At 69.8% G+C, this 43,921-nt stretch carries 43 protein-coding genes; 24 read left to right on the forward strand and 19 right to left on the reverse strand.

The genetic code is table 11. The annotated features are described in order from the left end of the window. The first annotated feature begins 4 nt into the window (after positions 1-4). The gene (locus tag HWX00_RS21385; RefSeq protein WP_175027767.1) at positions 5-1,519 is read left to right on the forward strand and encodes an MDR family MFS transporter; all 1,515 of its coding nucleotides are present in this window, start codon (positions 5-7) and stop codon (positions 1,517-1,519) included. A gap of 59 nt (positions 1,520-1,578) precedes the next feature. Here the strand turns inward: HWX00_RS21385 and HWX00_RS21390 are convergent, their stop codons facing one another. After that, complete coding sequence (locus HWX00_RS21390) at positions 1,579-2,577, reverse strand: quinone oxidoreductase family protein (protein ID WP_034187986.1); 999 nt, start codon at positions 2,575-2,577, stop codon at positions 1,579-1,581. Between the two features lie 131 nt (positions 2,578-2,708). Between HWX00_RS21390 and HWX00_RS21395 the strand changes: the two genes are divergently transcribed. The 6 genes from HWX00_RS21395 to queF all read left to right on the forward strand — a co-directional run bounded on the left by HWX00_RS21395 (position 2,709) and on the right by queF (position 8,861). Then, on the forward strand, positions 2,709-3,581 hold the full coding sequence (locus HWX00_RS21395; protein ID WP_069704782.1) for a LysR family transcriptional regulator: 873 nt from the start codon (positions 2,709-2,711) through the stop codon (positions 3,579-3,581). A gap of 88 nt (positions 3,582-3,669) precedes the next feature. Further along, a complete protein-coding gene (locus HWX00_RS21400; protein WP_034187988.1) occupies positions 3,670-4,212 on the forward strand; it encodes a GNAT family N-acetyltransferase in 543 nt (180 codons plus the stop codon). 27 nt (positions 4,213-4,239) lie between these two features. Next, positions 4,240-5,088, forward strand: a complete 849-nt coding sequence (locus HWX00_RS21405; RefSeq protein ID WP_034187989.1) for a MerR family transcriptional regulator — start codon at positions 4,240-4,242, stop codon at positions 5,086-5,088. A 123-nt stretch (positions 5,089-5,211) separates the two neighbouring features. Further along, positions 5,212-6,192 carry a sulfonate ABC transporter substrate-binding protein gene (locus tag HWX00_RS21410; protein ID WP_034187990.1) on the forward strand — a complete coding sequence of 327 codons (981 nt, stop codon included), beginning with the start codon at positions 5,212-5,214 and terminating at the stop codon, positions 6,190-6,192. A 248-nt stretch (positions 6,193-6,440) separates the two neighbouring features. After that, positions 6,441-8,024: a threonine ammonia-lyase, biosynthetic gene (ilvA, locus tag HWX00_RS21415; protein WP_244131183.1), complete on the forward strand. Its 1,584-nt coding sequence runs from the start codon at positions 6,441-6,443 to the stop codon at positions 8,022-8,024. A 12-nt stretch (positions 8,025-8,036) separates the two neighbouring features. Continuing rightward, positions 8,037-8,861, forward strand: coding sequence for an NADPH-dependent 7-cyano-7-deazaguanine reductase QueF (gene queF, locus HWX00_RS21420; RefSeq protein ID WP_049030108.1), 825 nt, complete (start codon positions 8,037-8,039; stop codon positions 8,859-8,861). 87 nt (positions 8,862-8,948) lie between these two features. Here queF and HWX00_RS21425 read toward each other — a convergent pair whose 3' ends face one another. The 3 genes from HWX00_RS21425 to HWX00_RS21435 all read right to left on the reverse strand — a co-directional run bounded on the left by HWX00_RS21425 (position 8,949) and on the right by HWX00_RS21435 (position 11,836). Further along, positions 8,949-9,335 (reverse strand): RidA family protein, encoded by a 387-nt coding sequence (locus HWX00_RS21425; protein WP_006751946.1) that lies wholly within the window; start codon positions 9,333-9,335, stop codon positions 8,949-8,951. A 78-nt stretch (positions 9,336-9,413) separates the two neighbouring features. Then, complete coding sequence (locus tag HWX00_RS21430; RefSeq protein WP_175029096.1) at positions 9,414-10,895, reverse strand: N-acyl-D-amino-acid deacylase family protein; 1,482 nt, start codon at positions 10,893-10,895, stop codon at positions 9,414-9,416. Between the two features lie 2 nt (positions 10,896-10,897). Further along, positions 10,898-11,836, reverse strand: a complete 939-nt coding sequence (locus tag HWX00_RS21435; protein WP_124610139.1) for a MurR/RpiR family transcriptional regulator — start codon at positions 11,834-11,836, stop codon at positions 10,898-10,900. Positions 11,837-11,955: 119 nt separating this feature from the next. Here HWX00_RS21435 and HWX00_RS21440 point away from each other — a divergent pair, with 119 nt between their 5' ends. Next, positions 11,956-13,236, forward strand: coding sequence for an amino acid deaminase (locus tag HWX00_RS21440; protein WP_034189579.1), 1,281 nt, complete (start codon positions 11,956-11,958; stop codon positions 13,234-13,236). Positions 13,237-13,390: 154 nt separating this feature from the next. Continuing rightward, positions 13,391-13,972: a DJ-1/PfpI family protein gene (locus HWX00_RS21445; protein ID WP_034189580.1), complete on the forward strand. Its 582-nt coding sequence runs from the start codon at positions 13,391-13,393 to the stop codon at positions 13,970-13,972. Between the two features lie 68 nt (positions 13,973-14,040). Here the strand turns inward: HWX00_RS21445 and HWX00_RS21450 are convergent, their stop codons facing one another. Further along, complete coding sequence (locus HWX00_RS21450) at positions 14,041-14,487, reverse strand: MarR family winged helix-turn-helix transcriptional regulator (RefSeq protein ID WP_049030230.1); 447 nt, start codon at positions 14,485-14,487, stop codon at positions 14,041-14,043. Between the two features lie 50 nt (positions 14,488-14,537). Beyond that, entirely contained in the window at positions 14,538-16,133 is a 1,596-nt protein-coding gene (locus HWX00_RS21455; RefSeq protein WP_049030229.1) for an MDR family MFS transporter, read from the reverse strand. Positions 16,134-16,240: 107 nt separating this feature from the next. Here HWX00_RS21455 and HWX00_RS21460 point away from each other — a divergent pair, with 107 nt between their 5' ends. Then, positions 16,241-17,083 (forward strand): EcsC family protein, encoded by an 843-nt coding sequence (locus HWX00_RS21460; protein WP_175029095.1) that lies wholly within the window; start codon positions 16,241-16,243, stop codon positions 17,081-17,083. On the opposite strand, the gene HWX00_RS21465 is transcribed toward HWX00_RS21460, so the two are convergent. From HWX00_RS21465 to HWX00_RS21485, 5 genes are all read right to left on the reverse strand, one after another. Further along, positions 17,053-18,015, reverse strand: a complete 963-nt coding sequence (locus tag HWX00_RS21465; protein WP_175029094.1) for an alpha/beta hydrolase — start codon at positions 18,013-18,015, stop codon at positions 17,053-17,055. The genes HWX00_RS21460 and HWX00_RS21465 overlap by 31 nt on opposite strands. A gap of 89 nt (positions 18,016-18,104) precedes the next feature. Then, entirely contained in the window at positions 18,105-18,539 is a 435-nt protein-coding gene (locus HWX00_RS21470; protein ID WP_034189585.1) for a CHRD domain-containing protein, read from the reverse strand. A 317-nt stretch (positions 18,540-18,856) separates the two neighbouring features. Continuing rightward, complete coding sequence (locus tag HWX00_RS21475; RefSeq protein ID WP_059557112.1) at positions 18,857-19,630, reverse strand: class II aldolase/adducin family protein; 774 nt, start codon at positions 19,628-19,630, stop codon at positions 18,857-18,859. A gap of 162 nt (positions 19,631-19,792) precedes the next feature. After that, entirely contained in the window at positions 19,793-21,418 is a 1,626-nt protein-coding gene (locus HWX00_RS21480; RefSeq protein WP_175029093.1) for a phospholipase D family protein, read from the reverse strand. Between the two features lie 214 nt (positions 21,419-21,632). After that, complete coding sequence (locus tag HWX00_RS21485) at positions 21,633-22,349, reverse strand: FadR/GntR family transcriptional regulator (protein ID WP_124610134.1); 717 nt, start codon at positions 22,347-22,349, stop codon at positions 21,633-21,635. A 128-nt stretch (positions 22,350-22,477) separates the two neighbouring features. Here HWX00_RS21485 and HWX00_RS21490 point away from each other — a divergent pair, with 128 nt between their 5' ends. Genes HWX00_RS21490 through HWX00_RS21505 form a run of 4 tightly spaced genes read left to right on the forward strand, consistent with a single transcriptional unit; the run spans position 22,478 to position 27,199 of the window. Beyond that, positions 22,478-23,278 carry a (Fe-S)-binding protein gene (locus tag HWX00_RS21490; RefSeq protein ID WP_069706855.1) on the forward strand — a complete coding sequence of 267 codons (801 nt, stop codon included), beginning with the start codon at positions 22,478-22,480 and terminating at the stop codon, positions 23,276-23,278. Further along, a complete protein-coding gene (locus tag HWX00_RS21495) occupies positions 23,275-24,000 on the forward strand; it encodes a LutC/YkgG family protein (RefSeq protein WP_175029092.1) in 726 nt (241 codons plus the stop codon). Before HWX00_RS21490 ends, HWX00_RS21495 begins: the two co-directional genes overlap by 4 nt. Next, entirely contained in the window at positions 23,997-25,442 is a 1,446-nt protein-coding gene (locus tag HWX00_RS21500; RefSeq protein WP_059557107.1) for a LutB/LldF family L-lactate oxidation iron-sulfur protein, read from the forward strand. Before HWX00_RS21495 ends, HWX00_RS21500 begins: the two co-directional genes overlap by 4 nt. A gap of 50 nt (positions 25,443-25,492) precedes the next feature. Continuing rightward, a complete protein-coding gene (locus tag HWX00_RS21505; RefSeq protein ID WP_034189591.1) occupies positions 25,493-27,199 on the forward strand; it encodes a lactate permease LctP family transporter in 1,707 nt (568 codons plus the stop codon). Between the two features lie 116 nt (positions 27,200-27,315). Here the strand turns inward: HWX00_RS21505 and loiP are convergent, their stop codons facing one another. From loiP to HWX00_RS21530, 5 genes are all read right to left on the reverse strand, one after another. Then, positions 27,316-28,077 (reverse strand): metalloprotease LoiP, encoded by a 762-nt coding sequence (loiP, locus tag HWX00_RS21510; protein WP_034189592.1) that lies wholly within the window; start codon positions 28,075-28,077, stop codon positions 27,316-27,318. Between the two features lie 202 nt (positions 28,078-28,279). After that, positions 28,280-29,062 carry a glycosyltransferase family 2 protein gene (locus HWX00_RS21515; RefSeq protein WP_034189593.1) on the reverse strand — a complete coding sequence of 261 codons (783 nt, stop codon included), beginning with the start codon at positions 29,060-29,062 and terminating at the stop codon, positions 28,280-28,282. A 128-nt stretch (positions 29,063-29,190) separates the two neighbouring features. Beyond that, entirely contained in the window at positions 29,191-30,402 is a 1,212-nt protein-coding gene (locus HWX00_RS21520; RefSeq protein WP_175029091.1) for a chorismate transformation FkbO/Hyg5 family protein, read from the reverse strand. Positions 30,403-30,488: 86 nt separating this feature from the next. Further along, positions 30,489-31,205, reverse strand: coding sequence for a 3-oxoacyl-ACP reductase FabG (gene fabG, locus HWX00_RS21525; protein ID WP_034189595.1), 717 nt, complete (start codon positions 31,203-31,205; stop codon positions 30,489-30,491). Between the two features lie 95 nt (positions 31,206-31,300). After that, entirely contained in the window at positions 31,301-31,585 is a 285-nt protein-coding gene (locus tag HWX00_RS21530) for a phosphopantetheine-binding protein (RefSeq protein WP_080287884.1), read from the reverse strand. Positions 31,586-32,132: 547 nt separating this feature from the next. Here HWX00_RS21530 and HWX00_RS21535 point away from each other — a divergent pair. From HWX00_RS21535 to HWX00_RS21580, 10 genes are all read left to right on the forward strand, one after another. Continuing rightward, positions 32,133-32,786 carry a COG4648 family protein gene (locus HWX00_RS21535; protein WP_175868135.1) on the forward strand — a complete coding sequence of 218 codons (654 nt, stop codon included), beginning with the start codon at positions 32,133-32,135 and terminating at the stop codon, positions 32,784-32,786. A gap of 53 nt (positions 32,787-32,839) precedes the next feature. Beyond that, on the forward strand, positions 32,840-34,579 hold the full coding sequence (locus HWX00_RS21540; RefSeq protein ID WP_175029406.1) for an acyl-CoA synthetase family protein: 1,740 nt from the start codon (positions 32,840-32,842) through the stop codon (positions 34,577-34,579). Then, positions 34,576-35,553 carry an LpxL/LpxP family acyltransferase gene (locus tag HWX00_RS21545; protein WP_175029407.1) on the forward strand — a complete coding sequence of 326 codons (978 nt, stop codon included), beginning with the start codon at positions 34,576-34,578 and terminating at the stop codon, positions 35,551-35,553. The genes HWX00_RS21540 and HWX00_RS21545 overlap by 4 nt, the downstream gene beginning before the upstream one ends. Next, the gene (locus tag HWX00_RS21550; RefSeq protein WP_034189598.1) at positions 35,550-36,185 is read left to right on the forward strand and encodes a LolA-related protein; all 636 of its coding nucleotides are present in this window, start codon (positions 35,550-35,552) and stop codon (positions 36,183-36,185) included. The genes HWX00_RS21545 and HWX00_RS21550 overlap by 4 nt, the downstream gene beginning before the upstream one ends. Then, positions 36,185-38,650: an MMPL family transporter gene (locus HWX00_RS21555; RefSeq protein ID WP_175868136.1), complete on the forward strand. Its 2,466-nt coding sequence runs from the start codon at positions 36,185-36,187 to the stop codon at positions 38,648-38,650. Before HWX00_RS21550 ends, HWX00_RS21555 begins: the two co-directional genes overlap by 1 nt. After that, positions 38,647-39,531, forward strand: a complete 885-nt coding sequence (locus tag HWX00_RS21560; protein ID WP_175868137.1) for a polysaccharide deacetylase family protein — start codon at positions 38,647-38,649, stop codon at positions 39,529-39,531. Before HWX00_RS21555 ends, HWX00_RS21560 begins: the two co-directional genes overlap by 4 nt. A gap of 63 nt (positions 39,532-39,594) precedes the next feature. Beyond that, positions 39,595-40,806, forward strand: a complete 1,212-nt coding sequence (locus HWX00_RS21565; RefSeq protein ID WP_175868138.1) for a beta-ketoacyl-[acyl-carrier-protein] synthase family protein — start codon at positions 39,595-39,597, stop codon at positions 40,804-40,806. 8 nt (positions 40,807-40,814) lie between these two features. Continuing rightward, positions 40,815-41,630, forward strand: coding sequence for a beta-ketoacyl synthase chain length factor (locus HWX00_RS21570; protein WP_175868139.1), 816 nt, complete (start codon positions 40,815-40,817; stop codon positions 41,628-41,630). Then, positions 41,630-42,133, forward strand: coding sequence for a hotdog family protein (locus tag HWX00_RS21575; RefSeq protein ID WP_034189602.1), 504 nt, complete (start codon positions 41,630-41,632; stop codon positions 42,131-42,133). The genes HWX00_RS21570 and HWX00_RS21575 overlap by 1 nt, the downstream gene beginning before the upstream one ends. 27 nt (positions 42,134-42,160) lie before the next feature. After that, a complete protein-coding gene (locus tag HWX00_RS21580; protein ID WP_175029410.1) occupies positions 42,161-42,460 on the forward strand; it encodes a hypothetical protein in 300 nt (99 codons plus the stop codon). Between the two features lie 85 nt (positions 42,461-42,545). Here HWX00_RS21580 and HWX00_RS21585 read toward each other — a convergent pair whose 3' ends face one another. From HWX00_RS21585 to HWX00_RS37190, 3 genes are all read right to left on the reverse strand, one after another. Then, complete coding sequence (locus tag HWX00_RS21585; protein WP_034189604.1) at positions 42,546-42,752, reverse strand: hypothetical protein; 207 nt, start codon at positions 42,750-42,752, stop codon at positions 42,546-42,548. 109 nt (positions 42,753-42,861) lie between these two features. Beyond that, positions 42,862-43,605 (reverse strand): acetoacetyl-CoA reductase, encoded by a 744-nt coding sequence (gene phbB / locus HWX00_RS21590; protein WP_034189605.1) that lies wholly within the window; start codon positions 43,603-43,605, stop codon positions 42,862-42,864. 216 nt (positions 43,606-43,821) lie between these two features. Further along, the coding region (locus HWX00_RS37190) for a hypothetical protein (protein ID WP_175868140.1) at positions 43,822-43,921 on the reverse strand (100 nt) is incomplete at its 5' end.

Raw genomic sequence — 43,921 nt, forward strand, 5'->3', positions numbered from 1 at the left:
ATCGATGACAAGCGACACCCTCCTCACTCCTCCGGCCGTCGAAACGGCGCACCGGGACGCGCCGACCGGCCTGATCGTCGCCGCGCTGCTGCTGGTCATGCTGCTGTCCGCGCTCGACCAGACGATCGTGTCGACCGCGCTGCCGACGATCGTCGGCGAGCTCGGCGGGCTCGACCAGCTGTCGTGGGTCGTCACCGCGTACCTGCTGTCGTCCACCGTCGTGCTGCCGCTGTACGGCAAGCTCGGCGACCTGTACGGCCGCAAGATCGTGCTGCAGGCCGCGATCGTGCTGTTTCTCGCGGGCTCCGCGCTGTGCGGCGTCGCGCAGGACATGACGCAGCTGATCGTGCTGCGCGCGCTGCAAGGACTCGGCGGCGGCGGCCTGATGGTCGTCACGATGGCCGCGATCGGCGATCTGGTCCCGCCCGATCGCCGCGCGCGTTACCAGGGGATGTTCGGCGGCGTCTACGGCCTCGCGACGATCGTCGGCCCGCTGCTCGGCGGCTTCCTGGTCGAGCACCTGTCGTGGCGCTGGATCTTCACGATCAACCTGCCGCTCGGCTTGCTCGCGCTCGCGGTGATCGGCGTGGCGTTCCGGCCGCACACCGCGCACGTGAAGCACCGGATCGACTACATGGGCGCCGCGTTCCTCGCGACCGCCCTCACCTGCGTGATCCTGTTCACGAGCGAAGGCGGCTCGCTGCTGCCATGGACATCGCCGCAACTGTGGATGACGCTCGTGCTCGGCGTCGTCGCGATCGGCGGCTTCGTCTACGAAGAGCGCCTCGCGGCCGAGCCGATCATGCCGCTCGAACTGTTTCGCCATCGCACCTTCGTGCTGGTCAGCCTGATCGGCTTCGTGGTCGGTGTCGCGCTGTTCGGCTCGGTCACGTTCATCCCGCTCTACCTGCAGGTCGTGAAAGTCTCGACGCCGTCGCAGGCCGGCCTGCAGTTGCTGCCGATGATGGGCGGAATGCTCGTGACGTCGATCGTCAGCGGCCGGCTGATCTCGCGGCTCGGTTCGTACCGGATGTTCCCGATCGCGGGGACGCTGATCGGCGGCGTCGCGATGGCGCTGCTGGCGACGCTCACGCTCGACACGCCGCTGCACACGATGTATGCGTACATGGCGCTGCTCGGGATCGGGCTCGGCATGGTGATGCCCGTGCTCACGCTCGCCGTGCAGAACACGGTCGAATTCCGGCACATGGGCGTCGCGACGTCGGGCGCGACGCTGTTCCGCTCGATCGGCGGCTCGCTCGGTGTCGCCGCGTTCGGCGCGCTGTTCTCGCACGGGCTGCAGTCGCGGATGATGCACGCGCTGCCGGCCGGCACGGCGTTGCCGCCCGCGCTCGGCCCGGCCGCCGTGCACCAGTTGCCCGGCGCGGTGCGCGATGCGTATCTGCACGCGTTCGCCGGGTCGCTGCATGTCGTGTATCTGTCGGCTGCGACGGTGATCGCGATCGCATTCGTGCTCGCGTGGTTCGTCGAGGATGCGCCGCTGCGCAAGCACCACTGAGCGTTCGGCGAATCACGACGCGACCGGCGGGCCGCCTCGCGATCGGCGCGCGACCGCCGTCATGGCAGCAGCACAACACCGCCCGTCGTCGCGCGCGACTCCAGCAGCCGGTGCGCGTCGGCCGCCTGTTCGAGCGGCAGCCGCGCGCCGATCTCGACATGCATGCCGCCGGCCAGCCGGTCGAGCGTCGCGCGCGCGGCGTCCCGATATCCGTCGACGTCGCGCGCGATGAAGCCGAGCACGCTCGGCCGCGCGAGCGCGATCGAACGGGCCGGGCCCAGTTCGTCGAGATCGAACGTCTGCCGCGTGCCGATCGCGGCCACCTGCCCGATGCTCGCGACCATCCCGAACGGACGGACCGCGCCGAGCGTGCGCGTCAGCACGTCACCACCGATTCCGTCGATCGCGTAATCGACCCCCGCGCCACCGCCGAACGCACGCGCCGCCGCGACGAAATCCTCCTCGCGATAATCGACCACCGCGTCGGCGCCGTGCGTGCGCACGAGCGCGGCCTTCGCGGCCGACCCGACCGTGCCGATCACCCGCGCGCCGAGCGCGCGCGCCCACTGCGTCGCCAGCAGCCCGACGCCGCCGGCCGCCGCATGCACGAGCACCGTGTCGCCGGCGCCGACCTGGCGGACGCGATGCATCAGCATGTAGACGGTGATCCCCTTCAGCAGTCCGGCAGCGGCGGCTGCGTCGCTCAGGTTGTCGGGAATCGGCAGTACGCGGCCGGCCGGCATCGTGCGCAGGTTCGCATAGCTGCCGGTCGGCATCCCCGCGTACGCGACGCGCTGGCCGGGCACGAGATCGGTCACGCCCGGCCCGACCGCGTCGATCACACCGGCCGCTTCGACACCGAGGGCGTCCGGCAGCGCGGGCAATGCGTGCGCCCCCGTCCTGAAATAGATGTCGACGAAGTTCACGCCGATCGCGGTCTGGCGAATCCGCACTTCGCCGGCGCCGGGCGGCGCGACGGGCGCATCGACGCGGCGCAGTACGCCGGCGTCGCCGTAACGGTCGATCCCGATCCGGATGGCATGGGCAGTCTGGGTCATGACGTTCCTCGCTTTCGAATGATGTGATGCGATCATCCCATCGTGCATAATCGAGCGGAATTCACGTTAATCGCCCATTTACTGTGCAAAATTCGACCGATCCGGATTCCGCCCCGGTATCCGCGCTGCCGATGAGCTGGGACGACGTCCGCTACTTCCTCGCGGTGATGCGCGGCGGCAGCCTGTCGGCCGCCGCGCGGGCGCTGCAGGTCCAGCACTCGACGGTCGCGCGGCGCATCGACGCGCTGGAGTCGGCGCTCGGGATCCGGCTGTTCGACCGGCTGCCGCGCGGCTGGCCGCCGACCGACGAAGGGCTGCACCTCGCCGAACACGCCGCGCGCCTCGAAGCCGACGCACATGCGTTCGCGCGCGCCGCGCAAGGGGCCGCGGCGCTCGACGGTGTAGTGCGCGTGTCGGCGTCGCCCGTGTTCGCCAGCCATTTCCTCGCGCCGCGCCTGGCCCGGGCACAGCGTGCGTGGCCGGCACTGCGGATCGACCTGCTGGGCGAGATGCATGCGGCGAACCTGTATGCGCGCGAGGCCGATCTCGCGGTGCGGCTGTCGCGGCCGAGCGAGCCGGGACTCGCCGCGCGCCGGCTCGGCACGATGCGTTTCGCGCTGTGCGCGGCACCGGAATGGGCCGACGCGCCGCCCGACACCTGGCCGTTCGTCGGCTACGACGACGCGCTCGCGCAAACGCCGCAGCAGCAATGGCTCGAACGCTTCGCGGCCGGGCGCCGTTTCGCGTTCATCGCCAACGACCTCGCCGCGCAGCATCGCGCGTGCGCCGCCGGGGCCGGCGTCGCGCTGCTGCCGAGGTTTCTCGTCGACGATCCGGCCGCCCGCGTCGCTGCGCCGCTCGTCGAGCTGACCGACGCCCCGCGTTGCGACATCGAGCGCGAGATCTGGCTCGTCGTTCACCCGGACGTGCGCCGGTCGCCGCGCGTGCAGCGCGTCGCCGAAGCGATCGCCGATGCGGTTCACGCGGCGGACGGACGGCTGTAGACAGCCGACACCGTAATTTGCCCGACAGCTTTGCCAAGCCGCACGGCGAGCGGCATAGTAACGTTTTCATTTCTCCGCCGCCTCCGCCATGTCCACTGCTCCTGCCTGCGTCGTTCGCGACGCCGTCGACACCGACCTCGATGCGATCCACGCGATCTATGCGCACCACGTGCACCACAGCGTCGCGTCGTTCGAGGAAACGCCGCCCGACGTCGCCGAACTGCGCGCGCGTCGCGACGCGGTGCTGCGCCAAGGACTGCCGTATCTCGTCGCGGAATGCGACGGCCGCGTGGCCGGCTACGCGTATGCCACGCCGTACCGCACGCGCAGCGCGTACCGCTTCGCGATCGAGGATTCGATCTACATCGACGATGCGCAGCGCGGGCGCGGGATCGGCCGCGCGTTGCTCGCGGCGCTGATCGCGCGCTGCGAGCAAGGCCCGTGGCGGCAGATGATCGCGGTGATCGCCGACGGCGGCACCGGCGGCTCGACCTCGCTGCACCACGCATTCGGCTTCGAACCGGCCGGCGTGCTGAAAGCGGTCGGTTTCAAGCACGGCCGCTGGATCGACACGGCGCTGCTGCAACGGCCGCTCGGCGGCGGCGCGCACACGCTCCCCGCCTCGCCCTGACCCGCCGCGTCGCGCTAGAATGCCCGCATGTCAAAACAGACTCATTCCACGCCCGACGAGGCTGCGCCGGATTCCCGCAACGAGTACACGGTCGACGAACTCGCGCGCGTGTCCGACACCACCGTGCGCAACGTCCGCGCGTACCAGGATCGCGGCTTGCTCGCGCCGCCGGAGAAACGCGGGCGCGTCGGCATCTACGACGATACGCACGTCGCGCGCCTGAAGCTGATCAACCATTTGCTCGCGCGCGGCTACACGCTGTCGAACATCCAGGACCTGATCAAGGCGATCGACGAAGGCCACGACCTGCGCTCGATCCTCGGCCTCGAAAACGCGATCGGCGGCCGCTGGTCGCACGAGTTGCCGAAGACCTATTCGCTCGCCGCGCTCGCGCAGATGTTCGGCCCGCAGGCGACCACGCAGCTGTCGCGCGTGACCGAGCTCGGGCTGCTCGAACGGCGCGGCCTGTCGTTCGTCGCGAAGAGCCCCGCGCTGCTCGAGGCGGCGGCCGCGATGACGAAGGAAGGCATTCCGCCGCGCGAGCTGCTCGACGTGATCAGTCTCGCCCGGCCGCACTTCGACGCGATCGCGCGGCTGCTCGTCGATCTCGTCGTGAAGCGGCTCGACCGCTACGACGCCGGCACGCTGCCGCCCGCCACCGACGTGCCCGAACTCGTCGACGCGATCTGGCGCCTGCGCCCGCTCGCGGCCGTGTTCGTCGAAGGCGAGACGAACCGCGCGCTCGAAACCGCGGCGGGCGCGTATCTCGGCGGCCGCGTCGCGACGATCCTCGACAAGAAGCTCAGCGACGAAGCCGCGCGGCAGTCCGGCGCGCCGGATACATCCGATCCCGCACGCGACGGCGACAAAGCATAGGACCGCCGCCGTCATATTCATATCGGCAATGCTTCGTTTGCGGGCACGAACGCCCATGCGACGATTCTTCCAACCGAGCGGCACCAGCCGCTCCCCGAAGACGTTTCGCATGGAGTCCGTTCGATGATTCGTTTCACCCGCTGGATCACCCGCACCGCCGCCGTCACACTCGTCGCGCTTGCCGCGACGTCCAGCTTCGCCCAAGGCGCCGCCGACAAGGTCGTGCGCATCGGCTATCAGAAGGCCGGCCTGTTGTCGGTCGTCAAGGCGCAGGGCGCGCTCGAATCGCGCCTCAAGCCGCTCGGCTACGACGTTCAATGGTTCGAATTCCCGGCCGGCCCGCAACTGCTCGAGGCGCTGAATGCGAACAGCATCGATTTCGGCTACACCGGCGCGCCGCCGCCCGTGTTCGCGCAGGCGGCCGGCGTGCGCTTCGTGTACGTCGGCGCGGAGCCGCCGTCGCCGCACAACGAGGCGGTGTTCGTGAAGGCCGATTCGCCGATCCGTTCGCTCGGCGACCTGCGCGGCAAGAAGGTCGCGCTGCAGAAGGGTTCGAGCGCGAACTACCTGTTGCTCGAGGCGCTGAAGAAGGCCGGCGTGCGCTACGACGAAATTCGCCCGGTGTACCTGCCGCCGGCCGACGCGCGCGCCGCGTTCGAGAGCGGCAACGTCGATGCATGGGCAGTCTGGGATCCGTACTACGCGGCCGCGCAGAATTCGCTGAAGATTCGCACGCTGTCCGATTACACGGGTCTGACGCCGGCGAACAACTTCTACGAAGCGACGCGCGATTTCGCGCAACGGCATGCGGACGTGGTCGGCGCGATCCTGAAGCAGGTGCGCGAAACGGGCCTGTGGGTCAATGGGCATCCGTCGGAGACCGCCGCGCTGATCGCGCCGAAGGTCGGCCTGCCGTTGCCGCTCGTCGAGACGTGGATCAAGCGCGTGCCGTTCGGTGCGGTGCCGGTCGACGAGAAGATCGTCGCGGTCCAGCAAGGGGTGGCCGATGCGTTTTATGCGGCGAAGCTGATTCCGCAGAAGCTGAGCGTGGCAGAGAACGCGTGGACCGACAAAAGCGTGGCGAGCGCGCTGGCGGCGAAGTAACGCGCGCACCGCGGCGCGAAGTGTCGGCGATCGGCCCAGGCACCCATTCGCTCCGTACGGTTGACAACTGCCACTGCAATGGTTGATGCTTCAAGACATGAGCCACCGAACATTCGCCATCGCGCTGATTATTCGCACCATTCTTCGAATGGTGGGTTAGCGCGCATCCGGCTCAATGACGACAACCCGCCCCTGAGGCGGGTTTTTCATTTCCGCCCAGGGCATGTCAAACCCGCCCTCGAAAGGAAATGACCGTGTCTTTGTATCGCAGCTCGCCCGACGCCTGCGTCGCACCTGTCAAGCAGGCCCGACCACCGATCGACTACGTCAAGAAAATCCTCACGGCCCGTGTGTACGACGTCGCACGCGAGACCGAACTCCAGCCGGCCCGCAATCTGTCGGCCCGCTTGCACAACACCGTTTACCTGAAGCGCGAGGACAACCAGCCGGTGTTCTCGTTCAAGCTGCGCGGCGCGTACAACAAGATGGCGCACATTCCGGCGGACGCGCTCGCGCGCGGCGTGATTACGGCGTCGGCCGGCAACCACGCGCAGGGCGTCGCGTTCTCGGCGGCCCGGATGGGCATCAAGGCCGTGATCGTCGTGCCGGTCACGACCCCGCAGGTGAAGGTCGATGCCGTACGCGCGCACGGCGGCCCGAGCGTCGAGGTGATCCAGGCGGGCGAATCGTACAGCGATGCCTATGCGCACGCGGTCAAGGTGCAGCAGGAACGCGACCTCACGTTCGTCCACCCGTTCGACGATCCGTACGTGATCGCCGGCCAGGGCACCATCGCGATGGAGATCCTGCGCCAGCACCAGGGCCCGATCCACGCGATCTTCGTGCCGATCGGCGGCGGCGGGCTCGCGTCCGGCGTCGCCGCGTACGTGAAGGCCGTGCGCCCGGAGATCAAGGTCATCGGCGTGCAGGCCGAGGATTCGTGCGCGATGGCGCAGTCGCTGGACGCCGGCGAGCGCATCGAGCTCAGCGAGGTCGGCCTGTTCGCCGACGGCACCGCGGTGAAGCTCGTCGGCGAGGAAACCTTCCGGCTGTGCCGCGCATTCCTCGACGGCGTCGTGACGGTCAACACCGACGCGCTGTGCGCGGCGATCAAGGACGTGTTCCAGGACACGCGCAGCGTGCTCGAACCGTCCGGCGCGCTCGCGGTGGCCGGCGCGAAGCTGTACGCGGAACGCGAAGGCGTCGAGAACCAGACGCTCGTCGCGGTCACCTCCGGCGCGAACATGAACTTCGACCGGATGCGCTTCGTCGCCGAGCGCGCGGAGGTCGGCGAGGCGCGCGAAGCGGTGTTCGCGGTCACGATCCCCGAGGAGCGCGGCAGCTTCAAGCGCTTCTGTTCGCTCGTCGGCGACCGCAACGTCACCGAGTTCAACTACCGGATCGCCGATGCGCAATCCGCGCACATCTTCGTCGGCGTGCAGATCAAGCGCCGCGGCGAATCGGCGGAGATCGCCGCGAACTTCGAGTCGCACGGCTTCAAGAGCGTCGACCTGACGCACGACGAACTGTCGAAGGAACACATCCGCTACATGGTCGGCGGCCGCTCGCCGCTCGCACTCGACGAACGCCTGTTCCGCTTCGAATTCCCCGAGCGGCCGGGCGCGCTGATGAAGTTCCTGTCGTCGATGGCGCCGGACTGGAACATCAGCCTGTTCCACTACCGCAACCAGGGCGCGGACTACAGCTCGATCCTCGTCGGGCTGCAGGTGCCGCAGGCCGATCGCGCCGAATTCGAACGCTTCCTCGCGGCACTCGGCTATCCGTATGTCGAAGAGAGCGCCAACCCGGCTTACCGCCTCTTCCTGTCGTAAAGGCGTCACACGATGAACCCCGAACATTCCCCGCTCGGCAAGGCCACCGTCTACGCGGCGCAGTACGACGCGTCGCTGCTGTTCCCGATCCCGCGCGCCGGCGCGCGCGAGCAGCTCGGCATCACGTCGGCGCTGCCGTTCTTCGGCACCGACATCTGGAACGCGTACGAGCTGTCGTGGCTCAACGCGCGCGGCAAGCCGCAGGTCGCGGTCGCGACGTTCTACGTGCCGGCCGAATCGCCGAACATCGTCGAATCGAAGTCGTTCAAGCTGTATCTCGGCTCGTTCGCGCAGTCGAAATTCGACTCGATCGACGCGGTGCGCGACGTGCTGAAGCGCGACGTATCGGCCGCGTGCGGCGCGACCGTGTCGGTGCAGCTGGTGTCGGCGCACGATTTCGGCAAGCTCGAGATGGACGAGCTCGACGGGCTGTCGCTTGACCGCCTCGACCTCGACACCGACATCTACGAACCCGATCCGTCGCTGCTGTCGGCCGCCGAGGACGAAGCGCCGGTCGAGGAGACGCTCGTGTCCGACCTGCTGCGCTCGAACTGCCCGGTCACGGGCCAGCCCGACTGGGGCAGCGTGCAGATCCACTACGTCGGGCCGCAGATCGACCACGCGGGCCTGCTGCGCTACATCATCTCGTTCCGCAATCACACGGGCTTTCACGAGCAGTGCGTCGAGCGGATCTTCCTCGACATCATGCACGCGTGCAAACCGGTGAAGCTCGCGGTGTACGCGCGCTATACGCGGCGCGGCGGGCTCGACATCAACCCGTTCCGCACCAACTACAACCAGCCGATGCCGGACAACGCGCGCACGGCGCGGCAGTAACGAGGCACGCGGCGGCGGCCAGACGAAACAGCCCGGTCGGCTTCCGCCGACCGGGCTGTTTGCCGTGCGCGGAAAAGCGCAGCCGCGTTACTTCGCCGGCGCCTTGTACGCGATGCAGTCGACCTCGACCTTGCAGTCGATGACCATGCTCGACTGCACGCACGCGCGTGCCGGCGGATGCTCGCCGAAGTACGACACGAACACCTTGTTGAACGACGCGAAATCGCGCGCGTCGTCGAGCCACACGCCGCAGCGCACGACGTGCTCGAGGCCGTAGCCGGCTTCCTTCAGGATCGCGATCACGTTCTCGATCGTCTGCTTCGACTGCGTGACGATGCCGCCCTCGACGACCTCGCCGTTCACCATCGGCGTCTGGCCGGACACATACAGCCAGCCGTCGGCCTCGACCGCACGCGCGAACGGCATCACCTGGCCGCCGGTCCCCTTCGCTTCGCCCACGCCATATCGCTTCATCGTTTCACTCCTCACATCTCGGTTGCGGATGCGCGCGCCGGCTGCGGCACGCGCGGAAGATCGGAACGGCCGCCGCGCTCAGAACGCGGCGTCGGCACTCGCCGCCACGCGCTCGCCGCGCGCGACGAACCCGCCGGCGCGCTCGCCGGTCGGCTGGCCGTTTTCGTAAGTCAGCACGCCGTTCACCCACACGGCATCGATCCCGTGCGCGGGCTGCTGCGGCTTCTCGAACGTCGCGGCGTCGATCACGCGCGCCGGGTCGAACAGCACGAGATCGGCGTGGTAGCCGACATGCACCTCGCCGCGCTTCGCGATCCCGTAGCGGCGCGCGGACAGCGACGTCATCTTGCGGATCGCCTCCTCGAGCGGCAGCAGGTTCGTGTCGCGCACGTAATGGCCGAGCACGCGCGGGAACGCGCCCCACAGCCGCGGATGCGGCAGCGGATCGTTCGGCAGCCCGTCCGAGCCGACCATCGTCGCGGGGTGCGACAGGATCCGGCGCACGTCGTCCTCGGACATGTTGTGGTACACGGCGCCGGCCGGGCGGATGCGCTGCGCGGCTTCCTGCTCGGTCACGCCCCAGTCGGCCGCGATCGCCTTGAGCAGCTTGCCCGCGACTTCCGGGTGCGGCTCCGACCACGTGATCGTGATGTCGATATCGCCCGTCACCTGCTTCAGGTCGAGCGTCGACGAGCTGCGGCTGTACGGATAGCAGTCGCAGCCGACCGGCTGGTAGCGGCGCGCGCCCTCGAGCGATGCGAGCACTTCGGTGCTGCGCCCCCAGTTCGACGGGCCCGCGCACTTCAGGTGCGAGATTACGACCGGCACCTGCGCATGGCGGCCGACGCGATACGCCTCGTCCATCGCGTCGAGGATCGCGTCGAATTCGGTGCGCATGTGCGTCGTATACAGCGCGCCGGCCTTCGCGAGCGGCTCGGCGAGCGCCATCACTTCCTCGGCCGGCGCCGCGAACGCGGAACCGTACGCGAGGCCCGACGACAGGCCGAGCGCGCCGTTCGCGAGCGCCTCCTCGAGTTGCTCGCGCATCCCGGCGATCTCGCCGTCGGTCGCCGCGCGGTCGAGACGGTCCATCTGGTTGTTGCGCAGCGCCGTATGACCGACGAGCGCCGCGACGTTCACGGCCGGGCGCGCCTCGTTCACGGCCGCGACGTAGTCGGCGAAGGTCGGGTACCGGAACGCGCCGCGCTCGCCGAGCAGGTTCATCGGGTCGGGCGGATCGCCCGCGAGCGTCACGGGCGACGCGCTGATCCCGCAGTTGCCGACGATCACGGTCGTCACGCCCTGCGAGATCTTCGGGATCATCTCCGGCGCGCGGATCACGTGCGTGTCGTCGTGCGTGTGCACGTCGACGAAGCCCGGCGCGAGCGCGCGGCCGTTCGCCTCCACGACGTTCTCGGCCAGCCAGTTCGACAGGTTGCCGATCGCGGCGATCAGGCCGTTGCGGATCGCGACGTCGCGCGTGACGGGCGGCGCGCCGGTGCCGTCGTACAGTTGCGCGCCGACGATCAGCGTATCGGCGGCTTCGGGATGCGAATGCATGGTCAGTCTCCTACCGGTTGACGGTCTCCGCCGCCGCGGTGCGCATCGAGCGCGTGCTTGATGCGGCGCAGCGATTCCCGGCCCGCATCGCCGAGCCGCAATGCGACGCCGGTAACGAGCACGTCGATCGCCATCATCATCGCGTAGCGCGACGTCGAAGGCTTGTAGATGAAATCGGTTTCGAATGCGACGACCGGGATCAGGTGGTCGGCGAGCTTCGCGAGCGGCGACGCCGGCGCGGTGATCGCGATCAGCTTCGCGCCGTAGCGCTTCGCGAGCCGGCAGCTCTCGAGCAGCTCGGGCACGCGCCCGCTCACCGACAGCGCGACGACCACGGTGTCGCGCGACAGCGTCGCGGCCACCATTCGCTGCAGCACGCTGTCCTGGTAGCTCGCGACCGGCCGGCCGAAGCGCACGAGCCGGAAGCGCAGCTCGTCGGCGAGCGCGGTCGAGCCGCCGCCCTGCCCGTACACGTAGGTCATCTTCGCGCCGGCGAGCAGGTCGGCCGCCGCGTCGAACGACGTGTTGCGCAGCAGCTGGTGGTTGTGCGCGAGCGCCACGCGAATCTCGTCGTAGACCATCGACGCGGGGCTCGTGTCGTCGGCCGGCGCGTCGCCGGACGGCACCAGGAAGCGCTGGCCGACGGCCGCCGCCTGTGCGACGAGCACCTTCAGTTCGCGCACGTCGCGGCAGCCGACCGCCTTCGCGAAACGCGTGACCGTCGCGACGCTGACCTCCGCGTCGCGCGCGAGCGCGCCGATGCTCGCATGCGCGGCGCGCGCCAGATCGGCGAGGATGAACGCGGCGACCTTGCGCTCGGCTTCGCGCAGCTCGGGCGCGCATTCGGCGATCCGCGCGACGATGTCGAGGACCGGCGGGGCGGCCGGAGCCGGATGAGGCTCGGCCGCGAGCGGAGCGGACGGGGAGGCGGGCGTATTCATCTGCGGATAAGGGTGCGAAGCTCGATGTTACTAAATAACATCACCGCGCAGATGCTACTTTCTGTACCATCTGCGTGTCAACTTCAGTGCAATGCATAGTGATGATGGAGCGGGATGACATGAAAGTTACAAACTATCAGGAACCGACAATCAATCCGTTGGGCAAGGGTCTCGGCAACGTGCCGAGCGCGAGCGTGCCGCTCGACGACGCAGGCCGCCTCGAGTGGAACCTGCTCGCGGAAGATGTCAGCCTGCCGGCCGCCGTGCTTTACGAGGATCGCGTCGAACACAACCTGAACTGGATGCAGGCGTTCGTCCGGAAATACGGCGTCAAGTTCGCGCCGCACGGCAAGACGACGATGGCGCCGCAACTGTTCCGCCGCCAGCTCGACGCCGGCGCGTGGGGCATCACGCTCGCGACCGCGCACCAGACCCAGGCCGCGTATCACGGCGGCGTGCGGCGCGTGCTGCTCGCGAACCAGTTGGTCGGCCGCCAGAACATGACGATCATCGCCGGGCTGCTGTCGGATCCCGATTTCGAATTCTTCTGTCTCGTCGATTCCGCGGAAAGCGTCGACCAGCTCGGCCGCTTCTTCGGCGACGCGAAGAAACCGCTGAACGTGCTGATCGAGCTCGGCGTGCCGGGCGGCCGCGCGGGCGTGCGCGATGCCGCGCAGCGCGAGGCCGTGCTGGCCGCGATCGCGCGCTATCCGGACACGCTGAAGCTGGCCGGCATCGAACTCTATGAAGGCGTGCTGAAAGAGGAAGGCGAGATCCGCACGTTCCTGCAGGAAGCCGTCGCGCTCACGCGCGTGCTCGCCGAGGCAGGCCGCTTCGCGCGCACGCCGGCGATCCTGTCCGGCGCCGGCTCGGCGTGGTACGACGTGGTCGCGGAAGAATTCAGGAAGGCGTCGGATGCGGGCTTCGCGGAAGTCGTGCTGCGACCGGGCTGCTACCTGACGCACGACGTCGGCATCTACAAGAAGGCGCAGACCGACGTGTTCGCGCGCAACCCGATCGCGCGCTCGATGGGCGAGGGGCTGCTGCCGGCATTGCAACTGTGGGCGTACGTGCAGTCGGTGCCGGAGGCCGATCGGGCGATCGTCGCGCTCGGCAAGCGCGACGCGGCGTTCGACGCGGGCCTGCCCGAGCCGGCGCGCCACTTCCGTCCGGGCCGCGACACCGCGCCGCGCGACGTCGCGGCGACCGAAGGCTGGGCCGTGACCGGGATGATGGACCAGCACGCGTACCTGCAGATCCCGCCGGGCGCGGACGTGAAGGTCGGCGACATGGTCGCGTTCGACATCTCGCACCCGTGCCTGACGTTCGACAAGTGGCGCCAGGTGCTCGTGCTCGATCCGCAGTTCCGCGTGACGGAAGTCGTCGAAACCTTCTTCTGACGTCCATTGCGCGCACCGCCCCGCCGCTCGCGCGGGGCGGCCGTCACGCGCGCTTCAATCCGCCGGAGTACACTGCGCTTTCGTCCTCGGGGCCCTTCGCGACCGTCGCGCACGGCGCGAACGGGCCTTCAACGCTGCTTTACGGGAGAAAGCCATGGCCGCGAAGAAGATCCTGTTCCTGACCGGCGATTTCGCCGAAGACTACGAAACGATGGTGCCGTTCCAGGCACTGCAGGCCGTCGGCCACCATGTCGATGCCGTGTGTCCGGGCAAGCGCGCGGGCGACAAGATCAAGACCGCGATCCACGACTTCGAAGGCGACCAGACCTACACCGAGAAACCCGGCCACCAGTTCACGCTGAATGCCGCGTTCGACGACGTCGATGCGGCGCGCTACGACGCGCTCGCGATCGCGGGCGGCCGCGCGCCCGAATACCTGCGACTCGATCCGAAGGTGATTGCGCTCGTGCGCGCGTTCGCCGAAGCCGGCAAGCCGATCGCCGCGATCTGCCATGCGGCACAGTTGCTGGCGGCCGCCGACGTGATCCGCGGCAAGCGCATTTCGGCGTACCCGGCCTGCGCCCCCGAGGTGAAGCTCGCGGGCGGCGAATACGCGGATATTCCGGTCGACGCGGCCGTGACCGACGCGCCGTTCGTCACCGCGCCTGCGTGGCCCGCGCATCCGGCCTGGCTCGCGCAATTCCTCGCGCTGCTCGGCACGCGCATCGAGCTGTAAGCCCGAAGCGGATCGGGATGACATGAAGCGGCGGCCGGCGGCGCCGGCGTGTCGCCCTGCCCCGCGCGTCAGCGCGCGGCCGGCGTCGAGCCGACGTCCGCGATCCGCGCTTCCAGCATCGCGAGCGCACCCGACAGCGCATTGAGCACGTCGTCCGGCAACTGCGCCATCGTCTGTTCGATGAACGCCTTGCGGCGCGGCAGGCACGCGTCGAACGCCGCGCGGCCTTCGTCCGTCAGCGTCACGTTGGTCACGCGGTTGTCGCGCGCATCGGATTCGCGCTCGATCCAGCCGAGCGCATCGAGCGACTTCAACTGGCGCGTGAGCGCGCCCGGATCGATGCGCAGCACTTCGACGAGCTTCTTCTGCGACGAATGCCCGCCCATCGTGTGCAGCGCGACCATGATGCGCCAGCGCGGCATCGGCTGCCCGACGTGCGCTTCGAACGCGGTCATGAACGCGCGATACGTGCGTCCGAATTGCTGCAAGATCGCGACGCGGTCCTGTTCTTCCATGCGCTGATGTCGTTCCGGTAAATCGTTGAATCGTTGAATCGCCCGATCGGTCAATCGGCCGCGACGTGCGGCTCGATCTTGCGCCGCAACGCAATCGGCGGCACGCGGCGGCACTGCCACACCGACACCACGGCCACGACGGCCGCCATCGCGACGCCCAGGTGGATCGCGCCGACCAGCGATTCGCGGGCCGCTTCCAGCAGCAGCGCGCCATTATGCCCGGCGCGCGTGAGCGCCGCGACGAGACCGCCCTGTGCCGCGCGATCGATCAGGATCTGCGGATCGGCGAGCTGTGCATGCCACTGCATCGCGTGATCGGCCGACAGCGCGTCGCGCACGCCGCTCGAATACATCTGGTTGACGAGCGTGCCCGTCAGCGCGGTGCCGAGCATCCCGCCGACCATCCGCAGCGATTGCAGCAGCGCCGTCGCGATCCCGAGGTGCTCGCGTCCGGCTGCCTGCTGCGCGAATACGGTGAGGTTCGGCAGCACGAAACCGAGCCCGATGCCGCCCGCGACCATCAGCGCCATCAGCATCCAGGCCGGCGTCGTGTGCGTCGAGACGACGATGCCCGCGCACGCGATCGCGAACAGCACGAAGCCGACGTGCAGCATCGCGTTCGGATGGCGGATGCGCGTGACGACGCGTCCGTTCATGATGCTGCCGATCGTGATGAACACGACGAGCGGCGTGATCACGAGCCCGGCTTCCTTCGGCGACATCCCGAAGCCGCCCTGGAACAGCAGCGGCGCGTAGAACAGCAGCGAGAACATCGAGAAGCCGGCGAGGATCGCGAGCACGAACAGCGCGGACAGCGCGCGGTTGCCGAACATGTCGAACGGCAAAATGGGCTGTGCGCAGCGCTTCTCCCAGTGCCACAGGCCGACGCCGGCCGCGACCGCGACGACGAGCAGCAGCGACGCCCAGCTCGCGACGCCGTACTTCGGCAGCCATTCGACGAACAGCTGCAGCGCGCCGAGCGACAGCGCGATCAGCAGCGCGCCCGGCCAGTCGAGCCGCATCTTGCGATCGTGCACGACGTGGCGCAGGTGCGGCAGGTAGCGCCACACGAAGAACAGCGACAGCAGGCCGACCGGCAGGTTCACGTAGAACACCGAGCGCCAGCCGAACGACTGGGTCAGCACGCCGCCGAGCGACGGGCCGACCGCGTTCGCGATGCCGAACGCGGAGCTCATCAGCACCTGCCAGCGCAGCCGCACGACGGAATCGGGGAACAGGTCGGGGATGCACGCGAACGCGGTACCGACCAGCATCCCGCCGCCGATTCCCTGCAGGCCGCGCGCGAGCACGAGGTACAGCATGTCGTTGGCCATCCCGCACAGCACCGACGCGCCGGTGAACACGACGATCGACACGATCACGAACGGCTTGCGGCCGTAATAGTCGCCGAGCCGGCCGAAGATCGGCACGGTGATCACGGAACTGAGGAGATACGAGGTCGCGACCCACGCGTACAGGTCGAAGCCCCTGAGTTCGGCGACGATGGTCGGCAGCGCGGTGCCGACGACCGTCTGGTCGAGCGCGACCAGCATGGTGACGAACGAGATGCCGATCATCGCCAGCAGCGATTCGCGGAACGGCAGGACTTGCCCGCTCGAATGGTGGGCGGCAGTATGGACGGCCATTTTTTTGTTGATGCAACTTTTGACGAGTCAAACAATCTCAAAATTCTAGCATGCCGGAGTAATCTAGGCTGGCGACGGTTTGGGGCCTGTTCACGCCAAGGAGAGAAATGGAACCGATTTCAATCAACCCCGCGACGACGCTGTCGCCGGAGGATCGGGACGCGCTGGGGCGCGCGAAGCAGGTACTGGAAAGCCCGTCGCTGACGATGAAGCTGAGCGGGATGCTCGGCGCGCCGGTCGAGAAAATGATCGCGCGGCTGCCGGATTTCGCGACCGGCAAGATCAACGACGCGACGCAGCTCGCGCTGCGCAAGTGCCTGAACATCGCGCTGCGCACGCTCGGCAAGCCGCCGGCGCCGGACGCCGAGCCCGACAAGCCGAGCAACCTGCTGCACAAGCTCGCGGTCGCGACGACCGGTGCGGCGGGCGGCGCGTTCGGCTTTCTCGCGCTGCCGGTCGAGCTGCCGGTGACGACCACGCTGATCTTCCGCTCGGTATGCGACATCGCGCGCAGCGAAGGCGAGGACCTGACGTCGGTCGATACGCAGCTGCAATGCCTGGCCGTGCTCGGCATGGGCGGCAACCCGGACAAGCAGGAAGAGGACGCCGATCTCGGTTATTTCGTGCTGCGCGGCGCGCTTGCGCAAGCGATCTCGAAGGCGTCGTCGGACATCACGACGAAAGGCATCGCCGCGCACAGCTCGGCGGCCGTGTTCAAGCTCGTGCAGACGGTCGCGTCGCGCTTCTCGGTGCAGGTGACCGAGCAGATGGCCGCGAAGTCGATCCCGGCGATCGGCGCCGTGCTGGGGGCGACCGTCAATACGCTGTTCATCGACCACTTCCAGCAGATGGCGCACGGCCATTTCACCGTGCGCCGGCTCGAGCGCAAGTACGGCGCGGCGGCCGTCAAGGCCGCCTATCAGGCGATCGACGCCTCGCCGACGCGCTGAACCGCGCGTTCGACCGCGACGCGGCGCAGGAACGCGGCCGCCCGGTCGAGCGCGTCGCGCGCTTCCGGCATCATCGGCGCGTACAACTGCCACACGTGCGGCATGTCGGGCCACACCTCGATCTCCACCGCCACGCCGGCCGCCTTCGCCTGCTCGGCAACGCGGCGCGAATCGTCGAGCAGCACCTCGGTGCTGCCGACCTGGATATACAGCGGCGGCAGGCCCGTGAAATCCGCGTAGAGCGGCGATGCGTACGGATGCGTTGCCGGCGTGTCGCCGAGGTACAGCTTCGCGGCCTTCGGCAGCGCCGAGCCGGCAAACATCGGATCGGCGCCGTCGTTGGTGCGCAGCGTCGCGCCGGAGGCCGCGAGATCGGTCCACGGCGAGAACAGGATCGCGCCGGCCGGCAACGGTTCGCCGCGATCGCGCAGCGCGACGAGCGTCGCGAGCGCGAGGCCGCCGCCCGCCGAATCGCCGCCGAGCACGATCGACTCGGGCGGCGTGCCGAGCGCCAGCAGTTGCCGGTAGGCCGCGAGCGCATCGTCGAGCGCGGCCGGGAAACGGTTTTCGGGCGCGAGCCGGTAGTCGAGCGAGAACGAGCGCACACCCGCACGCTTCGTCAGGCCGAACACCAGCGGCCGGTGCGTTCTCGTCGAACAGAAGTAATAACCGCCGCCGTGGAAGTACAGCAGCGTGCGGCCGGGCCCGCGCCCCGCGCTCGCGTCGGTGCGCTCGAGCCACTCGCCACGCAGCGGCGCATCGCCCGCGCCATGGCACTGGCGCAGCCGGTAGCCCGACGGCGCGCGGCGCGGCACGATCATCCGCAGATCGGTAAAGCGCCGCGCACGCGCGGGGTCGAGCACCTCGCGCGTGGTCTCGGGACGAAACTGCCAGCGCAGCAGCCAGCAGGCGAGCTTGCTTTGCCAACTCATCGAATGCACTCCGTCATCGCAGTGTGACGATGGTACGTGCGAACGTTCCCGCCCCGCTCGACAGGTGCCTCTATATCAAACGCCGGCGCTCAGTTCGCCGGCATCACCTGGCCGCGGATCTCGCCGGCCGGGTGCTCCTTCGTATGGACGTTGAAGTACCACTTGCCGCCCATCAGGTCGGTAACCTGCGCGTCGGTGAGTTCCTTCGAACCCTTGATCGGGCTCGCCAGCTCGTCCTTCGGAATCGGCACCTGCACGCCCGCGTTCTGGCCGACCGGCGCGGGCCCGTGGAAATGCGCGGCGGTGGCCGGCCCCGTGAGGTGTTCGTAAGTGACCGTCCACTGCAGCGTATGGGTGGCCGTGTCGTACGTGGCGTCGACCTTGCCCGAACCCTTGGTCGCCGTGGGCGGGACTTCGCTCGACGGCTGGAGACTGGCGGACAGGCGCACCGTTTCGGCAGCGGCGCTGCCGGCGGCCAGCACGCCCGCGAGTAACGCGACCTGGAGCAAACGCAGCTTGAGCATGGACTCTCCTTGTACGACGTTGTACGCCGCCCGGACGGGGGCGCCAGATAGGATGGTAGTCGATCGCCGCCGTTGCGGGAGTCCGCCGAACGGCCAGGCAGCGAATCGTCGCGGCGCCGCGACCGGCAGCGTTGCGTCAGTCTGCGTCAACCTGGAACGGACCTTTGCAACCCGACGGCTGAATCCGCGCGCGGGCTTTCGCTACACTTCGTCTCACAGTTGCTTGTTTCCTTCGTCCGAAGGAGTCTGCGAGTATTCACGCGGCCACCCGGCCGCGTTTTTTTTGCATGCGCCGCCGGCAGCCGCGCCAGGTCGAGTCACGCGCGATAGCCGGGATCGATCCGATCGACGATACGCTGCAGCGCGTCGAACGCATCCTGCCCCGCGCCGTGCTTCGGATCGAAATTCAGCGAATCGCGCACGCACCCCTCGAGCACGGGCGGCGCGATCGGCAGCGCGCCGCCGATCGCATGCGTCGCGACCTGCACCTCGCACGCGCGGTTGAGCAGCCACATCAGCGAGAACGTCTGCGCGAGCGTCGCGCCGATCGTCACCGGTCCGTGGTTGCGCAACAGCAGCACGGGCCGCCCGCCCGCGCTCTCGACGATGCGCCGGCCCTCCTCCAGATGCACGGTGATGCCCTCGAAGTCGTGATACGCGATCTTCCCGTACAGCTGCGCCGAATAGAAATTGGAAAACGACAGCCCGTCGCGCGAGCAGCACACGGCCATCGTCGGCGTCGTGTGCACGTGCATCACGCAATGCGCATCGGGCAGCGCCGCATGGATCGCGCTGTGGAACGTGAAGCCGGCCGGATTGATCGGCCAGTCGGAATGCCCGATCACGTTGCCGTCGATGTCGATCTTCACGAGGTTCGATGCGCACACCTCGCGGTAATGGAGCCCGAACGGATTGATCAGGAAATGCCCGTCCTCGCCCGGCACGCGCAGCGAGATATGGTTGTAGATCAGCTCGGTCCAGCCGAGGTGGTCGAAGATGCGGTAAGCGGCCGCGAGCTGCACGCGCGCCTGCCATTCGGCTTCGGAGAAGCGGGCGGGACGCGTGAACGGCTGGTTCGGTACACGTTGCATGGAGGAACTCCGGTTGCGGGTGCGCGCGGCGCGCACGGCACGGGCCGTCCGCGGCATCGTCACGCACGCCCATATGGTTGCGCACACAACCATATCACCTTCCCCGCGCCCCGGTAACGCGGGTTTAGCCGGAGCGCTTCCGCCCCCTGTTTGCCGGGGCGCTCAAAGCTGATCGTCGACCGGCAGCAGGGTGAAGATGCCCGTCATCAGGTTGCGCATCAGCCCCGCGTGCGGATCGACGCGATAGGTCGCCGGCTGGCCGTCGTCGACGCCCGTCCATTCGAGTTCGGGCGACCCGTCGCCCGCCGGCGCGACGAGGCTCACGCGGTAGCTTTCGTCCGGCTGCGTCACGCGCGCGAAGATCGTCGCGACCTGCTCGGCGAGCGCCGGGCTGTGGATTACCAGCGCCAGTTCGGTATTCAGGTGCGCGGAACGCGGGTCGAGGTTCAACGAGCCGATCACGAGGATCTTCCGGTCGATCACGTACGCCTTCGCGTGCAGGCTGGCGCGCGAGCGCGACCCGAACAGGCGCGGGCGCTGGCGGCCCGGCTGCGCCTTGAACTCGTACAGCTCGACGCCGTGCCGCAGCAGCGGCACGCGGTACGGCGCGTAGCCGGCCTGCACGGCGACCGCGTCGGTCGCGGCGAGCGAATTCGTCAGGATCGCGACGCGCACGCCGCGCGCGGTCGTGTCGCCGAGAATCTTCACGCCCGCGTCGTGCGGCACGAAATAGGGCGAAAACGCGAGGAATTCCTGCTGCGCGCCGCGCGTCAGCTCGACGAGGCGCTGCATCGGCGGGCTGACGTACGCGTCGGTCGGCCGAGCGACCTTGTCGGGTGCATCGACCTTGAACTCGGCCGGCGCCCACACGAGCCCGAGCTCGTCGCGCGCGATCTGCTGCGCGAGCGGCGTCGCGTTCAGCGGCTTCGCGTTGTACGGCTCGGCGTTCTCGCGCCAGTGGCTGCGCAGCCCGTCGCGCATCGCGTCGAGTTCCTTCGGATCGAACGACTGGTGATTCAGCACGCGCAGCGGATAGCTGCTCGCGCTCGACCAGTACGTGTCGAAGCTCGCCGACACGTCGTTCGTCACCGGGCCGGCGGCGAGCACGTCGAGATCGCGGAACTGCAGCGTCGGGCTCGCGCTGAAGTATTCGTCGCCGAGATTGCGGCCGCCGACGATCGCGAGCTGGTTGTCCGCGATCATCGCCTTGTTGTGCATCCGGCGCGTGAAGCTGTCGATGCGCGTGAAGAAGTTGGTCGTGCGCTCGACCATCCCCTGCCGCGACGCGCCGAACGGGTTGAATACGCGGATCTCGATGTTCGGGTGCGTGTTCAGCGCGGCCATCACGCGGTCGATGTCGCGGAAGTTCAGGTCGTCGACCAGCATCCGCACGCGCACGCCGCGATCGGCCGCGTACAGCGCCGCGGCGAGCAGCAGCTTGCCCGTCGTGTCCTCGGTCGCGATGTAGTACTGCATGTCGAGCGTCTTCGTCGCCGCGCGGGCGAGCGCGATGCGCATCTGCAGCGCCTGCGCGCCATCGGCCAGCAGCCGGAAGCCCGACTGGCCGGGATGCGCGGCCTCGGGTGCCGCCAGCGCGTCGCGCAGCGGCGTCGCGGTGTCGGGCGGCAACGCATGCGAAACCGGGCGATCGAGGGTGGTGGCGGGTGGATGCGTCGCGCACGCGGCGACGAGCGACAGCAGTGCGCAGACGGCCAGCGCACGGGCCGGGCGGCATGCGGCACGCCATGACGGCGCGGCCGGCGCGCGCCGGATGAAGGACGTGAGCACGGGAGCTTCCTCGACTGGCGGAACGACGGTCCGCATTCGCCGCGGCGCGCGGCTGGCGCGCCGCTCCGGCCGATTCTAGTGGGCGGCCGACGACCCGGTCAATCGCGCGGGCGGCGCACGGCGGCCCGCGCGCGGCCGGCTGCCGGCGGGCGACGCCCGGACATGCCCAATCCGCCGGCTGGACGCGCCTCGAGCGGATGTGGTCCGACCAATCTCACCGCCCGTCGCCGCTGCGCTCGAAATGGCTGCGCACGTAGTCGATATGCGTCTGCATCGCGGTGCGCGCCTCTTCGGGCCGCTGCGCGCAGATCGCATCGCACACGACGCGGTGCTGTTGCAACAGCAGCTCGGACGCCTGCTCGTCCTCCATCGTCATGCCCGCCACGTTGATCGAGATGTGCTCGCGCAGCATCCCGATCACGCTCGTATGCAAGTGCAGGAACATCGTGTTGTGTGACGCGAGCGCGATCGCCTCGTGCAGCTTCGCGTCGGTCGCGGCCTCGACGGCCGCGTCGTCGTTCGCGTGCGCGGTTTCGAGTTCGCGCAGCAGCGCGCGGATCCGGCGCCGGTCGTTCGCATCGGCCCGCAGCGCGGCGAAATAAGCGGTCGCGCCTTCAAGTACGCGGCGGAATTCGAGGATGTCGTCGCGCAGCGCCGGATGATCGGCGACCAGCTGGCCCCATGGCGACGCGATGCCCGCGCGCAACTGGTCGGTCACGTAGACCCCCGCGCCGCGCCGGCTCTGCAGCAGCCCGCGCGCGACGAGCCGCTGGGTCGCCTCGCGCACGGTATTGCGCGCGACGCCGTACTGCTGCGCGAGCACGCGCTCGGCCGGCAGCCGCGCACCGGCCGGCCAGGTGCCGTCGAGCAGCGCCGTCTCGATCTTGCGCATCACCACTTCGGTCCGGCCCCGTGCCGTCATCGCTGCCATCGCCGCCTCTCCCCGCTCATTGCCTGTCACGCCGATTGGCCCAACCAATTTGAGCCGCGGCGCCGTCGCGGGAATTATGCAGCGAAATCGTCGACCCGCATGCCGGGCCGTCGCCCCTGGAGCGAGACATGAACGAAAGGCAGTACCCCGCCGCCGTCCCCGCGCACGTCTATCTGTTCGCGACCTGCCTGGTCGACCTGTTCGTCCCCGAAGCGGGGCTCGACGCGGTCCGCCTGCTGGAGCGCGAAAGTCTGACCGTCCACTATCCGCGCCGCCAGAGCTGCTGCGGGCAGCCGGCCTACAGCAGCGGCAATCCCGACGAAGCGCGCCGCGTCGCGGCCGCGCAGCTCGACCTGTTCGCCGAGCCGTGGCCCGTGATCGTGCCGTCCGGCTCGTGCGCAGGCATGATCCGGCACCATTGGCCAGCGCTGTTCGCGGACGATCCCGTCAACGGCCCGAAGGCCCGCGCGATCGCGGAACGGACCTACGAACTCGCGGAATTCCTCGTCCACGTACTCGATGTACGGCTCGACGCGGCCACGGCCGGCGCCGGGCCCGACGAGCGCGTCGTGCTGCACACGTCGTGCGCGGCCCGCCGCGAGATGGGCACGCGCGTCCATGGCGTCGCGCTCGTCGACGCGCTGCCCGGCGTGACCCGGATCGAGCACGAACGCGAATCCGAGTGCTGCGGCTTCGGCGGCACGTTCTCGCTGAAGCATCCGGACATCTCCGGCGCGATGGTGCGCGACAAGGTCGCGTCGGCCTGCGCGACGGGCTGCGACCGGCTCGTGTCCGCGGACTGCGGCTGCCTGCTGAACATCGGCCACGCCGCGGCCAAGGCCGGCGCGCCGCTGCCGGTCGAGCATCTCGCGAGCTTCCTGTGGCGCCGTACGTCCGGCGCCGCCTCGTTGCGCGGAGACAAGCGATGAGCGCGCGCGCCGCGATTCTCGCGCGCCTGCGCGCCGCCTCGCCGGGCGTCGCCGCAACGGCCGCCCCCGCGCTGGACGCGCGCATCGACACGCATTACGACAGGCGCCGCACCTCGACCGGACGCGACCCGCAGGCACTCGCACAGGCGATGCAGGCCGCGCTTGCCGCATCGCACGCGGACGTCTGGTGCGCGAGCGCCGACGCATGGCCCGCGCAGCTTGCCGCGCGCCTCGCCGACGCTGGCGTGCGCCGCCTGCTGCTCGACCCGGCGCGCGCCGAATCCGCGGCGCTCGCCCGTGCACTGCCCGACGCAGTCGCCCCGGTGCCGTTCGACCGGCCGATCGACGCATGGAAGGCCGAGCTGTTCGACACGATCGATGCGGGCTTCACCGTCGCGCGCTCCGGTATCGCGGCCACCGGCACCGTCGTGCTCGCGCCCGATGCCGGCACGCCGCGCACGGTATCGCTGGTGGCGCCGCTGCATGTCGCGCTCGTCCACGCGAACACGCTGCATGCCGACCTGCACGCGGCCGTCCAGGCGGAACGCTGGCACGCCGGCATGCCGACCAACCTCGTGCTGGTGTCGGGCCCGTCCAAGACCTCCGACATCCAGCAGACGCTCGCCTACGGCGCACACGGCCCGCGCCGCCTGTGGGTCGTGATCGTCACCGATTCGGCCGCCTCGTCGGCCGCACCCGCTTGCGAGGAGCCGCCGCGATGAGCGACCACACGCTGCAATTCGTCGCCCCCGGCGACTTCAAGAGCCGCGCGCGCGCCGCGCTCGACGATCCCGCGTTGCGCCGGAGCTTTCGCGGTGCGATGGACTTCCTGCAGGGCAAGCGTGCGACGCAATTCCCCGACGACGACGAACTGCAGCAGCTGCGCGATCTCGGCGAAGCCGTGCGGCAGCACGCGCTCGCGCAACTGCCCGCGCTGCTCGAACGGCTGGAGACGAAGCTCACCGAGGCCGGCGTGCACGTGCACTGGGCCGAGACGGCCGCCGACGCGAACGCGATCGTGCTCGGCATCGCGCAGGCGAGGAAGGCGCGCCGCGTGATCAAGGGCAAGTCGATGGCGAGCGAGGAAATCGAGCTGAACCATTACCTCGCGGAGCACGGCGTCGACTGCATCGAATCCGACATGGGCGAATTCATCGTGCAGCTCGCGGGCGAGAAGCCGTCGCACATCGTGATGCCGGCGATCCACAAGACGCGCGGCGACATCGCCGAGCTGTTCGAGGCACACATCCCCGGCACGCGCTACACGGAGGACGTCGACGAGCTGATCCAGACCGGCCGTCGCGCGCTGCGCCGCGCATTCGCCGAAGCCGACATCGGCCTGTCCGGCGTGAACTTCGCGGCGGCCGACACGGGCACGCTGTGGCTCGTCGAGAACGAAGGCAACGGCCGCCTGTCGACGACGGTGCCCGACACGCACATCGCGATCATGGGGATCGAGAAGGTCGTCGAGAAGCTCGAGCACATCGTGCCGCTGTCGAGCCTGCTCACGCGCTCGGCCACCGGCCAGGCGATCACGACCTACTTCAACCTGATCTCGGGCCCGCGGCGCGACGGCGAACGCGACGGCCCGCGCGAGCTGCATCTCGTGCTGCTCGACAACGGCCGCACGCAGGCATACGCGGACGACCAGCTGCGCGCGACGCTGCAATGCATCCGCTGCGGCGCGTGCATGAACCACTGCCCCGTCTACACGCGCATCGGCGGCCACGCGTACGGCACGACCTACCCGGGCCCGATCGGCAAGATCATTTCGCCGCACCTGCTCGGCCTCGACGCGACGGCCGACCTGCCGACCGCGTCGACGCTGTGCGGCGCATGCGGCGAGGTGTGCCCGGTGCGGATCCCGATCCCGCAACTGCTCGTGCGGCTGCGCACCGAGGCGAACCGCAAGCCCGACGAACCCGTCGCGCATCCGCTGCGCGGCCAGGGCGCGAACTACAACCGCGCGGAAGACCTCGTGTGGCGCTTCTGGTCGGGCGCGTTCGCGCATCCGCGCGCGTACCGCGCGTTCCGCTGGGCCGCGACGCGCCTGCATGCGCTGACGCCCGCGAAACAGATGGGCTGGACGCAGCACCGCACGCCGCTCGAACCGGCGCCGCGCAGCCTGTCCGACCTGCTGCGCGCCCGCGGCCAGCCCGAATAGCGCCCCCGCTTTCAAACCCGTACCCCGATAAATCCATGGAGGAGACACCCATGCAGGTTTGGCATCAGATCTATACGCCGCTCGGCAGCCTCGGGCTGTCGGCGTTCGTCGCCGCGATTCCGATCATCTTCTTTTTCGTCGCGCTGGCCGCACTGCGGATGAAAGGCCATGTCGCCGCCGCGATCACGCTGCTGCTGTCGCTCGGCGTCGCGATCCTCGCGTACGGGATGCCCGTGCCGCAGGCGCTCGCGGCCGCCGGCTTCGGCTTCGCCTACGGCCTGTGGCCGATCGCATGGATCATCGTCGCGGCCGTGTTCCTGTACAAGATCGTCGTGAAGACCGGCCAGTTCGACATCATCCGCGCGTCCGTGCTGTCGATCACCGACGACCAGCGCCTGCAGATGCTGCTGATCGGCTTCTCGTTCGGCGCATTCCTCGAAGGCGCCGCCGGCTTCGGCGCACCCGTCGCGATCACGGCCGCGCTGCTCGTCGGTCTCGGCTTCAAGCCGCTGCATGCGGCAGGACTGTGTCTGATTGCAAATACCGCGCCGGTCGCGTTCGGCGCGATGGGCATTCCGATCATCGTCGCCGGGCAGGTGACGGGCATCGATCCGTTCCACATCGGCGCGATGGCCGGCCGCCAGTTGCCGCTGCTGTCGCTCGCGGTGCCGTTCTGGCTCGTGTTCATGATGGACGGACTGCGCGGCGTGCGGCAGACCTGGCCGGCCGCGCTCGTCGCGGGCGGCAGCTTCGCGGTCACGCAGTACTTCACGTCGAACCACATCGGGCCCGAGCTGCCGGACATCACGTCGTCGCTCGTCAGCCTCGTCGCGCTCGCGGCGTTCCTGAAGGTGTGGCAGCCGCGCACCGCGCGGCAGCCGGCCGGCGGCCTCGTCGCGTCCGGCGGCGGCGCGGCGCTGGCCGGGTTCGGCGCGAGCGGCACCGGCTTCGGCACCGGCACGAGCCGCCGGGCGTCGCCGTACACGCTCGCGCAGACGGTGCGCGCGTGGTCGCCGTTCCTGATTCTCACGGCCGTCGTCACCGTCTGGAGCCTCGCGCCGTTCAAGGCGCTGTTCGCCGCACACGGCGCGCTCGCGTCGACCGTGCTGAAGTTCCACGTGGCCGGGCTCGATCAGCTCGTCGTGAAGACCGCCCCGATCGCCGCGACGCCGAAGGCGCTCGACGCGGTGCTGAAGATCGATCTGGTGTCGGCGGTCGGCAGCGCGATCCTCGTGACCGCGCTGATCTCGATGGCGCTGTTGAAGATGAAGCCGCGCGACGCGCTCGTCACGTTCGGCGAGACGCTGAAGGAGCTGACGCGCCCGATCCTGTCGATCGGCCTCGTGCTCGCGTTCGCGTTCGTCGCGAACTACTCGGGGATGTCGTCGACGCTCGCGCTGATGCTGGCCGCGACCGGCGCCGCGTTCCCGTTCTTCTCGCCGTTCCTCGGCTGGCTCGGCGTGTTCCTGACGGGCTCCGATACCTCGTCGAACGCCCTGTTCTGCTCGCTGCAGCAGGCCACCGCGCACCAGCTCGGCGTGCCCGAGACACTCGCGGTCGCCGCGAACACGACGGGCGGCGTGACCGCGAAGATGATCTCGCCGCAGTCGATCGCGGTCGCATGCGCGGCGACGGGCCTCGTCGGTAAGGAATCCGAGCTGTTCCGCTTCACGGTGCGGCACAGCCTGCTGTTCGCGGTGATCGTCGGGCTGATCACGCTCGTACAGGCGTACGTGCTGCCGGGAATGGTGCCGTAAGCGGCGCACCGGCGGCCCCACAAGACAAAAACCCCACGCCCGAACGGGCGTGGGGTTTTTCGTTTCGCGTGCCGATCGCCGGCGCGGGCCGGCGATTCGTCATGCGCGTCGCGCGATCAGCTGCCCTTCGCGATGCGATCCTGGATGTGCTGCGCGCGGCTCGCCGACGACGGGTGCGAGCTCATCATCGAGCTCTGGCCGCCGTCCAGCTGCGCGAGCTTCTGGAAGCCGGTGACGAGGCCCTTCTGGCTCATGCCCTTCTGCTTCATCAGGTCGAACGAGTAGTCGTCCGCCGCGCTTTCCTGCGATTGCGAGAACTGCGCGTTGATGAACTTCTCGGTGATGTCGCCGAGCTGCGAGCTCGACAGCGCCGCGACGCCCGGCGATGCCGCGCCGGCCGCGCTGCGCGCCGCGCTCACCGCGTACGCCGTCTGCATCGCCTTCTTCGAGTGACCCAGTGCGACGTGGCCCATTTCATGGCCGATCACGCCGCGCAGCTCGTCGTCGTTCATCATGTCCATCAGGCCGCTGTACACGCGCACGCAGCCGTTGCCCATCGCCCACGCGTTGACGTCCTTGGTCATGTAGACCTTGTAGTTGATCTTCTGGCCGTTCAGCGTCATGTCGCCGAAGCCCTTCATCACCTTCGTCAGGCGCTTCGCGTATGCGCTGTTCGCCGGCGCGATCTTCGACTCGGCGTCGCTGGACTTGCACGATTCGTTCGACAGTGCCGCGATGTCGCTGTCCGACAGCGTCGCCGCCTTGTACAGGTTCGTCCCCGCCGACGTCAGGCTGTTCGCGTCCAGGCTCTGTACCCCGCCGCATGCGCTCAACAGGAACGCCACGCCACACGCCGCCACCGCTTTCTTGAGTTGCATCCCGGAATCCCTCGATAGTTGTATTTGGGAGCGGCGATTTTGCATAATCCGGCAGAAAATTACCAGATGTTTACATCGGATGACACCTTCATTACTCGATGAATTGAAATGAAGACGCGATTCGTCACCGAATTGACGACAAAAAACGGAGCAATCGTCGCCCCCGGGCGACGTTCGGGACGGAAACCGGGCCGGCCGCCGCTCAGGCGGTCTGGTTGCTGCGCCGCGTCAACCGCCGCGCGACCAGCATCGGCAGGCGCACCGCGAAACCGGCGAACAGGCGCAGGTGCATCCACGCGAGCAGCGCGTTGTCGCGGCCATAGTGGAAGTGCGAGACGCCGCCCTCGTGCCGGCCGAAATAGCGCACCGGCGCGTCGATGCGGATCGGGCGCACGCCGGCCCAGCACAGCCGCACGGCCGCTTCGGGATCGAAGTCGAAACCGCGCATCCACGGCTGGCGCCGCATGATCGCCGCGAGCGGCGCGACCGGATACACGCGAAACCCGTACAGCGAATCGCCGATACCGGCCCACAGCGTCTCGAGGTCGGCCCAGGCGTTCGACAGCCGGCGGCCCTGCACGCGCAGCTGCGGCGCGCTCGCGTCGAACTTCGGCACGCCGAGCACCATCGCGTCGGGCTCGGCCTGCGACGCGGCCATGAAGGCGGGAATAAGGTCGGCCGGATGCTGGCCGTCGGAATCCATCGTCAGCACGTGCGTGAAGCCGCTCGCGGCCGCCGCGTCGAGCCCCGCGAGCACCGCGGCGCCCTTGCCGCGATTCTCCGGCAGCACGATCACGCGCAATCCGGGATCGCGCTTCGCCATCGCCTGCAGCCGTTCGGCGCTGCCGTCGGTGCTGCCGTCGACGACGACCCACACCGGGTTCCACCGCGCGCGCGCCTGGCGCACGGTCGTGTCGACCTTGACACCCGGGTTGTAGCTCGGGATCAGCACGAGATGGGTGGACGAGGCGTGCAGCTTGGACATGGAAACAGCCGATTGCGAAGACGGGGATCCTGACAAAATTTTATGACTTGCCGGCGAACGTCGGCAGGCTTCGTCGAGGACATCGTCGACGCCATTCGCCGGTTGCCGGATCGTGAGGTTCTCGCGCTTCATGACAGCCACTCCATTGCATGTCCCGCACTGGCCTCGATCTCGACCAGCAGGTCGTCGCGGCACACGTCCGCGTGCACGAACAGCGGCCGCACGCGTGGCCCGGCCGCGTCGCGCAGCACGCGCCCGATCGCGGCGAGCGCCGCGGCATCGCCGGCGTCGCGCACGTAGACGCGATAGCTCAGGTCGGCGAGCGAGAACGGGCCATGCCCCTGCCGCGCGGCCTGCTCGAGCACGGCCGCGAGATTCGCGACCGTCTCGCGCGTCTGCGCGACGACGTCGCCGTGATGCACGGTGCGATGCCCGACGATGCTCGCGGTACCCGATACGAACAGCACCGGCGCCGCGGCCCCAGCGGCCCACGCGGCGGCGCGCGCGAACGTCGGCGCACGCGGGCCGTACTGCGCCGGGTAGTGGTACGCGCTCACCTGGCGCGGGTTCTCGACCGGATCGGCCGGCGTGCGGCTCGCGAGGAAATGAATCGCGAGCGGCGCGGCCGGCGGGGCATCGCCCGCGACCGGCACGACCGAGCCGAGCGCACACGCGGCCGGCACGCCGCCCGTCAGCGCGCGACGGCACGCGTCGAACGCTTGCTGGCGGCCGATATTGAACTGACGATAGCGCTCGATCCCGAACTGCACCGCGTTGATCGCCGGCACCGTGTTCCAGATGCGCAGCGGATGCGGCATGTCGAGCGCATCGAGCAGGCCGAACAGCATGCGGTATGCATCGAACGTCGCGCGCTCGAGCGGCGTACCGCCGTCATACGCATTGTGCGTGACATGCGTCTCCTGCACGACGAGGCTGCCGAACACGAGCCCGGCCGTTTCGCTGTAGCGGTAGTGCAGCGCGCCGCGCCGTTCGCTGCGCAGGTCGCGCGCATCGCATTGCCAGATTTCGCAGACGGCGTCGTGCGGCGCGGCATCGGCGCCGAGCAGCGCCATCCGCACCGGTGCGACCGGCAGGTCGGGCGCGGTATCGGCAAGGATCCGTTGCGCGGCATCGGCATGCGAGCCGGCCGCGCCGATGCACACCGCGCCCAGCGCGCCCGGCACGACGTGGTCGAGCCGCGCGGCATGCAGCAACGCGACGAGCCGCGCATGGCTCATCTGGACGAGCCGCAGCGCGCGGTCGCCGCCATGCGCGAACGGCGCGGTGGCGGACGGCGGCGAACACGAGCGCCGTTCGGCGTCGACGGGATGCACGGACACTTCGATTTCCTCACTATGCGGCGCGGGCCGCGCGGCAACACGGCCCTGCGCCGCGTTGCGTTACGCGACGGACGCGGCGCGCGTCGTCACGCGAGACCGCCGTTGACGGACAGCACCTGCCCCGTCACATAAGCCGCGGCGTCGGACACCAGATACGCGACCATCGCCGCGACTTCGTCGGGCCGGCCCGCGCGTTGCGCGGGCACGAGCTGCTTGATGCGTTCGGCGGGAAACGCCTGTTCGGCCATCGGCGATTCGATGATGCCGGGCGCCACCGCGTTGACGGTGATGCCGCGCGACGCGAGCTCCAGCGACAGCGATTTCGTCGCGCCGATCAGCCCCGCCTTCGCGGCCGCGTAGTTGACCTGCCCGCGATTGCCGGTCACGCCGGCCACCGACGCGATGTTGACGATCCGCCCGCGGCGCGTGCGGATCATCGGCAGCAGCAACGGCTGCGTGACGTTGAAAAAGCCGTTGAGCGTCACGTCGATCACGCTGTGCCATTGCCGTTGCGACATGCCGGCCATCGGCGCGTCGTCGTGAATGCCTGCGTTGTTGACGAGGATCTGCACCGGCGACGTGTCGATGAAAGGCTTCAGCGCGGCGAGCGTCGCTTCGGCGTCGGTCACGTCGAATGCGATCGCATGCGCGCTGCCGCCGGCCGCGACGATCTGCTGCGCGACCGCCTCCGCCTGCGCGAGATGGCGGTTCGCATGCACCCATACTTCATGGCCGGCCTGCGCGAGCGCCGTGCAGATCGCCTGCCCGAGTGCGCCGCTGCCGCCCGTCACGAGTGCCCGCATCGAATTGCTCCGTTCATCGCGTTTCACCTCGATCGACGCGACGGCGAACCGTACGCCGATCGCCGCCGCATCCCGTCATGCACTGCGCGCCACCGTTACTTCGTGCGATGCGCGGCGACGTACGCGGCCAGCGCGCCGAGCGTCGCGAAGATCGTCTGGTTGTCCGGATTGTCCGAGCGCAGTTCGAAGCCGAATTTCTTCGAGATCAGCAGCGCGATTTCCAGGATGTCGATGGAGTCGAGCCCGAAACCTTCGCCATACAGCGGAGTGTCGGCCGTCACTGTGTCGAGCGGGACGTCTTCGAGATTCAGTTCGCCGATGATCAGCGTGGCGAGCTCTTGTTCCAGTGCGTTCATCATGCGTGCGGGCAGGCGGCCCATGGCAGCGGAAGGCGCCCGGAAAAGGCAACCGTCGTGCACGCCCGGCGCGTGCCAATCTCCGTCCCTCCGGCGTCTGCCGGCTTCCCCGCCTGCGTTGTCTGGGGATGGTTTGTAAAAGTTACGCGGATTCTAGACGAAGGGTATCGGGGCGTATACCGTGAATGGTTACAGACTGGCGAGCCGGCGCCGCGGCCCGTTTCGCGACGCGAATGCACGAGACGCTTGAGCCGCTTTGGATGGAAATGGGCCGACCCCGCGAAACCGTTCGCCCGGTGCCATACAATCGGTTACAAAACCCGGTCGCACCGGCCCCGAACGCGCGGCGCCGCGGCCCTAAAATGAGCGTGCCCGACCACCGGCCCGGACCCGCGTCCCGGCCGCCATTCATATGATGTTTGACGGCCCGACCACCGTGTCCGGCCACGATCCGCCCGATGTCTCCAGTCATGCCGCGTCCGCCCTTCCGCTCCGTTCCGGTTCGCCTGCCCGTCCGCCGCCGTGCCGCGGCCGCGGCCCGGTGCCCGCGCCGTGCGTACGGAGGCGGCCGATGAGCCGGCTGCTGTCGGTCCTGCGCGGCGCGGCAGCGGTCGGTGCCGTGGCGGCCTACCAGGCCGGCGCGCACTACGCGAGCGCGACGCCGGGCGCGCACGGCTTCGGGCTCGCGATGGCGCTCGTGCCGCCGCTGCTGCTCGCGCTCGGCGCGGCGCTGCGTTCGCCGCGGCGCGCATGGCTCGTGCCGGCGTGGCTGCTGGCCACCGCCGCGCTGTGGGGGGCTCGCGCGCCGCTCGCGCGGCACTTCGAATGGGGCCTGTATCTGGAACACGCGAGCTTCAACCTCGCGATGGCGCTGCTGTTCGGCCGCACGCTCGCGGCCGGCCAGGTGCCGCTGTGCACGCGCTTCGCGGCGATGATCCACGGCACGGTCACGCCGGCCGTCGCGCGTTACACGCGGCGGATCACGCTCGCGTGGACGCTGTTCTTCGTCGCGACCGCCGCCGTGTCGACGCTGCTGTTCGCGACCGCGCCGATCGTCACGTGGTCGACGTTCGCGAACTACCTGTCGCTGCCGCTCGTCGCCGTGATGTTCGCCGCCGAGCATGCGTGCCGGCGCTTCGCGCTGCCGCACGAACCGCGGCCCCGGATGGCCGACGCGGTGCGCGCGTACCGCGCGACGACACACGCGTCGCAGGCGTCACGATGAATTCATGACCGGCGCGCCGCCGCGCCGGCCTTCGCCCCCGTTTTGACCGATTTATGCCGACTCACCCGCTGGTATTCCATTCCTCGCCGGACCAGACGATCGCCTGGCGCGACGGTACGCCCGTCACCGTGCGCGCGTTCGTCGCCGACGTCGCGCGCGTGGCCGCCGCGCTGCCCGCCGGCGGCCACGTGTTCAACGTGTGCCGCGACCGCTACCGTTTCGCGGTCAGCCTGTGCGCGGCGCTCGTCGCCGGCAAGATCAGCCTGCTGCCATCGACGCACACGCCGGAAATGGTCCGCCAGCTCGCCTCGTTCGCACCCGACGCGTTCTGCCTGCACGACGCGCCCGACTGCACGATCGACCTGCCGCGCTTCGCCTATCCCGATGCCGCGCCCCGCGCGCTTGCGGACGACGCGCCGTTCGCCGTGCCGCGGATCGACGCGGCGCGAATCATGGCCTACGTGTTCACGTCCGGCTCGACCGGCACGCCGGTGCCGCACCGCAAGACCTGGGGTTTCCTGGTCGGCTGCGTGCGCGCGGCGGCCGAGCGCCTCGGGCTGCTCGACGGACGCGCGGCCACGCTGATCGGCACGGTGCCCGCGCAGCACATGTACGGCTTCGAGTCGACGGTGCTGCTCGCGCTGATCGGCGGCCTCGCGTTCAGCAACCGCCAGCCGTTCTACCCGGTCGACATCCGCGACGAGCTCGACGCGATCCCGCAGCCGCGCGTGCTCGTCACGTCGCCGATCCACCTGCGGGCGCTGCTGTCCGCCGGCCATGCGCTGCCGCCGGCGGCCCTCGTGCTGTCGGCCACCGCGCCGCTGTCGGAAAAACTCGCGTGCGAAGCCGAAGCCGCGCTCGACGCGCCGCTCGTCGAGATTTACGGCAGCACGGAAACCGGCCAGATCGCGACGCGCCGCACGTCGCGGGGCGCGGCGTGGGAACTGTTCCCGGACATCCGCCTCGACGCGCGCGCCGAACCGGACGGCGACGACAGCGGGCCGACCGTGTGGGTATCGGGCGGGCACGTCGAGGCGCCCGTGCCGATGGGCGATGCGCTCGAACTGCTCGGCGACGGCCGGTTCCTGCTGCACGGCCGCAAGGCCGACCTCGTGAACATCGCCGGCAAGCGCACGTCGCTCGCCTACCTGAATCATCAGCTCAACGCGATTGCGCAGGTAGTCGACGGCGTGTTCTTCATGCCCGACGAAGCCGCGCCCGCGCACGGCGATACCGGCCTCGAACCGGTCACGCGCCTCGTCGCGCTCGTCGTCGCGCCGACGCTCACGGCCGCCGATCTGCAGCGCGCGCTGCGCGAGCGGATCGATCCTGCATTCATGCCGCGCCCGCTCGTGTTCGTCGACGCGCTGCCGCGCAACGAAACGGGCAAGCTGCCGCGCGACGTGCTCGCCGCGCTCGTCGCGCAACATGCGCGCGCCACGGCCGCGCCGGCGCCCGAACGCGCCGCGGCCGCCTCCGCACTCGCGTTCACGATTCCCGCCGATCATCCGGCGCTGCCCGGCCACTTCCCCGGCCATCCGGTCGTGCCGGGCGTCGTGCTGCTCGATCACGCGATCCGCGCGATCGGCACGGCGCTGAACCGCCCGCTGCACGCATGGCGGCTCGGTTCCGCGAAATTCCTGAGCCCGGTCGCCCCGGGCGAACCGCTCGATCTCGCATACGACACCGCGGCCGGCGGCGCGATCCGCTTCACGCTGCGCGTCGGGTCGCGCGAAGTCGCGACCGGCGTACTGTCCGCGCCGCCGGCCGCGCGGGATGGCGCGCAGCCATGAAGCGCACCGCGTGGGCCGAACGCCAGGAACGCAGCAACGCCGGTTTGCTGCGCACGATGACGTGGATCTCGCTGCGCTTCGGCCGGCAGCGCGCGCGCCTCGTGCTGCACCTGATCGCGACGTACTTCGTGCTGTTCTCGCCGGTCGCGTGCGCCGCGTCGCGCGATTACCTGCGCCGCGTGCTCGGCCGCCCCGCGCGCTGGCGCGACGTGTACCGGCACGTGTTCACGTTCGCGGCGACGATTCACGACCGCATCTACCTGATGAACGGACGCTTCGACCTGTTCGACATCCGGCTGCACGGCGAGACGCTCGTCGACGATGCGCTCGCGGGCGGCCGCGGCGCGTTCCTGATGGGCGCGCACCTCGGCAGCTTCGAGGTCGTGCGCGCGATCGGCCGCACGCATCCGGACCTGCGCGTCGTCGTCACGATGTACGAGACGAATGCGCGCAAGATCAACGCGACGCTCGCCGCGGTGAACCCGGCCGCGAAGCCCGAAGTGATTCCGCTCGGGCAGGTCGACTCGATGCTGAAGGTGCGCGAGCGCCTCGACGCGAACTGCATGGTCGGCATGCTCGCCGACCGCACGCTGCTCGACGACGCGGCCGCGTCGCTGCGGCGGCTGCCGCTGCTCGGCACGCCGGCCGCGTTCCCGCGCGGGCCGCTGTACATGGCCGCGATGCTCAAGCGCCCGGTGATCTTCATGACGGGCCTCTATCGCGACGGCAACCGCTACGACGTGCACTTCGAGACGCTCGCCGATTTCTCCGACGTGCGGCGCGACACGCGCGCGGCGGCCGTCGACGCGGCACTCGCGCGCTATGTCGCGCTACTCGACAAGTACTGCCGCGCGGCGCCGTACAACTGGTTCAACTTTTTCGATTTCTGGCAAGACGGCGACGCCGCGGCCGCGCGCCGCGACACCGCGCACGCCGGTGCCGACCTGCCCGCCACGAGGGATTCCGACGCATGACCGCCGTTCGCCGCTTTCCGCTTCCGTTCGCGGCGCGCCGCGCCGCGCGCCTGCTCGCCACCGCGGCCGCCGCGCTCGCGCTGGCCGTGCCCGCGCGAGCGGCCGACACGACGCCTGCGTGGAACCTCGACCGGCTGATGTCGACGCTCGCGCGGCACAAGTCGGGACGCGCGACGTTCACCGAGACGAAGTACCTGTCGATCGCCACGCAGCCGGTCGAATCGTCCGGCGAGCTCGTGTTCGTCGCCCCCGATCATCTGGAAAAGCACACGCTGAGCCCGAAGCCCGAACATCTCGTGGTCGACGGCGACATGCTCACGGTCGAGCGCAACAACCGCACGTTCACGCTCGCGCTCGCGCGCTATCCGGAACTCGGCGCGTTCATCGACAGCATCCGCGCGACGCTCGCCGGCAACCGCTTCGCGCTCGAACAGGTGTACAAGGTCGCCCTTTCCGGGCGCGGCGACGACTGGACGCTGACGCTCACGCCGCTCGACGCGCGGATGCTGAAGGTCGTCAGCACGATCACGCTCGACGGCACGCGCGACGAATTGCGCGGCGTCGCGATCCGGCAGGCCGACGGCGACCGGTCGGTGATGCGCCTGCAACCCGTTGCGGCGACCGCGAACTGATGGACGAACGCACGCGCCCCTCCCCCGTCGCGCGCCGCCTGCACGTGTGGCGGCAGCGCGCGGTGCTCGTGTGGCTGCTCGCGCTCGCCGCATGCGGCGTCGCGATCGGGCGTGCGCACTTCACGGCCGACCTGTCCGCGTTCCTGCCGAGTTCGCCGAGCGCCGGACAGCGCGTGCTCGTCGACCAGTTGCGCGACGGCATCGTGTCGCGGCTGATCCTCGTCGCGATCGACGGCGGCGATGCGGCCACGCGTGCCGCACTGTCGCGGCGCGTCGCCGGCGCGCTGCGCGCCGATCCGCAATTCGCGGCCGTGCACAACGGCGAAGCCGCGAACGACGCGCGCGACCGGCAGTTCGTCTTCGATCACCGCTACCTGCTGAGCCCGGCCGTCACGCCGCAGCGCTTCAGCGCCGACGGCCTGCACCGCGCGCTCGGCGACAGCCTCGACCTGCTGAGCTCGTCGGCCGGCCTCGTCGCCAAGGCGATGCTGCCGCGCGACCCGACCGGCGAAGTCACCGCGCTCGTCGACCAGCTCGACAGTGCGGCCGAACCGGCGAGCCGCGACGGCGTGTGGGCATCGCGCGACGGCACGCGCGCGGTGCTCGTCGTGCAGACGGCCGGCGCCGGCGCCGATACCGACGCGCAGGCACGCGCGATCGACACGGTGCGCCGCGCGTTCGCCGCCGCGCAACAGGCCGTCCCGAATGCAGCGGCGAACACGCTGGCGATGTCGGGCCCCGGCGTGTTCTCGGTCGACACGCGCGACACGATCCGGCATGACGTCGAGCGCCTGTCGACGGCGAGCGTCGTGCTGATCGTCGCGCTGCTGTTCACGCTGTACCGTTCGCCGCGCACGCTCGTGCTCGGGCTGCTGCCGGTGCTGACCGGCGTCGCGGCCGGGATCGCGGCGGTCAGCGTCGCGTTCGGCACGGTCCACGGGCTCACGCTCGGTTTCGGCACGACGCTGATCGGCGAAGCCGTCGACTACTCGATCTACCTGTTCGTGCAATCGGCGCAGGCCGGCACGCGCGGCGCCGCGCGCCCGGGCGACGCGACACGCGCATGGGTCGCCGCGTACTGGCCGACGATCCGGCTCGGCGTGCTGACGTCCGTGTGCGGATTCGCGTCGATGCTGTTCTCCGGATTCCCGGGCCTCGTGCAGCTCGGGCTGTATTCGATCGTCGGGCTGACGGCCGCCGCGCTCGTCACGCGCTTCGTGCTGCCGCACCTGCGCGGCGAGCACGTCGCGATCCGCGACGTATCGCGCATCGGCGCGGCGCTCGCACGGGCGGCCGATGCCGCGCCGCGGCTGCGCTGGCCGCTCGCCGCGCTCGTGGTCGCCGCGACCGCGACGCTCGTGCTGCATCGCGACGGCCTGTGGAGCCGCGAACTCGCCGCGCTCAGCCCCGTGCCGGCGCCGGCGCAGGCACTCGACGCGCGACTGCGCGCCGACGTCGGCGCGCCCGACGTGCGCTACCTCGTCGTGATCGCCGCGCCGACCGAACAGGCCGCGCTCGAAGGCGCGGAGAAAGTCGCCGCGCAATTGCAGCCGCTCGTCGACCAGGGCGCGCTCGCCGGTTTCGAAAGCCCCGCGCGCTACCTGCCGAGCGATGCCGCGCAGCGCGCGCGCCTCGCGAGCCTGCCGGATGCGGACGTGCTCGCCGCCCGGATGCGCGACGCCGTCGCGAACCAGCCGATCGCCGTGAAGCCCGAGCTGTTCGCACCGTTCATCGCCGACGTCGACGCCGCACGCCACGCGCCGCTGCTGACGCGCGCGGACCTGCGCGGCACGTCGATGGCGCTGGCCGTCGATGCGCTGCTGACCGAACGTGACGGCCGCTGGAACGCGATGTTGCCGCTGCGCGCGCCGGACGCCGCACGCGCCGCGCAACCGGCGGCCGGCCTCGACGCGACGCCGATTCGCGCGGCCGTCGCGCGCGCGGGCGTGCCCGACGCGCTGTTCGTCGACATGAAGGCCGAAGCCGATCGCCTCTACGTGAGCTACGTGCGCGAGGACATCCGGCTGTCGCTCGCGGGTTTCGCCGCGATCGCCGTGCTGATGCTGATCGCGCTGCGCTCGCCGCGCGTTGCCGCGCGCGCGCTCGCACCGCTCGTCGCGGCCGTGCTGGTCGTGACGGCCGGCTTCGCGCTGGCCGGCGTGCAGTTGACGATCCTGCATCTCGTCGGAATGCTGCTGATCGTCGCGGTCGGCTCGAACTACGCGCTGTTCTTCTGCAAGCGCGACGACGCGCAGCCCGTGACGCCGTACACGCTCGTGTCGCTGCTGATCGCGAACCTCGCGACGGTCGCCGGCTTCGGGTTGCTCGCGCTGTCGCGCGTGCCGCTGCTCGAAACCTTCGGGCTGACCGTCGGCCCCGGCGCGATGCTCGCGCTCGCCTTCGCGGCGATTCTCGCGCCGCGCGCCGCGGCGGCCGGCGATCGTCGTCAACGGAGTCCGGCATGAACGCACCGCCGTCCGTTCCATCGCATCGGGCCGGCGATGCGCGCCGCTGGAAACCGACGCCGCTGATCGCCGGCGCGGCCGCGTTGCACGCGGGTGCGGCGGCCGCCGTCATCGCGCAGCCGGCCGCGTGGCCGTGGGCCGTCGGTGGCGTGGTCGCGTCGCATCTCGCGCTGACGGCCGCCGGCCTGTGGCCGCGCAGCGCGCTGCTCGGCCCGAACTGGACGCGTCTGCCGACGGGTGCCGGCCGCCGGATCGCGCTGACGATCGACGACGGCCCGGACCCGGACGTCACGCCGCGCATGCTCGACCTGCTCGACCGTTACGACGCGCGCGCGACGTTCTTCTGCATCGGCGATCTCGCGCGCCGTCATCCGCGGTGGATCGAGGCGATCGTCGCGCGCGGCCATGCGGTCGAGAACCATAGCCAGCGGCACCGGCATACGTTCTCGCTGTCGGGGCCCGCCGCACTGCGGCGCGAGATCTCGGCCGCGCAACGGACGCTGACCGAGATCGCCGGCACGCCCCCGCTGTTCTTCCGCGCGCCGGCCGGCCTGCGCAATCCGTTTCTCGAACCGGTGCTGTGCGAACTCGGCCTGCAGCTCGCCAGCTGGACGCGACGCGGTTTCGACACGCGCACCCGCGATGCCGCGATCGTCACACAGCGCCTGCTGCACGGGCTCGATGCGCGCGACATCCTGCTGGTGCACGACGGTCACGCGGCACGCGATGCGCGCGGCGAACCGGTCGTGCTCGAAGTGCTGCAGGCGGTACTGCACGCCGCCGCCGATGCGCAGTTGCACTGGACCACGCTGCGCGCGGCGCTCGCGCCTGAACCGTCCGGCCAGCCCGGCGTTCCGGCCCCCCCGTTTGATAAAATCTGACCTCGAACGGCGCGCCTGCCAGCCGTGCTGCGGCGCCCGTTCCGGCCACCGGATGCGACCCTCGTGAAACCTCTCCTGCTCTCGCACTTCACCGCCACCAGCTGCATCGGCCACGGCCTCGACGCGACCCTCGATGCGCTGCGCCACGCTCGTGGCGGGCTCACGCCGTGCGACTTCGAGCGCGCGAACCTCGACACGTGGATCGGCGCGGTGGACGGGGTCGATGCACACCCCGTACGCGCGGATCTCGCCGACTTCGAATGCCGCAACAACCGCCTCGCGCAGCTCGGCCTCATGCAGGACGGCTTCGACGCAAGCATTGCGGCGGCCGTCGCGCGCTACGGTGCGGCACGCGTCGGCGTGTTCGTCGGCACGAGCACGGCCGGCATCCTCGAGACCGAACACGCATACCGGCACCGCGACCCGGCGAACGGCGCACTGCCGGCCGGCTTCCGCTATGCGCAAACGCACAACCCGTATTCGCCGGCGGCATTCGTGCGCGCGTATTTCGCGCTGCGCGGGCCGGCGATGGCGATCTCGTCCGCGTGCTCGTCCGGCGCGAAGGTGTTCGGCTCCGCGCGCCGCATGATCGAGGCCGGGCTGATCGACGCGGCCGTCGTCGGCGGCGTCGATTCGCTGTGCCTGACGACGCTGTACGGCTTCAATTCGCTCGAGCTGCTGTCGCGCCGGCCGTGCCGGCCGTTCGACGTCGCGCGCGACGGCATCTCGATCGGCGAGGCCGCCGCGTTCGCGCTCGTCGAGCGCGTGCCCGGCCCGCCCGCCGCGCTCGAAGACGACGCGATCCTGCTGCTCGGCATCGGCGAATCGAGCGATGCGCATCACATGTCGTCGCCGCATCCGGAAGGGCTCGGCGCGCGCACCGCGATCGAGCAGGCGCTCGCGTCCGCCGGCCTCGGCGCACGCGATATCGACTACGTGAACCTGCACGGCACCGCGACGCCGAGCAACGATGCAGCCGAAAGCCGCGCGGTCGGCGCGCTGTTCGCCAGCACGCCGTCCAGTTCGACGAAGGGCGCGACCGGCCACACGCTCGGCGCGGCCGGCGCGCTTGAAGCCGTCGTCGCCGCGCTCGCGCTGCGCGAGCAGTTCGTGCCGGCCGGCATCAACACGACGCAACCCGACCCGGCGCTCGCGGCCGACTACGTGCTCGCGAGCCGCGACACGCGTGTGCGCGCCGTCCTGTCCAATTCATTCGGCTTCGGCGGCACCAATTGCAGCCTGATCCTCGGCCGCGCCGATCACGCACGCCGTTGAGGCCCGCCATGACACTCACCGCCTTCATCGAAAGCATCGGCCTCGTCGGGCCCGGATTGAACGACTGGCCACACGCGGCCGACGTGCTCGCGGGCCGCGCACCCTATGCGCCCGCGCGCACCGCGCTGCCGCCGCCGGCCGGGCTGCCGTCGGCCGAGCGGCGCCGCACGGGCCCCGTCGTGCGCACGGCGCTCGCGGTCGGCCACGAAGCCGTGGCCGCGAGCGACCGCGATGCCGCGACGCTCGCGACCGTCTTCAGCGCATCCGGCGGCGACGGCCAGAATTGCCACGCGATCTGCGAGACGCTGGCCGGCGACGATCGCCAGCTGTCGCCGACGCGCTTTCACAACTCCGTGCACAACGCGCCGGCCGGTTACTGGAGCATCGCGACCCGCGCGATGGCGACGTCGAACGTGCTGTGCGCGCACGACGGCAGCTTTGCCGCCGGCCTGCTCGAGAGCCTGTGCCAGGTCGTGGTCGATCGCACGCCGACGCTGCTGATCGCGTACGACACCGACTATCCGGAACCGCTGCGCGCGGTGCGGCCGATCGACGACGCGTTCGGCGTCGCACTCGTGCTCGCACCCGATGAGCGTGAACGCGCGCTCGCCCGTATCGACGTGCGGCTCACCGACGCGCCCGCGACGACACTCGCGCATGCCCAACTCGATGCGTTGCGCGCCGGCAATCCGGCCGCGCGCGCGCTGCCGTTGCTCGACGCACTGGCCACGCGGCGGTCGACGCGTGTCGTGCTCGATTATCTCGACGATACGCGCGTGCAGATCGACATCGCGATCCCCGGGCGCTTCGCGGAGCGGGCGTGATGACCGCCGCGCGTCCGCTTGCGCCGCCGCTCGATCGCGCCTGGATCGCTGCGCACATTCCGCACGCCGGCGCGATGTGCATGCTCGATACGGTCGATGCATGGGATGCCGAACGGATCCGCTGCACGGCGACGAGCCATCGCGATCCGCACAACCCGCTGCGCTCGCACGGCCGGCTCGCGTCGGTCTGCGGCATCGAATACGCGGCGCAGGCGATGGCCGTGCACGGCGCGCTGCTCGGGGCGCACGAAGCCCGCCCGCGCGTCGGTTATCTCGCGAGCGTGCGCAACGTCGACGCGTTCGTCGACCGGCTGGACACGTTCGATCAGCCGCTCGTCGTCGAGGCGGAACGCGTGAGCGGCGACGACCGCTCGGTGCTGTACGGCTTCGCGCTGCGCTGCGGCGACCGCGTGCTGCTGTCCGGCCGCGCCGCGGTGATGCTCGACGCGTCGGCCGCGGGCACGTTTCAACCGGCGCCTGCCGGCACCCCGAATCCTCGCTGAAGAAACCAACCCCAAGGAAACCAGGTCGTGAAAGTTCGTCAGTTCATTGGCACCGCGCTCGTTCTGGCGCTGATCAGCCCGATCGCGCACGCGGACATGTCGGAAGTGAAGCAGGACATCAAGCGCGATTCGAAGGAAGCCGCGCACAAGACCGGCGAGGCGGCGCGCAGCTTCGGCCACGCGACCGCGAGCGCCGCGAAGGCGGTCGGGCACGGCGTCGCACACGCGTCGCGCGAAGGCTGGGACGCCACCAAGCGCACGACGAAGCGGATCTTCCACAAGAGCGACTCGGGCGAGTCGTCCGGAAAGAGCGGCGCGAGCGATTGATCACGCGCGTCGCGCGCGGACGGACCGCGATCAACGAATGACCATTCATCGATCGCGACGCGTCACGGCCTCGAGGCTGCCGCCGTCAACGCGTCCCGCGCATGCGGCGTGCCTGTCGTACCGGCCTGCGCGCAAAGCACCTGCCGTACGCGACGAGCCCGCCGTCGCGATGATCGAAGTTCCGCAGCAGCCGCGCGCGGCGCCGCTCGAGCCAGTAGAGCGAGACCGCCACTGTCAGCGCGACGGCGAGCGCCGTGCCGCCGATCGCGATTCCGATCCAGGTGTCGCCCATGCGTTCTCCGGAATGCGAGGCCGAAGCGGCGCGCCTGCCGCCGCTCCGGCACTGGATAGTGCAGAACGCGGCCCGTCACGTGCGCGACTGCCGTGCGGGCCGCCGCGCGTCAGTGCATGTGCTGGCCGCCGTTGATCGCGATGTTGGAGCCCGTCACGAAGCCGGCCTCCTCCGAGCACAGATAAGCGACCAGCGCCGCGACTTCCTCGGGCTTGCCGAGCCGGCCCGCCGGAATCTGCGGGAGGATCTTCGAGTCGAGGATGTCCTGCGGGATCGCCGTCACCATCTTCGTCGCGAGGTAGCCCGGCGACACGGTGTTCACCGTCACGCCCTTGCGCGCGATCTCCAGCGCGAGCGATTTCGTGAAGCCGTGCATGCCGGCCTTCGCGGCCGCATAGTTGGTCTGGCCGACCGAACCCTTCGAGCCGTTCACCGACGAGATGTTGACGATGCGCCCCCAGCCGCGCTCGACCATGCCTTCGCAGACGGGCTTCGTCATGTTGAACACGGAGTCGAGGTTGGTGCGGATCACGGCATCCCAGTTGACCTTGTCGAGCTTGCGCAACGTCATGTCGCGCGTGATGCCCGCGTTGTTCACGAGAATGTCGACCGGGCCGACCTCCCGCACGATCTTCTCGATGCATTGCTGGCACGAATCGTGATCGGCCACGTCCACCGGATACGCATGGAACGCCCGGCCGGCCGCATGCATCTCGGTCAGCCAGCGGTCCGCGCCGGCGTTGTTCGGCGAATACGTGACGACTACCCGGTGGCCCGCGTCGTTCAACCTGATGCTGACCGCTTCGCCAAGACCGCCCATTCCACCAGTCACAACTGCAATTCGCTTAGTCATCCTATAAATTACCGACAAAAAAGTAATCGATGAATGCGGGGCGGCGGCATCGTACCTGCTGCCGCCCCACCGCTTCGATACGCCACCGCCCGCGTCGCGGGTGCGGTACGCACCGGAACCTTCGCGCGTATTATTGGCTGCTTGTCATGCGCGAAACCCGTCTGGTTCGCTGCGGCGCCAGCCGGCGCCGCGGCGAACCGTGTCGCCAAGCCCTGCTCAGACGCGCTCGACCGCGAGCGCGACACCCATCCCGCCGCCGATGCACAGCGACGCCAGCCCGCGCTTCGCGTCGCGCTTGGCCATCTCGTGCAGCAGC

The organism is Burkholderia seminalis DSM 23518 (assembly GCF_902832885.1).
GTDB classification, from domain to species: Bacteria; Pseudomonadota; Gammaproteobacteria; order Burkholderiales; family Burkholderiaceae; genus Burkholderia; species Burkholderia seminalis.

Coding starts and splice junctions, on each gene's coding strand:
- HWX00_RS21385 (WP_175027767.1), top strand. CDS start 5: ATGACAAGCGACACCCTCCTCACTCCTCCGGCCGTCGAAACGGCGCAC.
- HWX00_RS21390 (WP_034187986.1), bottom strand. CDS start 2,577: ATGACCCAGACTGCCCATGCCATCCGGATCGGGATCGACCGTTACGGC.
- HWX00_RS21395 (WP_069704782.1), top strand. CDS start 2,709: ATGAGCTGGGACGACGTCCGCTACTTCCTCGCGGTGATGCGCGGCGGC.
- HWX00_RS21400 (WP_034187988.1), top strand. CDS start 3,670: ATGTCCACTGCTCCTGCCTGCGTCGTTCGCGACGCCGTCGACACCGAC.
- HWX00_RS21405 (WP_034187989.1), top strand. CDS start 4,240: ATGTCAAAACAGACTCATTCCACGCCCGACGAGGCTGCGCCGGATTCC.
- HWX00_RS21410 (WP_034187990.1), top strand. CDS start 5,212: ATGATTCGTTTCACCCGCTGGATCACCCGCACCGCCGCCGTCACACTC.
- ilvA (WP_244131183.1), top strand. CDS start 6,441: ATGACCGTGTCTTTGTATCGCAGCTCGCCCGACGCCTGCGTCGCACCT.
- queF (WP_049030108.1), top strand. CDS start 8,037: ATGAACCCCGAACATTCCCCGCTCGGCAAGGCCACCGTCTACGCGGCG.
- HWX00_RS21425 (WP_006751946.1), bottom strand. CDS start 9,335: ATGAAGCGATATGGCGTGGGCGAAGCGAAGGGGACCGGCGGCCAGGTG.
- HWX00_RS21430 (WP_175029096.1), bottom strand. CDS start 10,895: ATGCATTCGCATCCCGAAGCCGCCGATACGCTGATCGTCGGCGCGCAA.
- HWX00_RS21435 (WP_124610139.1), bottom strand. CDS start 11,836: ATGAATACGCCCGCCTCCCCGTCCGCTCCGCTCGCGGCCGAGCCTCAT.
- HWX00_RS21440 (WP_034189579.1), top strand. CDS start 11,956: ATGAAAGTTACAAACTATCAGGAACCGACAATCAATCCGTTGGGCAAG.
- HWX00_RS21445 (WP_034189580.1), top strand. CDS start 13,391: ATGGCCGCGAAGAAGATCCTGTTCCTGACCGGCGATTTCGCCGAAGAC.
- HWX00_RS21450 (WP_049030230.1), bottom strand. CDS start 14,487: ATGGAAGAACAGGACCGCGTCGCGATCTTGCAGCAATTCGGACGCACG.
- HWX00_RS21455 (WP_049030229.1), bottom strand. CDS start 16,133: ATGGCCGTCCATACTGCCGCCCACCATTCGAGCGGGCAAGTCCTGCCG.
- HWX00_RS21460 (WP_175029095.1), top strand. CDS start 16,241: ATGGAACCGATTTCAATCAACCCCGCGACGACGCTGTCGCCGGAGGAT.
- HWX00_RS21465 (WP_175029094.1), bottom strand. CDS start 18,015: ATGAGTTGGCAAAGCAAGCTCGCCTGCTGGCTGCTGCGCTGGCAGTTT.
- HWX00_RS21470 (WP_034189585.1), bottom strand. CDS start 18,539: ATGCTCAAGCTGCGTTTGCTCCAGGTCGCGTTACTCGCGGGCGTGCTG.
- HWX00_RS21475 (WP_059557112.1), bottom strand. CDS start 19,630: ATGCAACGTGTACCGAACCAGCCGTTCACGCGTCCCGCCCGCTTCTCC.
- HWX00_RS21485 (WP_124610134.1), bottom strand. CDS start 22,349: ATGGCAGCGATGACGGCACGGGGCCGGACCGAAGTGGTGATGCGCAAG.
- HWX00_RS21490 (WP_069706855.1), top strand. CDS start 22,478: ATGAACGAAAGGCAGTACCCCGCCGCCGTCCCCGCGCACGTCTATCTG.
- HWX00_RS21495 (WP_175029092.1), top strand. CDS start 23,275: ATGAGCGCGCGCGCCGCGATTCTCGCGCGCCTGCGCGCCGCCTCGCCG.
- HWX00_RS21500 (WP_059557107.1), top strand. CDS start 23,997: ATGAGCGACCACACGCTGCAATTCGTCGCCCCCGGCGACTTCAAGAGC.
- HWX00_RS21505 (WP_034189591.1), top strand. CDS start 25,493: ATGCAGGTTTGGCATCAGATCTATACGCCGCTCGGCAGCCTCGGGCTG.
- loiP (WP_034189592.1), bottom strand. CDS start 28,077: ATGCAACTCAAGAAAGCGGTGGCGGCGTGTGGCGTGGCGTTCCTGTTG.
- HWX00_RS21515 (WP_034189593.1), bottom strand. CDS start 29,062: ATGTCCAAGCTGCACGCCTCGTCCACCCATCTCGTGCTGATCCCGAGC.
- fabG (WP_034189595.1), bottom strand. CDS start 31,205: ATGCGGGCACTCGTGACGGGCGGCAGCGGCGCACTCGGGCAGGCGATC.
- HWX00_RS21530 (WP_080287884.1), bottom strand. CDS start 31,585: ATGGGCCGCCTGCCCGCACGCATGATGAACGCACTGGAACAAGAGCTC.
- HWX00_RS21535 (WP_175868135.1), top strand. CDS start 32,133: ATGAGCCGGCTGCTGTCGGTCCTGCGCGGCGCGGCAGCGGTCGGTGCC.
- HWX00_RS21540 (WP_175029406.1), top strand. CDS start 32,840: ATGCCGACTCACCCGCTGGTATTCCATTCCTCGCCGGACCAGACGATC.
- HWX00_RS21545 (WP_175029407.1), top strand. CDS start 34,576: ATGAAGCGCACCGCGTGGGCCGAACGCCAGGAACGCAGCAACGCCGGT.
- HWX00_RS21550 (WP_034189598.1), top strand. CDS start 35,550: ATGACCGCCGTTCGCCGCTTTCCGCTTCCGTTCGCGGCGCGCCGCGCC.
- HWX00_RS21555 (WP_175868136.1), top strand. CDS start 36,185: ATGGACGAACGCACGCGCCCCTCCCCCGTCGCGCGCCGCCTGCACGTG.
- HWX00_RS21560 (WP_175868137.1), top strand. CDS start 38,647: ATGAACGCACCGCCGTCCGTTCCATCGCATCGGGCCGGCGATGCGCGC.
- HWX00_RS21570 (WP_175868139.1), top strand. CDS start 40,815: ATGACACTCACCGCCTTCATCGAAAGCATCGGCCTCGTCGGGCCCGGA.
- HWX00_RS21575 (WP_034189602.1), top strand. CDS start 41,630: ATGACCGCCGCGCGTCCGCTTGCGCCGCCGCTCGATCGCGCCTGGATC.
- HWX00_RS21585 (WP_034189604.1), bottom strand. CDS start 42,752: ATGGGCGACACCTGGATCGGAATCGCGATCGGCGGCACGGCGCTCGCC.
- phbB (WP_034189605.1), bottom strand. CDS start 43,605: ATGACTAAGCGAATTGCAGTTGTGACTGGTGGAATGGGCGGTCTTGGC.